Below are 57671 nucleotides of genomic sequence, written 5' to 3' on the forward strand. Positions count from 1 at the left end.
CAGGGCGGGCGCGGTGCTGCCCGGGTAGCGGAAGGTCACCCGGTCCAGCGCGACCCCGCCGCGCAGCTCGCCGGGGTCGACGCCGGGGCCGGCCTGCGCCGGGCCTTGGCCGGTGCTGGTGCCGGTGCCGGTGCCGGAACCGGCCTGCGCCGGGCCGTGGCCGGTGCCGACCGGGGCGAGGATCGGCCGCAGCCGGTCCAGCACCGGGGCGATGCCGTACGCCGCCGAGGCCGCGTGGGTCACCTGGCCGATCGCCGCGGCGACCTGGCCGGCCGCCACCCCCGCGGCGATCAGGTGCCCGGACGGGGTGTCCCCCGCCGCCGTCGCCCCGGCCAGCAGGACCGCCAGCAGCAGCGGCTGAAGGCCCGCGGTGAGCGCGGCGGCGGCGGCGTCGCTGCGCTGGGCGGCGGCGTCCGCCCGCTTCTGGGCGGCGAAGGGCACCGCCCAGCGGGCGAAGGCCTGCACCTCGCGGCCCGCCGTCTGGATCTTGTCCACGCCGAGCAGCAGCCCGTACAGCAGGCCGTTGAGGTGTCCGTGCAGCGCGAACACCTCGCTCTCGTGGCGCTGGCGGCGGCGGCCGAGCAGGAGCAGCAGCCCGGTCACCGCCAGCACGGCGAGCAGCAGCAGCGCGCCGAGCCGGACGTCCACCAGCAGCAGGACGGTCAGGCCCGAGGTGGCGAAGACCGCCCCGAGCACCGCGCCCACCAGCACCTCGGAGAGCGCCTGCCTGGCCTGCGCAACCGCGTTCGCCCGGTGCACCAGGTCGCCGGTCGCGTAGTCGCGGAAGAACCGGGCGTCGTGACCGAGCAGACGGTCCCAGACGGCCGGCTCCAGCGCGGCCTGCACCCGGCCGGTGAGCCGGACGGCGGCGGTGTTGCGGACCAGTGACAGCAGCCAGGCCGCGACCACCGCCGTGCCCAGCAGCAGGGCCAGCCAGCGGACCGGGTGGCGGTCCGCGGCCAGCAGGTCGGGCAGCAGCACGCCGGTGCTCAGCGGCACCAGCAGACCGAGCAGGGCGGCGGCCAGGCCCGCCGCCGTGAGCCTGGCCAGGTCGCGCCGTGCGCCGGGGGTGCGGAGCACGAAGCGGACCAGGCCGGCCAGGCCCGTCTCCTCCTGCGGGAGCGGGAGGTAGAGCTGGAGCGCCCGGGTGTCCAGGGCCGGGCCCCGGTCGCGGCGGCCGCCGGGGTGGGCACCCGGGTCGACGCGGCGGTGGCCGCCGGACGGGCGGGGTACCAGGGCGACCGGCCGGCCGTCGTCGGCCGCGAAGCCGACCAGTGGTCCGGCCAGCCCGGCCGGGTCGCCGTGCCCGTCCCGGCCCTTCGGCAGGGACACCGTCCGGTGCCTGACCCCGGCCGCGCGCAGCAGCGCGGTCAGCGGGTCGGCGCCGTCGGGGCGGGCGGCCGGGGGGACGGGCAGGCCGAGCGCCGTCAGCACGGCCCTGGCCCGGTCCGCCGGGTCCGTCGCGCCTTCGCCGGCCTTCGCCAGCCGGGCGGGCGTGCCCGGGTGCCCGGGGCCAGGGTGCAGGGCGCCGAGCGCCTCGGCCAGGGCCGCCCGGTTGGCGCGGACGGTGGCGTCCAGGACGTCGCCTCGGGTGGTCATTCCCCCTCCTCCTTCCTCGTCGTGGTGCCCGGCTTTCCTGCGGTGGCGGTGGCGGTGGCGGTGGCGGTGTCGGTGGTGTCGGCGGTGTCGGCCGTCCCGGTCGCCGCCGGGGCGCCCGCCAGGTCCGCGACCAGCGTCCGGTACGGGCCCGGTACGGCGGCGAGTTCGGCCGGCGTGCCCTGTTGGACGATCCGCCCCCGGTCGAGGACGACCACCCGGTCCGCCGCCTGGACGGTGCTCAGCCGGTGCGCGAGCACCAGGCAGGCGGTGCCCCGGCGGCGCAGGTGCGCGTTGACCCGGGCCTCGGTGTCGGCGTCCAGCGCCGAGGTCGCCTCGTCCAGCACCAGCAGCACCGGATCGATCGCCAACGCCCGGGCCAGTTCCAGCCGTTGGCGCTCGCCCCCGGAAAGGTTCCTGGCGTCCTCCTCCACCCGGCCCGCGTCCAGACCCCCGCGGCCGGCCACCAGGTCCGCCGCCTCGGCGTCCGCCAGGGCCCGCCGCAGCGCGTCCTCGTCGGCCGCCGGGTTCCAGAGCGTCAGGTTCTCCCGCAGGCTTCCCTCGAAGAGCCGCAACTGCTGCTCCACGTAGGCGATCCGCCCGGTGACCACGGCCCGCGGCCACTCCTCGCGCGGCCGGCCGTCCAGCAGCACCTCGCCCGACCAGGGGCGCAGCACCCCGGCGGCGATCCGGGCCACGGTGGACTTGCCGCTGCCGCTGCCGCCCACGACGGCGAGCCACTCGCCCGGGCGGACCCGCAGCGAGACCCCCTCGACGGTCGGCGGACGGTTCGGGTCGTAGCCGAACGCGACGTCGCGCAGCTCCAGTTCACCGCTCGGAGCCCGGTCGGCTCCGGCCGGCGGGGCGTCCAGGACGGGGGTGAGCCACGGGTCCGCCTCGGCCGACTCGACGTCCTCCAGCAGCGCGCTCTGCGCCCTCGCCATGGTGAACTCCGAGCCGATACCGACCAGTTGGGCGACCGGCTGGAGGAAGCCGTTCATCAGCAGCAGCACCGCCACCAGGGTGCCGAAGGACAGCGAGCCGCCGATCAGCAGCGAGGTGCCGATCACCACGACCGCCGCGGCGGCGGCCGAGTTGAGCGCCGCGGGCAGCGACAGCGGCACCAGCACCGCGCTCGTCACCCGCTGCCCGGTCTCCATCGCCCTGGCCTGCCAGCCCGCCCAGGAGCGGAAGAACGCGTCCTCCGCTCCCTCCGCCTTCAGGGTCTCGATCGCCGACACCCCCGAGAAGGCGACACCGTCCCGCTTGTAGTGCTCCGCGTGCAACCGGTGCAGCAGACCGCCACGGCGGCGTTCGGCCAGCCGCAGCGCCAGGACGTCCAGCACCGCGACGGCGACGGGCACCGCGGCCAGCCGCGGCTCCAGCAGGAACACGGCGCCCAGGTGCACGGCGGCCGCGGCGACCGCGGCCGCGGCGCCGACGGCGCGGTGCGAGAGCAGCACGGCCAGGCCGTCGTTCAGCTGCACCCTGGTGACCAGGCCGCCGAGCTGACGGCGGTGGAAGAACTCCCCCGGCAGCCGCAGCATCCGCCACAGGAAGCCGGCGGAGGAGCGTGCCGCCATCGCCTCCAACACCCGGTTCACCACCGTCTGCTGGAGCCAGGAGCCGAACAGCACGGTCGCCGCGACGCCCGCCGCGGTCAGGGTCAGCGGCACCGCCCAGTCCTGGGCCCCGCCCACCACGACCGAGGACAGGTAGGCGCGCAGCAGGAACGCCGCCGCCACCCCCGGCACCGCGAGCAGCGCCGCCAGCACCACCGCCAGCAGCAGCGCCCCGGTGTACGGGCGCAGCCGCGCGGCCAGCGCCCGCAGCAGCGGGAAGCGGCGTCCGCCGGCCAGGAAGTCCGGTCCCGGTTCGAAGCCGACCGCGATCCCGGCGAAGGAATCCCAGAACTCCTCCGGGGTCGCCGAGTAGCTGCCCATCGACGGGTCGTTGATCCGCACCCGGCCGCGCCGCACGCCCTCGTAGACGGCGAAGTGCGGCCCGGTGACCAGGACCATCGACGGCACGTGCAGCCGCTCCAGGCCCTGCAACCGCCCCTCGCCCCGGACCACCCGGCGGCCGCGCGCGACCAGCCCGTACCGGCCGGCGGCCCGCGCCACGGCGGCGGCGCTCACACCGTCCCGGCTGACCCCGCAGGCCCGCGAGGCCTCGTGCAGCGTCACCCGGCGGCCGAAGGCCCCGAGGACGACGGCCAGGCAGGCCGCGCCGCAGTCCTGTTCCTCCATCTGCGGGACGACGGGCGTGCGCAGATGGCGCCGGGGGCGGCTGGGGCGGCTGGGTCTCTCGGGGCTCTCGGGGCGCTTCCCGTAGCCGCCCCCGCGCTCCTTCCGGTCCTCCCCTTCCGCCCCTTCCGCCCGCTCCGCCCGCGGCTCCCCGACATCGAGGCTCATCGCCCGGCCTCCGTTCCGAACACGGCCTGGTAGGGGTGGCGGGCGCCGAGGTCGACCTCGGCCGTCAGCGGCACCGGTCCTGCCACCCGGCCGACGGAGCCGGGCAGTTCGGCGTACGCGCGCCACACCGGCGCGCTCCCTCCGGGCAGCCCCGGCACCGGGACGGCGAAGGTCCCAGTCAACGAGTCGGCCCGGACGGGCAGTTCGTCCACCGCCGTGATCACCGCGCGCACCGTGCCCGCGCCCGGCACCGGCACCCGCACCTCCCGCCCCGGCACCAGCTTGGCGGCCTGCGGCAGGTCGGTCGCGAAGAGCCGGACGGTGGCCGGCTCCCCGGTCTCGTCCAGCGCCATCAGCCCTGCCCCGGGCGCCACCTGTTCGCCGGGCGCGGCCAGCAGCGTCGTCACCGTCCCGTCGGCGGGGGCGGACACCGGCACCTCGGCCCCGTCGGGCGTGCGCAGCAGCGCCACCGGCTCACCGCGGGCCACCGTCCGCCCCGGCTCCGCCCGGAACCCGAGCACCGCACCGGCCTGGTCCGCCCGTACGGTCGTCGGCGCCTTGCCGTGTGCCACCACCGCCGGGACGGCCACGGTGGCGGGCAGCTTCCCGAAGACCACCCAGCCGGTTCCGGCCGCCACCACCAGCACCAGCGCCGCGACGGCCGCCAGGCCCCTGGCCCCGACCAGCCGCACCGGCCGGTCCTGCCCGGGCTCCAGCACGGCCGCCGCGCGCGCGGCGGCGACCGCCGCGACGGCGCCGCCGGGTTCGTCCTGGTGGCCCGTGGACTTCACGTCCGTCCCAGGCTCCTGCCCTGCGGTGACCTGGCCCTTCTCCCGCTCCGCCGCCTTCACGGCCGCCCCGCCCCCGCGCCGGCCGGCTCCCGCGGCGGGGTCCGGACGGGCAGTTCACGCAGGCCGCCGAAGACGAACTGCGGGGACCAGCGGACGGTCCCCTCGTCCAGCGGCGTGGTCAGCTCCCGTGTGGCGCCGGCCGCCGCGAGGGTGCGCAGCACCGCGGCGCCGGCCATCAGGGACAGCGGGGCACCGAGGCAGTGGTGCGGACCGTGGCCGAAGGCCAGATGGCGCAGTTCGGCCCGGTCCGGGTCGAAGCGGTCGGGGTCGGCGAAGCGGCGGGGGTCGCGGTTGGCCGCCGCGTAGAGCAGCAGGGCGACCCGGCCGGCCGGGATGACGGTTCCGCCGACCTCGACCTCGCGGGTGAGGGCGCGGGCGCTGGCGCGCACCGGGCTGCCGAGGCGCTGGGCCTCGTCGAAGACTGCCTCGGCCCGCTCCGGGTGCTCGCGCAGCAGCTCGGCGAGCCCGGGCCGGCGCAGCAACTCCCAGACGGCGACGGCGAGTCCGGAGGTGAGGGTCTCCAGCCCGTTGGCCAGGAGCATGACCACGAAGGCCAGCAGGTCCTGGTCGTCGAGCCGGCCCTCGGCCCTGGCCACGGTCAGCCGACTGATCAGGTCGTCGCCCGGCGCGGCGGCGCGGGCGGCGCAGAGTTCCTCGACGTACGCGCGGAACTGCTCGAACTCGGCGTCGAGTTCGGCGATCCGCTGCTCGTCGGTGGTGGTCTGCCCTTCGGCGGCCCGCTGCTCGTCGGTGGTGGTCTGCCCTTCGGCGGCCCGCTGCTCCCCGGCGGCCGGCCCGAAGTCGTCCAGCAGCGAGCGGGCGACCAGCCGGGCCCAGCCGGTGACGCGCTCCTGCTCGCTGTCCGGGATGTCCAGGATCGCACAGGAGACGGCGACCGGCAGCGGCACCGCGAGGTCCGCCACCACGTCGAACTCCCCGGCGCTCAGAAGGGGTTGGAGCATCCGGTCGACGGTCGCGGTGATCCGTCCACGCATCTGCTCCAGCCGGCGGGCGCTGAACGCCGTGGTGGCGAGCCGCTTCAGCCGGATGTGGTCGGCGCCGTCGCGCATCGGGAGCATCCTGGCGACGACCCGGGCGAGCGCGGTGGCGCCGCTGCGGGGCAGGCCGACCGCGGTGGGGTCGACCACGGTCCCCGGGTGGGTGAGGACGGTGACGATCTCGGAGTGGCCCGAGACGACGTGGACCCGCCCGAGGTCCAGGACGGGCGCCTCGGCCAGCAGCCGACGGTAGAGCGCGGGTGGGTCGTGCTGCGCGGCGGGCTCCTGGATGAACCGCGTCAGCGCGTGCCGGAGGCTGTCCATCGCCCGGCTCTCCTCACTGGTCAGGTCCTGCTTGCGGAACGGGGATCGCAGATCGCCGGGGAACGGCGGAGGGGTGCCGCGGTGGCCCCGCCGGAGCGGGCCCACCGCGGCACGGATCCCTTACTCCGCGGCGGTCTCGACCGCGTTGGAGACCGAGCTGAAGCTGGAGACCGGGCAGGCTGCGCAGGCCAGCGAGCTCACGCTGACACCCGCGTTGACGCCGTCCAGCTCCTCGATCTCGATGTCGAACTGCTCGTTCTCGGCGATCTCCTTGTTGTCCGCCATGGCGGTCTCCTCCCGGAACGGTCCGCCGGCCCCGGCGGGGCCGGTCGGATTCCTCGCCACCGTTTCCGCTTCCGGTTTTCCCGGCTGCTCCCGGCGACGAGGAAAACTATGCCCGGCCCTTTCCGAACGCCCCAGTAGGAGATGTCAGGAAAACCCCCATGGAAAAACTCACAGCCCTCGGCATGACATTTTGAATATGCTCTGACCTGCGGTTTCGTCGCGCACTTGCGCTCTCTCCACCATCCCCCGCAGGCTGCTCCCATGACATCAGACAAAGGCCTTTCCGAGCGGCGGGAAAAGGCCGTGGAGGTGCACCGGCTGCACCATCGCCACGGCGACCACGAAGCCGTCCGGGGAATCTCCTTCAGCGTCCCGCACGGCGAACTCCTCGCCCTGCTGGGTACCAACGGCGCCGGCAAGACCACCACCCTGGAACTGCTCCAGGGCTACCGCCCGCCGACCGCCGGCACCGTCCGCGTCCTGGGGCTCGACCCGTACGCGCAGGGCACGGCCGTCCGGCGCCGCACCGGGATGATGCTCCAGGAGGGCGGCTTCTTCCGCGACCTGACCGTCCGGGAGACCGTCGACGCCTGGCGGACCTTCACCACCGGTGCCCGGCCCACCGGCGAGGCGCTGGAGCTGGTCGGACTCACCGACCGCGCGCGGACCCGGGTCGGGCAGCTGTCCGGCGGTGAACGACGGCGCCTGGACCTCGCGCTGGCGGTGCTGCGCACCCCCGAGGTGCTCTTCCTCGACGAACCGACCACCGGCATGGACCCGCAGGCGCGGCAGGCCACCTGGCAGACCGTCCGCGACCTGCGGGCGGCGGGCACCACCGTCCTGCTGACCACCCACTACCTGGAGGAGGCCCAGCAACTCGCCGACCGGGTCGCCATCCTGGACCGGGGCCGGCTCACCGCGCTCGGCACCGTCGCCGAGGTGCTGTCGGGCCGCGGCACCCGGATCACCTTCCCGCTCCCCGCCGGCGTCGGCGCCGACCGGCTCCCGCTCGTCCCCGGCGGGCACGCCAGGGTCGTAGCCGGAACGGCCGAGTACACCGTCGAGCGCACCGGGCCGGCGCTGGCCGCCCTGCACGGCTGGGCCGCCGGCCTCGCCGTCGAACTGGACGGCCTGGAGGTGCGCGGCGCCTCCCTGGAGGACGTGTTCCTGGACCTTCCCGGGCTGGAACTGCCCGGAGCGGAGCCGCCCGAGGCGGCGAGGCCCGGAGCGGAGCCGCCCAGGACTCGGGAGGTGTCGGCCCGGTGAACCGTTCCCCGATCGCCCCCGCCACCCCCTCCTCCTGGATGGCCCTCCCCTCCTGGACCGGCTACGCCCTCGCCCAGTTCCGGCTGTCCTGGAAGGTGTTCTGGCGCAACCGCCGCTCCACCTTCATCGGCTTCCTGCTCCCCGTACTGCTGACCCTGGCCGTCGCGGCGCCGCTGCGCGGCCGGGAGATCGCCGGCGTGCCGGCGGCCGGGTACGTCGCGCTGGGCTTCGTCGGCTTCGCCCTGGTGACCGTGTTCATCAACCTGCTGAACGGCCTGGTGGCCCGACGGGACGACCTGGTGCTCAAGCGCCTGCGCGGCACCGAGGTCCCGCCCGACGCGGTGCTGGCCGGGCAGTTCGGCGCGGCGGGCGCGGTGCTGCTGGTCCAGACCGTCCTGCTGGGCGCGCTCGCGGTCGGCTGGTTCGGCGCGCCGCTGCCCGCCGACCCGCTGCTGCTGCTCGTGTTCCTCGCGGCGGGCTTCGCCCTGTTCGCCCTGCTGGCCGCGGCACTGTCCGGGCTGACCCCGAGCGCCGAGGCGGCCCCGCTGGTGGCGACCCCGGTGCTGCTGCTGTCGATGTTCGCGGGCGGGGTGGCGACCCCGCTCGGCTCGCTCCCCGGCTGGTTGCAGGCCCCGGCCCACGCGCTGCCGCTGACCCCGGTGGTCGAGGGGCTGCGCACCGCCTGGTTCGGACGGGCCTTCGGCACGGAGACCTGGTCCGGGCCGCCACTGCCCGAACTCGGCCTGTTCGGCGGCTGGCCCCACACGGTGGGCTCGCTGGCCCTGCTCGCGGCCTGGACCGCGGGTGCCGCGATGCTCACCCGCCGGCTCTTCCGCTGGGAGCCCCGCCACGGCTGACCGCCGGCCCTCCCGATCCGGAGCCTTCCCCACCCGGGGACCGCTCCGGACCGGCCCGGGCCTGCCTACGACCGTGTCCTCAGCCCACACCGAGCCCGGCGTCCGGCGTCTTCCCGGACTGCGCCTGCTCGATCCGCTTGACCAGCATCACCGCGAGCCGCCGCGTCCTGGCCACGTCCACCGGGCCGCCCTCGCTGGTCACGCTCGCCACCACGGTGCCCGAGCGCAGCACGATGCCGACGCCTTCCCCCTCGGCCAGGGGCCCCTGGAAGGCCTGGCTCTCGCTGCCCAGCGCCGGCATGTCCAGCTTCGTGAACTGCCCGGCGGCGTACGAGGCGTAGCTCTCCTTCAGGCGCTGACCGGCCGCGTCCCGGCTGGGCAGGGTGTCCACCAGGAAGCGGACCACCACGTCCCCCGAGGAGAACCGGACGGACCCGCTCAGCGGCTTCCCGGCGCAGGAGGCGGCAGCGGCACCGGCGCAGGTCACCTTGTGGTCGGCGGTGTCGACCCGGCGCTTCTCCTCCTCCCACCCGGCCATCACGGTGGCGTCCGGCAGCACCTGCGCGACCACCTTGTCGTCCAGCAGCGCCGCCTCCAGGTCCCCGCGCGGCGCCTCCGCGGCCGCCGGCGCAGCCGGGGCCGACGCGGACCCCGACGCCGCCGGAGCCGTGGCCCCGGTCTCGGTGGCCGCCGCCGAGGCGGGCGCGGACGCAGCCGCGGACACAGCCGCCGACGCGGACCCGGACACCACAGCCGCCCCCGCCGTCGCGGCCGGCCCCGACCCGGACCCCGCCGGAGCGACCGCCCCACCGGCACTCTTCGACCCCCCGGAGGAGCACCCCACCAGCACACCCGTCAGCATCCCGGCCACCGCCACCGCGGCAACCACCCGCCGACCACCCATCCCCATCGCCCTCCCTCGACCTGTCAGTGACCCCTCAACATAGCGACCACCCGACCCCCACCCCGCCCCGGGGCCGCCCCGCGAACTTCCCATCAGACTGTCCGATCGTGCGACTATCCTCCCGTCCCATGGCTACCGACGATCCGCCGACAGCGTTCGCACGCACCCGCGATGCCCTCACCCGCTCGGACCTGGTCGGCCTGCTGGGCTCCCTGCACACCCACCGCAACGCCACCGCCGGACGCCCGAGCCGCCACCAGCCGCTCTCCCTGTTCTGGGCGATCACCCGCGTCGCGGCGGACCGGCCCCCTTCTGGTATCTCCAGGGCAGCGGCCTCTGGGAGGTGCACGGCGTCTCCGGTTCCGACGGCCGCTCGATGCCGGACACCGCGTTCTTCAACCGGAACCAGCCGACCGCGGGCCTGACCGAGAAAGCCACCACCTCCCGGATCGTCCGGAACACCGCCCTGGCGAACCGGGTGAAGGAGATCCACGACTTCCGTTGCCAGGTGTGCGGTACCCGGCTGGCCTCCCGCCGAAGGCCCTACGCCGAGGCGGCCCACATCCAAGGCCTCGGCAACCCCCACCAGGGCCCGGACGAACTGCACAACCTGCTGTGCCTGTGCCCGAACCACCACGTGCTCTTCGACGGACTGGAGATCCACGTCAACGCCGAGGGCGTCGTGCGCGAGACCCACGGCAACGGTGATCTCGGCCCGCTTCGCCGCCACCGGGACCACCCCGTCGACGAGGCGTACCTCCGCTACCACCGGAACCTGTGCGGCCTCAACCACTGAGCAGCGCCCGCACGGTACCGCCCCCGGAACGCCGGCGGGGCGGTGACCGACCGGTCACCGCCCCGCCCTGCTGCTCCTCTGCCTGCCCTACCGGTGGATCAGACCGCCGGGGCCGGGAAGGTCGGGTACTCGACGCCCGAGATGTACTGCACGACCCGGACGACCTGGCACGAGTAGCCGAACTCGTTGTCGTACCACAGGTAGAGGATCGCGTTGTCGCCCTCGACCTTGGTCGCGCCGGCGTCCACGATCGAGGCGTGGCGCGAGCCGATGAAGTCGCTGGAGACCGCGTCGGGCGAGTCGGTGTAGTCGATCTGGCGCTTCAGCGGCGAGGTCAGCGAGATGTTCCGCAGGTACTCCAGGACGTCCTCGCGGGTGGTCTCCCGCTTCAGCTGGAGGTTGAGGATCGCGATGGAGACGTCCGGCACCGGGACGCGGATCGAGCTGCCGGTGATCTTCGCCTGGAGGTCCGGCAGGGCCTTGGCGACGGCCGAGGCGGCACCGGTCTCGGTGATCACCATGTTCAGCGGCGCCGAGCGGCCGCGGCGGTCGGCCTTGTGGTAGTTGTCCAGCAGGTTCTGGTCGTTGGTGAACGAGTGGACGGTCTCCACGTGGCCGCGGACCACGCCGTACTCGTCCTCCATCGCCTTCAGCGGCGGGACGATGGCGTTGGTGGTGCAGGAGGCGCAGGAGATGATCTGCTCGTCCGGCTTGATCATGTCGTGGTTGACGCCGTGCACGATGTTCGGGACGTCGCCCTTGCCCGGCGCGGTCAGCACGACCTTGGCGATGCCGGGGCGCAGGTGCTTCGACAGGCCCTCGCGGTCGCGCCAGCGGCCGGTGTTGTCGATCAGGATCGCGTCCTTGATCCCGTACTCCGTGTAGTCGACCTTGGTCGGGTCGTCGGAGTAGATCACCGTGATCTCGTTGCCGTTGACGACGATCTTGTTGTTCGCCTCGTCGACGGTGATCGTGCCCTGGAACTGGCCGTGGATGGAGTCCCGGCGCAGCAGCGAGGCCCGCTTGACCAGGTCGTCGCCGCCGCCGTTGCGCACGACGATGGCCTTCAGCCGCAGGCCGTTGGCCGAGGCCTTCTCGACCAGCAGCCGGGCGACCAGCCGGCCGATCCGGCCGAACCCGTACAGCACGACGTCCTGCCCGGACCGGCGCTCCAGCTTGTTCTCACCGGTGGCGCCGGCGACGGCCTGGGCGGTGAACTCCGCCACCGACAGCCCGCGGTCGTCCGCCCGGTACGTCGCGGCGAGCATGCCGAGGTCGATCTGCGAGGGGCCGAGGTCCAGGGTGGTCAGGGCCTCCAGGAACGGCATCGTCTCGGTGACCGAGAGCTCCTCGCCGGCTATCTGCCGGGCGAAGCGGTGCGTCTTGAGGAGGCTGACCACCGACTTGTTCACCAGGGACCGGCTGTGGAGCAGGACGGTGACGTCCCGCTCCCGGTGCAGCCGCCCGATGATCGGGATCATCGACTCCGCGATCTCCTCGCGGTTCTTCCAGTCCGTGAACACGTCGTCGTTGACAGTCACAAGTCCATCTTTCGAGCTGAGGGTGTTGCCCACATGGTAGCTTCGCCCGCCCGCGCCCCGACCGCCGGTCCCTCCCCCACCCTCTCCACCCGAGCCCCCCACCTGCGCCTTCACCCCTCACCCCGCTCCGCGAAGGTGATCACCGCCACCTTCAGTCGCCCCCGGGCTCGCGGGGGCGGCGGCCCGTCCGACCTACCGGCCGTCCGGACGAGTCCCGACCCGGACGGTCGACTGCGAACCGAGTCAAGCCGCCGGCACGGCAGCCTCCCGAGCCCGGTCAACGGCAGCGACGCCAACCCGGGTTCTCTCCATCCGGAGGTGCCCTTCGAGCGGCCGAACAGGAGGGCGTTTCGGGGACCTTCGGGTCACGCGTCCGGCAGGTCCGCCTTCGCGGAAAGGAGTGTGATCCGGGGGATGACCACGAGGCGCTCGCCCTCGCCGACCACCATGTCCTCCGGGAGACCGGCTCGGTACGCCGCGGTCAGGTCCCGCCCGATGACCGCGATGTCGCCGTTGTCGAGTTCCCAGACGTCGGGGCAGCCGTCCCGGCCTCCCGTGGTGCCCAGTTCGGTCGGCGACTTGCCCAGGCGCCGGGTAGGCACGGCGTCGGGGTCGGCGTCCCACGGCTGCTTCATCACGCCTCCGGCATGTCGCGCGAACCTTCGACTACACACCGTACAAACCCTCCCGACTCAGGGTCAATAGCGAACCCCGCCGCCCGACTGCCGCGTCACGCCCGTACGTTGTCGGCCGGTACGCCGCCGACCACGCACGCCTTGACTCCGTCGTCCTCGCTCCCGGCCACATCCGGGCCGGCGGCGTCCAGCACCGGCTCGCGGTCGACGGCCGGCAGCCGCTCACCGCACGCCGCCGGGCGGCCCGCCGCGGGTGATCACTCGGCCAGTACAGTGAGGCGGACTGCCCGGCCGCGCGGGCGGGCAGGGGCGCGAGGGGGCCGGGGTGGCGACGCTGGGCATGCACCGGGACTTCCTGATGGAGTTCGCGGCGCTGGAGAAGCCGGTGCAGCGGCGGGTCTTCGAGACCTTCGAGAAGTTCACCGAGGCCACCCACGCCGGCCTGCACCTGGAGAAGCTCACCAACCAGCGGGACCCCCGGATACGGACCATCCGGATCACCGACTTCTGGCGCGGGGTCGTCCTCAAGGCCGACCGGGGCGACGGCTACCTCCTGCTGAAGGTCCTCCCGCACGACAAGGCCAACGACTGGGCCTGCAAGCACCGGGCCTCGGTCAACGCCGCCACCCAGGGCGTCGAGATCCGCAACGACGTCGCGCTGGAGCGGGCCTCCCGGTCGCTGAAGGTGCTGGCCGCCGACGAGCCCAGGAGGCTCTTCGCCGACCGCTCCGACAAGGTCCTGCGCAGCCTGGGCGTCGACGAGGAGATCCTGCCGATCATCCGGCTGCTCCCCGACGAGGCCCACCTGGAGGCGCTCCACCGCGTGCTACCGGAGCAGCAGTTCGACGTCCTGATCGGCCTGGCGAGCGGGATGGAGCCGGCCGAGATCGACCGCGAGATCGTCCGGGCGTACGTCCGGACGGCCACCCCCGCGAGCGTCGGACAGCCCGCCGGCGGACTGCTCTCGGCCATGGTCCGCGCGCGCGGCAGGGTCGCCCTGGTCTCCGGGCCCGACGAGCTGCGGGAGATCCTGGCCCGCCCCTTCGACGCCTGGCGGATCTTCCTGCACCCGGCCCAGTACCGGGTCGCCTACCGGGAGTCGTACAACGGGCCGGCCCGGGTGACCGGCGGTCCCGGGACCGGGAAGACGGTGGTGGCCCTGCACCGGGCCCATCACCTGGCCCGCCGGCTGCCGGCGGACGCGCCTGACGGATCGATTCTGCTGACCACCTTCTCCGAGGACCTCGCCGCGGAGCTGGAGCGCTGCCTCGCCCTGCTCGTCACGGACGAGCGGAGCCGGGCGAAGATCCGGGTGGTCACCGTCGACGCGCTCGCCGACGAGGTCCTCCGGCGCACGCGCGGCGGCGCCCCGCAGAAGGTCCTCTTCCAGCAGCACGCGGTCCTCGCCCGCTGGGGACGCGTCGCCCGCCGGCTCGGCTCGGAGTTCACCGACGTGTTCCTCGACCAGGAGTGGCGTCAGGTCGTCCTGGCCCAGGTGATCGAGAGCCCCGAGCAGTACCTGCGGGCACCGCGGTCCGGCCGCGGCAAGGCCATGGGGCCGAAGGAGCGGGCCCGGCTGTGGCGCGTGGTGGCCGCGTTCGAGGAGGAGCTGCGGAAGGCCGGGGAGCTGACGTTCCTCCAGGTCTGCGCGCAGGCCGCACGGGTGCTCGACGAACGGGACGAGCGCCCGTTCCGGCACGTGGTGATCGACGAGGCGCAGGACCTGCACCCCGTCCAGTGGCGCTTCCTGCGCGCGCTCGTGGCCGCCGGGCCGGACGACCTGTTCCTCGTCGGCGATCCGCACCAGCGGATCTACGGGAACAAGGTCTCGCTGCGCTCGCTCGGCATCCAGGTGGTCGGCCGCTCCTCCCGCCTCCGGATCAACTACCGGACGACGCAGGAGATCCTCAGCTGGTCCGCCTCCCTGCTCACCGGCGAGCGCCCGGACGACATGGACGGCGGGACGGAGTCACTGGCCGGCTACCACTCGACCCTGCACGGCGCGCACCCCGAGGTCCACGGCCATCCCGACAAGGCCGAGGAGATCCGGGCCCTCGTCGCCCGCGTCGAGGAGTGGATCGCCTCGGGCGCGAGCCCCGAGGACATCGGAGTGGCCGTACGGAGTGGCCGGCTCGGCCGCGACATCGCCCAGACCCTGGAGCGGAGCGGGATTCCCGCCTCCCCCCTCGGCAACGCACCGTCCCCCGGCGTCCGGGTCGGCACCATGCACCGGATGAAGGGGCTGGAGTTCCGCTGTGTCGCCGTGGTGGGCGTGAGCGACGGCCTGATTCCCCTGCGCAGCGCGATCACCCCGGCGGACACCGACCCGCAGCAGCACCAGGAGGACCTCGACGGCGAGTTGAGCCTGCTCTTCGTGGCGTGCACGCGCGCCCGGGAAGCCCTCGCCGTCTCCTGGCACGGGGCACCCAGCCCGTTCCTCGAACCGGTCGTCGCGCAGCGGGTTCCGGTGCAGGAACGGTTCGGCGTCCTGACCCGCTGACACGGACGGACGGCTGGCCTCGCACACGGACGGCCGGCAGGCCGCCGGCCCGGCAGGCCGCCGACCCGCCGGCCGTCGGAATCCGCCCACCGCCTCCGGTCCGGCCGGACTTGCCCGGGGCCGCGGGCGGTGGGGTAATGGGAGGCGGCCGGTGTTCGAGCGTGTGACGAGCAGCTCCGGGAGCTTGGGATGAGCGGTGGGCCGGAACCGATCAGTGCCGAGGGCCTGCGTGCGGTGCGGGAGGAGTTGGCGCAGCTGCGGGCGGAGCGGGGGGAGGTGGCCGCGACGCTGCGCGGGGTGGAGCCGGTGGGGGACCGGGCGGACGCGGCGGACGAGTTGCAGCGGGCGTCGGAGGTGACCCGGCTGGACCGGCGGATCACCGAGCTGGAGGTGCGGCTGCGGGAGGCCGAGGTCGCCGGGGAGCCGTCCGCGCGGGTGGTGGGGGTGGGGTCGACGGTGACCGTGCGGTTCGACGACGGCGCGGAGGAGACCGTCGAGATCTCCGAGCTGGCGGAGGAGCGGGATCTCACCCTGGTGACCTTCGACAGCCCGCTCGGGAAGGCGCTGCTCGGGCGGCACGCCGGGGAGACGGTGCACTACGACACCCCGGCCGGTGCGGCCAGCGCGGTGGTGCTGTCGGTGGGCGCCACGGCATAGCCCGGGCGGAATTCCCGATCGCATTGTTCAGGATATTCCGAGGGCATTTCGATGGCATGCCGGACAGTGCATTCGGGAATTCTTCGATAGGCGCCGCCTGTCAGCTCAAAGGAACGGCTTCTTTGACGCCCCGCGACGACGGACCACACACTGGACCTGCGGAGATCCAGGAATGGCCGGAAAGTCGGAAACGGGGCAGAACAGCGCATGGGCGGCACCGAAGATATTCCCGTTCCGCGCTCCGCCCGCCGCTGGTTTCCGGCGGCCGCCGCCGTCGCCGTCGCCGCCTGGGGCGCCAACCAGTTCACCGCGCTGGCCACCGTGTACCGGGCGCGCACCGACTGGTCGGCGCTCTCGCTGGCCGCGATGTTCTCGGTCTACCTGGTCGGCCTGGTGCCCGGGCTGCTGCTGGGCGGCCCCGCCGCCGACCGCTACGGGCGGCGGCGGACGGTGCGCGGCGCGCTGGCGCTGTCCGCCGCCGCCAGCGTGGTGCTGGCCCTGGCGGACGAGCCGGGCGTGTACGCCGCCCGGCTGGGCACCGGCTTCGCGGCCGGGCTGGCCTTCCTGGCCGGGACGGCCTGGCTGCGCGAGCTGTCCGGCCCCGGGACGGCACCCGAAACGGCGGCCCGCCGTGCGATGTACGCCACCGGTACGGGCTTCGCGGCGGGGGCGCTGGTCTCCGGGGTGGTCGCCGAGTGGCTGCCGGGACCGATGGTGCTGCCGGGCCTCGCCCACGCTCTGGGCTGTCTGCTGGTACTGCGGGCCACCCGCGGGCTCCCGGAGACCGCCCGGCGCGACCGCGGCACGCCACCGCACGGCACACCACCGCACCGCACGTCACCACACCGCACGTCGCCGCACCACACGTCGCCGCAGCGCACCGCGGCCGTCCGCCACCCCCGGTTCCGCTACGTCGTGCTGCCCGCCAGCCCTGCCGTGCTCGGCGCCGCCACCGTGGCGTACGTGGTGCTGCCGCCGCTGGTCGCCGACCGGGTGCCCGGCTACGCGCCGCTGTTCAGCGGCCTGGTGGCGGCGCTGACCCTGGCCACCGGGGTGGTCGCCCAGCCCTTCGCCGCCCGGCTGGACGACGCGGACAGCGCCCGGGCCACCCTCACCGCGATGGCCACGGTGATCGCCGGACTGCTGCTCGGTGCCCTCGCCGTCGTCCGTGACTCGGTCGGCCTGGTGGTGGTGGCCGCCGTCGTCCTCGGCACCGGGTACGGGCTGACGCTCGGCGCGGGGCTGCACGAGGTGGAGCGGCTGACGGCGCACTCCTCCGGGCCGACCTCCGCCTCGCTCTACCAGAGCACCACCTCCAGCGGCTTCCTCACCCCGCTGCTGCTCGCCGGCACCGCCGGTCACGCCTCCTATCCGGCGCTGCTGGCGGGCATGGCGGCCATCGGCCTGCTCTGCCTGGCGGTCACCGCCGCCCACGGCCGCCGCCATCTGCCCGGCCCGTCGGGCCGGGACGACCTACCGGGTCAGGCCAGCGCGACGGGCCGGGACGGCCTGCCCGAGCAGACCAACCAACCCGACCAGCCCCGCCTGCCCGGCCCTCCCGGCCCGCGCGCCGCCGCCAGGAGGGAGGATTCATCCGTACAGACCGGAGCGACACCACCGAGGAGCCGACGACCATGGGCCGAGTGACCGTACCCCGCAGAGTGCTGCGCCTGCGCCAGGGCGTACCCTCGTACCGCCCCGACACCCTGGCCGCCGAGGAGCCGATGGAGATCCGGGTCGGCGGGCGCCCGCTGACGGTGACCATGCGCACCCCCGGCAGCGACTTCGACCTGGCGGCCGGCTTCCTGGTCAGCGAGGGCGTGGTGCACGCCGCCGGGCAGGTCGCCGGCATCCGCTACTGCGCGGGCGCGACCGCCGACGGCGGCAACACCTACAACGTGGTGGACGTCCTGCTCGCCCCCGGCGTGCCCGCCCCTGACGCCTCGCTGGAGCGCAACTTCTACACCACCTCCTCCTGCGGCCTGTGCGGCAAGGCCAGCCTGGACGCGGTGCGCACCACCGCGCCGTGGAGCGTCGCCGAGGACGGGCTTCGCGTCACCCCCGCGCTGCTCTCGGCGCTGCCCGACCGGCTGCGCGCCGCCCAGAAGGTCTTCGACAGCACCGGCGGCCTGCACGCGGCGGGCCTGTTCGACGCCGACGGGCGGCTGCTCTGCCTGCGCGAGGACGTGGGCCGGCACAACGCCGTGGACAAGGTGGTCGGCCACGCGCTGCGCGAGGGGCTGCTGCCGGCTCGCGGCACGGTGCTGATGGTCAGCGGCCGGGCCTCCTTCGAGCTGGTGCAGAAGGCCGTGATGGCGGGCATACCGGTGCTCGCGGCGGTCTCCGCGCCGTCCTCGCTGGCGGTGGACCTCGCCGAGGAGACCGGGCTGACCCTGGTCGGCTTCCTGCGCGGCGACTCGATGAACGTGTACACCCGCACGGACCGCGTCGACACCGACCGCACCGGCACCGACCGCGTCGCCACGGACCACGTCGACACCGCCACCAGGGCCGAGTAGCAGATGCTCTTCCGCCAGCTGGAATACCTCGTCGCGCTCGCCCACGAGCGCCACTTCGCCCGTGCCGCCCAGGCCTGCCACGTCTCCCAGCCCGCCCTCTCCGAGGCCCTGCGCAAGCTGGAGGACGAGTTGGAGGTGCTCCTGGTGCGGCGCGGCCGCGCCTACGAGGGCCTGACCCCCGAGGGCGAGCGGATCGTGCTCCGGGCGCAGCGCATCCTGGCCGACCGGGACGCCCTGCGGGACGAGGTGGACGCGCTGCGCACCGGCCTGGGCGGACGGCTGCGGATCGGCTCGGTGCCGACCGCCTCGGGCGCCGTCCCGCTGCTCACCGCGCCGTTCTGCGCCGCCCACCCGCTGGCCTCCGTGGAACTGTCCACCGATCTGCGCTCCGACGAACTCCTGTGCCAGGTACGGAACTTCGAGATCGACGCGGGCATCACCTACCTGCCGGACCCGGGCGCCGACAACACCGGCAAAACCGACGACACCGGCAACACCCACGACACCCACGACACCCGCGACACCGACGGCCTGCGCGCGCTCCCGCTCTACGAGGAGCGGTACGTCCTGCTGACCGGCCCGGCCGACGAGCTGGCCCGGCACCCGCGGGCGACCTGGGAGGAGGCCTCCCGGCTGCCGCTGTGCCTGCTGGAACCCGGCATGCAGGGCCGTCGGGTGCTGGACGGGGTGTTCGCCGGCCTCGGGCTGGCGCCGGCGCCGAGCGTCGAGACCGATTCGGTGGCCTCGCTCTTCGCCCACGTCCGCACCGGCCACTGGGCGAGCATCGTCCCGTACGCCTGGCTGCACGTGTTCGGCGTGCCGCGCGGGATGCGGGCCGTCCCGCTGGCGGAGCCGGCGCACAGCGCGCCGATCGCCCTGGTGACCGCCGCCCGGGAGCCCGGCTCGGTGATGGCCCGCGCGCTGCTGGCGGTCGCCCGGCGGACGGATGTCGCCGCCGTCCTCGCCACCCTGCCGGAGGAGTGAGCGCTCGGCGCGCGGCCCCCGACCGCCGGACGTAGCGTCGACCCCAACGCCGGGTGCCCGACTCCCGAGCGACGGAAGGCGACCACCGTGACCACCTCCGACGACACCGCCCCCACTCCCCCACGGGAACCGCAGGGACAGCAGGGACAGCAGGAACAGCAGGAACAGCAGGGACCGCAGGGACCGCAGGAACAGCAGGAACAGCAGGGACCGCAGGAACAGCAGGAACAGCAGGAACAGCAGGGACCGCAGGAACAGCAGGAACAGCAGGGACCGCAGGGACAGCAGGGACCGCCACCGGAACAGCCGCGGGAGCGGCCGAAGAACGACGGCCCCTCCCCCGCCGGCCCGCCCCACGTCCAGCCGTACCACCACCCGGCCGCCGGCTGGGGAGCAGCGAAGAGCGTCACCCGTTTCCTGCTGCGCGAGGGCGCGTACCTGGACGGGCCGCGCGCGGTGATGCGGATGAACCACGAGGACGGCGGCTTCGACTGCCCCGGCTGCGCCTGGCCCGACGACACCAAGGGCCTGCACCTGGACATCTGCGAGAACGGCATCAAGCACGTCACCTGGGAGATGACCCGCAAACGGGTCGGCCGGGAGTTCTTCGCCGCGCACTCGGTGACCGAGCTGTCCGGGTGGAGCGACTTCGCGCTGGAGGACCAGGGCCGGCTCACCGAGCCGATGGTCTACGACGCGGACACCGACCACTACGTGCCGATCGGCTGGAAGGACGCGTTCGCCCTGGTCGGCGGCGCCCTGCGCGGGCTGGACGACCCGAACCGGGCCGCGTTCTACACCTCGGGCCGGCTCGGCAACGAGGCGACCTTCCTCTACCAGCTGCTGGCCCGCGAGCTGGGCACCAACAACCTGCCCGACTGCTCCAACATGTGCCACGAGGCCAGTGGCCGCGCGTTGCAGGCCGCGCTCGGCACCGGAAAGGGGACGGTCGACCTCAAGGACTGGGAGGTCACCGACGCGCTGTTCATCCTGGGCGTCAACGCGGCCTCCAACGCGCCCCGGATGCTCACCTCGCTCGCCGAGGCGTACAAGCGCGGCGCGCAGATCGTCCACATCAACCCGCTGGTCGAGGCGGCGGCGACCCGGACGATCATCCCGCACGACTTCACCGACATGGCGCTGAACCGGGCGACCCGCACCGGCACCCTGAACCTCCAGCCGCGGATCGGCGGCGACATGGCGCTGCTGCGCGGCATGGCGAAGGCGATCCTGGAGCAGTCCGCGACCGACGAGCGGGCTCTGGACCGGCTGTTCGTCGAGCGCCACACCAGCGGCTTCGAGGCCTACCGCGACGTCTGCGAGAGCACGCCCTGGGAGGAGATCGAGCGCCAGAGCGGGCTGGACCGGGCCGCCGTCCTCAAGGCGGCACGGGTCTACCGGGAGGCCGACCGCTCGATCTTCAGCTGGTGCCTGGGCGTCACCCAGCACGAGCACGGGGTGGACACCGTCCGGGAGATCGTCAACCTCCTGCTGCTGCGCGGCAACCTGGGCCGCGAGGGCGCGGGGCCCTCCCCGGTGCGCGGGCACAGCAACGTCCAGGGCAACCGCACCTGCGGCATCGACCACCGGCCCGCCGACGCGTTCCTGGACCGGCTCGCCGAGGTGTGCGGGATCGAGCCGCCGCGCGAACACGGGCTGGACACCGTCGGCACGATCGAGGCGATGCGGCGCGGGGAGATCGAGGTGTTCGTCGGCATGGGCGGCAACTTCGCGCTCGCCGCACCGGACACCCCGTACACCCACCAGGCCCTGGCAGCCTGCGAGTTGACCGTCCAGGTGAGCACCAAGCTGAACCGCAGCCACCTGGTGCACGGGCGGCGGGCGCTGATCCTGCCGTGCCTGGGCCGCACCGAGAAGGACCACCAGCGGGCCGGGGTGCAGTCCACCTCGGTCGAGGACTCGATGAGCATGGTGCACCTGTCGGTCGGGATGAAGCGCCCGGCCTCGCCGCACCTGCTCTCCGAGCCCGCGATCGTCGCGGGGATCGCCCGCGCCGCGCTGCCGGACAGCCCCACCCCGTGGGAGTGGTACATCGAGGACTACGACCGCGTCCGCGACACCATGGCCCGGGTGCTGGACGGCTTCGAGGACTTCAACCGCCGGGTGCGGCTGCCGCTGGGCTTCCGGATCAAGCAGCCGGCCCGCGAACTGGTCTTCCTCACCCGCTCCGGCAAGGCCGAGTTCTCCACCGCCCCGCTGCCGGACGTGGTCCCCGCGCCCGGCACCCTGGCGCTGGGCACGATGCGCTCGCACGACCAGTGGAACACCACCATCTACTCGGACGACGACCGCTACCGGGGCGTGAAGAACCTGCGCACCCTGGTGTTCATGAACCCGGACGACATGCGCGAGCGCGGCCTGGCCGAGTTCGACCGGGTGGACGTCACCAGCACCGCCGGGGACGGCAGCACCCGCTCGGTGCACGGCTACCTGGCCGTCCCCTACGACATCCCGCGCGGCTGTGCGGCCGGGTACATGCCGGAGCTGAACGTGCTGTGCGCGATCGGCGACTTCAGCACCCAGAGCGACCAGCCGATCATGAAGCACCTGAAGGTGACCGTCGAACGGGCCGGAAGGACGGGCTAGCCGCCGGAAGGACGGGCCGGACGGACCGGACGGGCTAGTCGGAGGGCTGAGGCGTCCAGCGGTGCAGGCCCTTGCGGTCGTAGTAGCGGGTCATCCCGAAGCCGAACAGCAGGGCCAGCACCACGCCGACGCCGATCATGATCCACCCGCGGGTCAGCCCGGCGTCGGCCCTGGCGTCGAAGAAGAGGATCGCCCGGATGCCATCGCTGAGCTGGCGCATCGGCTCGAAGACGCTCAGGAAGCGGTAGAAGCCCGGCACCGCCTGGAGCGGGACGGTGGCGCCGGAGGAGGGCAGCGCCAGCGCGATGAAGACGAACATCGACACCAGCTGCCCGATCCCGCCGAACGCGGCGTTGATCGCCTGCACTCCGAGGCCCACGGCGAGGCTCGCGCAGTAGGCGAAGATCCAGAGCAGGGCCTGGTGCGGGGCGTCCATGCCGAGGATGCCGACCGAGCAGAGCAGCACCAGTGAGGTGGTGAGCAGCATGATCCCGGCCGTCATGACCATCTTCAGCAGCAGGGTCTGGGTGCGGCTGATCGGGACGGTCGGGCGGCGGGTGTGCCAGGGGCCCAGCTCGCTGTCGCTGTAGCCGAGCGCGCCGTCGACGCCGTTGTGGATGATGTTGCCGCCGATGAAGCCGGTCAGCACGGCCAGCAGGGTGTAGTAGAAGGCGCTCAGGCCGAGCCCGCTGTGGCCGCCGATCGGGTGGCCGACCCGGGTGGTGACGGCGATCGGGTCGGCGAGCAGCAGTCGCGCGGTGGCGCCGGTGTCCGGGCCGGGGACGCCGGAGGCGGGTACGGCGGCGAGCAGCTGTTTACCGGCTGCCAGCGAGGCCTGGTGGGCGGCGTTCTGGGCGATCTGCGCGGCGATCGAGGCGCCGAGGCTGCCCATGCCGGGGTTGGTCAGCACAGTGACGGCCGGCCGTTCGGTGGCCCCGCCGGTGGCCAGTGCGGTGACGGCGGCGCTGAAGTCCTTCGGGACGACGAGCGCGCCGTAGACCTTGCCGGAGGCGAGCTGCTCGCGCAGCCCGGCCGCGTCGACCTGCCGCCACTCGACGGTGCCGTCGGGGGTGCCGGCCACCACGGCGCCGGCCAGCTGGGCCCCGAGGGCGGCCGGCTGACCGGGCGGCGGCGGGCCCTGGTCCTCGTTCACCAGGGCGATCGGCAGCCGGTGCAGGTGCCCGCTCGGGTCGAGGATGCCGCCCATGTAGAGCAGTGAGAGGACGACGGCCAGCAGGCCGCACAGGAGGCTCGGGAAGAGCCAGAGCTTCGGGTGGCGGGCGAGCGTCAGCGCCCGCGCCTGCCGGGGGGACCCCTGGGAGTCTGCGGTCGCCATGCCATCCCTCGGGTTCGGGCACACCCTGGTGCCGCTGCGGGTACGGCGGGAAGTCGTTCCGTGACGGCCGGAGGGCCAAACCCCCGTCACCCGGCCGGCCGCCGTACCGAAGCACCCACAGAAGGTAAAGATTTAACCAAGTGCGCAAGTATCACCTCCGGGTGGGGCTAGGCTCTGACGAGTTGGGGTGAACCGGCGGTCGCGTTCCGCGGGCCGGTGAACTCCTTGCCGCGTCGATGACACGCACCACGGGGTGCGCCGGCCGGGAGGAGGCGAGAGACATGGATTGCAGTAGTCCGGGCCACAGTCGCCCCTACCCCCGCCTGTCCTCGTGCACCTCCGGCATGCGGTAACACCTTTCCCTGCACGATGTCCTGACGATTCGTCAGCTAAGACGCCACGTCGTTCCGCACGCGACTCCGCCGTGCCCGCACGCCTTCGTCCGGGCCGCTCCGCCGCGCGCCGACGCGCCGTGCCCGCCCGCAGGGATCGCTGCCGCCTGCCTCCGACCCGCCCCGGGCCGCCCGTCCGGGCTCCAGGAGGAAACCCATGACCACTCAGACCACCCCCGCCACCGCCACCACCACCCACGACTCCATCGACTCCACGGCGCCCGAGCCGCGTTCGGCCGTCCTCGACGACGCGCACGTCGGCGACATCAGGGGCGCGCTCGGCACCATCCGGCTCGACGACACCACACCCCGCCACGGCCTGTCGGCGCGGCTGAAGACCCTGCTCGCGGTCGTCGGACCCGGCCTGATCGTGATGGTCGGCGACAACGACGCCGGCGCCTTCTCCACCTACGGACAGGCCGGGCAGAACTACGGCACCCGGCTGCTGTGGACGCTGCTGATGCTCGTCCCGGTGCTCTACGTCAACCAGGAGATGGTGCTGCGCCTGGGCGCTGTCACCGGTGTCGGCCACGCCCGGCTGATCCTGGAGCGCTTCGGGAAGTTCTGGGGCGCGTTCAGCGTGATCGACCTGTTCCTGCTGAACGCCCTGACGCTGGTCACCGAGTTCATCGGGGTGACCCTCGCGGCCGGGTACCTGGGGCTGCCGAAGGCGGCCTCGGTGGTCCTGGCCGCCGGGATCATCATCGCCTCGGCGTTCACCGGCTCCTTCCGGCGCTTCGAACGGGTCGCCGTCACCCTGTGCCTGGGCTCGCTGCTGCTGGTGCCGGTCTACTTCCTGGTCCACCCGAAGACCTCTCAGCTGGCGCACGACTTCGTGGTGCCCAGCATGCCCGGCGGCGCGGGCGAGCTGGCGGCCGTGATGCTGGTGATCATCTCCATCGTCGGCACCACCGTGGCGCCCTGGCAGCTGTTCTTCCAGCAGTCCTACGTCATCGACAAGCGGATCACCCCCCGCTTCATGACGTACGAGAAGGCCGACCTCTGGATCGGCATCGTGATCGTGATCGTCGGCGCCGCCGCCATGATGGGCTTCACCGCCGCCGCCTTCGCGGGCACCGACGGCGCCGGCCAGTTCTCCGACGCGGCCGCCGTCGCCCGGGGCATCGAGGACAAGGCCGGCCGCCTGGCGGGTGTGCTGTTCGCCATCGCGCTGCTGGACGCCTCGATCATCGGCGCCTTCGCGGTCTCCCTGTCCACCGCGTACGCGATCGGCGACGTCTTCGGCATCAGGCACTCGCTGCACCGCGGGGTGAAGGGCGCCAAGGGCTTCTACGGGATCTACGCGGGCCTGGTCGTCGCGGCGGCGGCGATCACCCTGCTCTCCACCGACCGCGCCCAGGGCCTGATGACCCAGTTCGTCCAGGTGCTGGCGGGGGTTCTGCTGCCCTCCGCGACCGTCTTCCTGCTGCTGCTCTGCAACGACAGGGCCGTGCTCGGCCCCTGGGTGAACGGTCCCAGGACCAACGCCTTCACCTCAGCGGTGGTCGGCGTCCTGGTGACGCTCTCGCTGATCCTCACCGCCGCCGTGGTCTGGCCGGACATCAGCTCCGGGGCGATCCTGTGGATCATGGCCTGCTGCGGCGTCGCCGGGGTGCTCGTCGCCGGGTACTCCTTCACCTCCGGACGCCGCGGCACCAAGGAGGACCCCATCGACCGCACCGGCCGGGAGAACTGGCGGATGCCCCCGCTGGAGACCCTCGACAAGCCGGTGATGTCCACCGCCCGCAAGATCGGCATGGGCGCGCTGCGCGCCTACCTGCTGCTCGCGATGGCCATGGTCGTCGTCAAGATCGTCCAGACCGCGCTGGACCGCTGAGCCGTCCGGCCCGCCGCGTGCTCCCCCTCTGCCCGCCGTCCCGTCACGGAGGTGACCTGCCATGACCATCGTCGCCGTCTTCCGGCCCACCCGTCCGTCCACCGACCGGGGCCGACCGCGCTCCGCCCTCTCCACCCTCTTCACCGTCGGCCGACGGCTGGCGGCGAGCCCCCTGGAGACCCCCGTCCTCCAGGCCCTCCCGGCCCTCGCCGCGGACCAGGAGGACGGGGGCGCCGGCCCGGCGGGCACCGGCATCGGCACCGGCACCGGCGGGCTGCGGGCCCGCTGGCGGGCCGTCACCGCGCCGGACGGAACCACCCGGCTGGAAGCCCGCTGGCACCCCGACCGCTGAACGGCCCGCCCCGTCCGGGCTCCCGCCGCCACCCGACCAGACCCCGAAGGAGGACCCCTCGATGACCCGAACCGTCCTGTTCCCCCGGACCGGCCGAGGGACCGCGCTGTGCGGCGTCCTGCTGCTGATCACCACCGAGGGCCTCGCCGTCGGCCTCGCGCCCCACCCGCTGCGGCTGTTCCTGTCCGGCGCCTTCCTCGGCGCCTCGGTCGCCGGGCTGCTGCTCGCCCTGCTGCTGGCCGGCACCCGGCGGCGGACCGGCACTGCCACACCGGCCCCGCCGGTCACGGCGGTCACGGCGGTCACGGCGGACCGGAGGCAGCGCCGGGCCGGGCCGGCCCGGTAGCCCCCGGGCGGGACGCGGTGCCGGACGGGACGCGGACGGGTTTGCGTACGGACGTACCGAGGGAGCAGACTGCCCGGGTTTGCGCCGGAGGTACCGCCATGACCCTGCCGAAGCCCGCCCCGGGCCGGGCCCGGAGCCAGTTGCCGGGCCAGTCCCGGAGCCCGTTGCCGGGCCGGTCCCGGGGATCGCTGCCCGCGCGGGCGGCGAGCCGCCTCGGCGGGCGGGTCTGGGTCGACCTGGTCGTCGCGGCCGCCGTCCTGGTCCTGCTCTACCTCGTGCTGCGGCTCGGCCAGGGCGGTTCCGTCCGGTTCTCCACCGCCCGGGACGCCGCCGTCGACACCGACCCGGCCCGGCTGCCGTACGACGCGGCGCGCTCGCTGCTGCGGATGTTCGCCGCGCTCGCCGTCTCGGTCGTCTTCACCTTCTGCTACGCCTACGCCGCCGCCCGCAGCCGCCGGCTGGAGCGGGTGCTGATCCCTGCCCTGGACATCCTCCAGTCGGTGCCGGTGCTCGCCTTCCTGAGCGTCGCGGTCTCCGGCTTCCTCGCGCTCTTCCCCGGCTCGGTGCTCGGCCTCGAATGCGCCGCCGTGTTCGCCATCTTCACCTCCCAGGCCTGGAACATGACCTTCGCCTTCTACCAGGCGCTGGTCTCGTTGCCGACCGAACTCGACGAGCTGTCCCGCTCGTTCGGGTTCAGCCGGTGGACACGGTTCTGGAGGGTCGAGCTGCCCTCGGGCATGATCGGCCTGGTCTGGAACGGCATGCTCGGCTTCGGCGGCGGCTGGTTCTTCCTGGTCGCCTCCGAGGCGATCACCGTGGACGGCCGGCGGTACGCGCTGCCCGGGGTCGGCTCGTACGCCGGTGCGGCCATCGCCGCCGGGGACCTCGGCCGGGTCGGCTGGGCGATCGCCACCATGATGGTGCTGGTGATCGGCGTCAACTTCCTGTTCTGGCGGCCGCTCACCGCCTGGGCCGAGCGGTTCAAGAACGAGCAGTCCGAGGCCGCCGAGGTGCAGCGTTCGGTCGTGCTGGACCTGCTGCGCCGCTCCCGGCTGCCCGCCGCGCTCGGCGGGGCGCTGCGCCCCGCCGGACGGGCGCTGAACCGGGCCGGGCGGGTGTTCGGCACCGCCGGCCGCCCGACGGCCGGCCGCCCCGGCCGGCGCCGGGCCGGGGACCTGGCCTTCGCCCTCGTCCTGGGCGGCGTCGTGCTGTGGGGCGTCGTCGACCTCGGCCGCTACCTCGCCGGCCGCACCGGCCTCGGCGTCTTCGGCGAGCCGCTGCTGCTCGGGCTCGCCACCCTCGCCCGGGTGGTCGTGCTGGTCGCGGTGGCCACCGTGGTCTGGGTGCCGATCGGCGTGAAGATCGGCTTCTCGCCCCGGCTGACCAGGATCGCCCAGCCCGTCGTCCAGGTGCTGGCCGGCTTCCCGGCCAACTTCCTCTTCCCCCTGGTGGTCTGGCTGCTGCTGCGCACCGGGGTGTCGATCGACCTCGGCGGCATCCTGCTGATGGCCCTCGGCTCCCAGTGGTACATCCTGTTCAACGCGATCGCCGGCGCCATGGCCGTGCCCGCCGACCTGCGCGAGGCGATGGACGACCTCGGCGTGCGCGGCCGGCAGCGCTGGCGGCGGCTGATCATCCCCGCGATCTTCCCGGCGTACGTCACCGGCGGCATCACCGCCTCCGGCGGCGCCTGGAACGCCTCCATCGTCGCCGAGGTGGTCACCTTCGGCTCCACCACCCTGACCGCGACCGGCCTCGGCGCGTACATCGCCAGGGCCGCCGAACACGGCGACCACCCGCGCCTGCTCGCCGGGGTCGCGGTGATGAGCCTGTACGTCGTCATCCTCAACCGTCTGCTCTGGCGCCGGCTGTACCGGCTGGCCGAGCGCCGATACTCGCTGTAGTCCGGAGTCCGCCGATGCGCTTCCCGTTCCGCCGCCGCGCCGCCGCGCCCGTTCCCGTTCCCGTGCCCGTTCCCGTGCTCCAGGGCGAGGAGGAGGTGCTGCTGGAGGCCGTCGGCCTGACCAAGGCCTACGCCGGGGCGGCCGGCGAACTGCCGGTGCTCTCCGGCATCGACCTCACCGTGCGGGCCGGCGAGATCGTCGCCGTGCTCGGGCGCTCGGGCTCCGGCAAGTCCACCCTGCTGCGCTGCCTGGCCGGCCTGATCCCGCCCAGCTCCGGCACCGTCCGCTACCGCGGCACCCCGCTCACCGGCGCCAACCCCGGTACCGCGCTGGTCTTCCAGACCTTCGCGCTGCTGCCCTGGCTGACCGTCCGGCAGAACGTCGAGCTCGGTCTGGAGGCCCGCGGGGTGCCGCCCGGGGAACGCGCCCTGGCCGCCGCCCAGGCCATCGACCTGATCGGCCTGACCGGCTTCGCGTCCGCCTACCCCAAGGAGCTCTCCGGCGGGATGCGCCAACGGGTCGGCTTCGCCCGGGCACTGGTCGTGGAACCGGACGTGCTGATGATGGACGAGCCGTTCTCCGCCCTCGACGTGCTCACCGCCGAGAACCTGCGCGGCGAGCTGATGGAGCTGTGGGACTCCGGCCAGTTCCCCACCCGGGCCGTCGTCCTGGTCACCCACACCATCGAGGAGGCCGTACTGATGGCCGACCGCATCGTGGTGCTCGGCGCCCGCCCGTACGGGACCATCCGGGAGACCGTCGAGGTCGCCCTGGAGCGGCCTCGGGACCGCGACTCGGCGGCCTTCGACGAACTGGTGGACCGGGTGTACCGGATCATGACCGGCCGGCCCATGGACCCCCGGCCGCCCGGCCGCGCCGGCTCCGATCCCGATCGGCGCACCGTCGCCGGCACCCCGCTGCCCCCCGCGAGCGTCGACGGCCTCTCCGGTCTCGCCGAGACGGTCGCCCACCGGGGCGGGAGCTGCGACCTGGCCGGGCTCGCCGACGAACTCGGCCTGGACATCGACGACCTGCTCCCCCAGGTCGACGCCCTCGACCTGCTCGGCCTCGCCGAGGTCCACGGCGACGACCTGCTGCTCACCGGGACCGGCGCCGCCTACGCCGGGGCCGACGCCCAGGACTCCCGCGCGGTGTTCGCGGCCGCGGCCCTGGAGGTCCCGCTGGTCAAGCTGATCGCCAACAGCCTCGGCGACCGGCCCGGCGCCACCGTCCGCACCGGCTTCCTGCGCGACCTCCTCGGCCGGCACTACACCGTCGAACAGACCGACCGGCAGCTGGAGACCGCGACCGACTGGGGCCGCTACGCGGGGCTCTTCGCGTACGACGCCGACCGGCAGGAGTACCGGCTGGAACCCCCGGCCCGCTGACCGGTCAGCCGGTCGCCGGGCGGTGGCGCACCGCGCGGGCGGTACGGGCGAAGGGCTGCGGGGCGGTCGCGCCGGCCGGGGCGGCACCGTCGCCGCCCCCGCCGTGACGGTCGGGCAGGTCCTGGGCGATCAGCGCGGCCTCGGTGAGCAGCCCGCGTACCTCGGTGGCCCGGTAGAAGATCCGCGTCCCCTCCCGCCGCGCCACCACCAGCCCGGCCGCCCGCAGTTTCGCCAGGTGCTGGGAGGTCGCCGCCACGTGCGCCCCCAGCAGCTCGGCCAGCTCGCTCACCGGCAGTTCCCGGGCGCTCAGCGCCCACAGCAGCCGGTAGCGCGACGGGTCCGCCACCGCCTTCAGCACCGCCACCGCCCGCTCCGCCGCGTCGGCGTCCCAGGCCTCGTCCCGCGTACCACCCATGAAGGGATCGTACCGAGGTGTGCCCGCGCGCCCGGAGCCGGGAATGCCCGGCCAGGGCGCCGGGGTGCTTCCACTCCGGCCGGGGCCGGGGCCGGGCCCCGGCCGAGGACCGGGCAGCGGGCGCCCGCCCTCTGGCCTATGTCAACGATGTCGGCATAGCCTCTCGGCATGAGCGATCGCGTAGTCCCCGAACCGCAGCGACGTCGGCGCCGCCCCACCAAGCAGGGCGTCGTCCTGTCCGCCGAGCTGATCGTCGCCACCGCGATCCGGCTGGTCGGCCGGCACGGCGCCGAGGCGCTCACGGTGCGGCGGCTCGGCGCCGCGCTCGGCGCCGACCCGAGCGCGGTCTACCGCTACTTCCACAGCACCGACGACCTGCTGCTCGCCGTCGCCGACGAGCTCATCGGCCGCGCCCAGCACGGCTGGCAGCCCACCGGCGACTGGCGCGCCGACCTGCGCGCCATCGGCCTGCGCATCCACGCCAGCTACCAGGCCCACCCGCAGGCCGCCATCCTCGCCGCCCACCGCACCACCGGCCGCGCCCACGAGATCGCCGCCGTCGAGACGATCCTCGGCATCCTGCGCACCGCCGGCTTCCCCGACCCGGAGGCCGTCCTGATCTACCACGCCTTCGTCGACCAGAGCCTCGGCTTCGCCGCCCTGGACGCCGCCGCCCTCGCCCTCCCGGACACCGCCAGGAACGCCGACCACCAGGTCTGGCAGGCCTCCTACGCCCGCCTCGACGCCGTCGGCCACCCCAACATCGCGGCCACCGCCCACCTGCTCACCGCCGACATGAACCGCAGCGGGTACCCGTGCGCCCTCGACCTGCTGCTGGAGGCCGCCGAGGCGCGGCTGCTGGCGGCGCGGGGCTGAAGGCCCCCGTGGCAAGGCCGGTGGTGGTGAGCCCCCGTGCGCTCACCACCGCCGGCCGGTCCGCTCCGTCTCGCCCCGTCTCGTCCCGTCCCGTCTCGTCCCGTCCCGTCTCGCGGGCTCAGTCCGCCGCGTGCACCAGCCGCCCGCCGACGTAGGTGCGCTCCACCCTGGCGTGCGCGATCTCCTCCGGCGGGCCGGTGAGGATGTCCCGGTCGAGCACCACCAGGTCCGCGAGCCGCCCGGCCGCCAGCACCCCGGCGTCGTCGTGCCCGTTCAGGTACGCGCTGCCGGCCGTGTACGCGGCGATGGCCGAGCCCAGGTCGAGCCGCTGCTCGGGCAGGAAGACCCGCCCGTCGGTGGCCTCCGGCTCCATCCGGTTGACCGCCACGTGCAGGCCCGCCAGCGGGTCCGGGCTGCTCACCGGCCAGTCGCTGCCCGCCGCCAGGGTGGCGCCGGCCCGCTGGAGGGCGCCGAACGGGTACTGCCAGGCGGCCCGCTCCGGCCCGAGGAAGGGGATGGTCAGCTCGTCCATCTGCGGCTCGTGCGCGGCCCAGAGCGGCTGGATGTTGGCGACGGCGCCCAGCCGGGCGAAGCGCGGCAGGTCGTCCGGGTGGACCACCTGGAGGTGGGCGAGGTGGTGCCGGGTGCCGCGGCGGCCGTTGGTGGTGCGGGCGGCCTCGACGGCGTCCAGCGCCTCGCGCACCGCCCGGTCGCCGAGCGCGTGGAAGTGCACCTGGAAGTCGAGCGCGTCCAGTTCGGTGACGTACCCGAGCAGCGCCGCCGGATCGACGAAGCTGAGGCCGGAGTTGGCCGTGGCGCAGCCGCAGCCGTCCAGGTACGGGCTGGTCATCGCGGCGGTGAAGTTCTCCGCGATGCCGTCCTGCATGATCTTCACCGAGCCGGCCCGGAACCTCCCGTGGCTCAACTCGTGGCGCCGCCGGACGAGTTCGGGGATCTGTTCGGCGCCGCGGTCCCGGTCCCACCAGAGCGCCCCGGCGACCCGGGCGGTCAGCGCGCCGGAGCGGGCCGCGGCCAGGTAGGCGTCGGACGGGTCCGGCTGGCCGTTGAACTCGCCGAGCAGCGCGTCCTGCCAGCCGGTGATGCCGAGCGAGTGCAGCAGCCGCTGGGCGCGCAGCAGTCCGTCCAGCCGGTCGGCGGCGGTCGCGGGCGGCAGCAGCCGGGCGACCAGGCCGGTGGCGCCCTCCTGGAGCGTGCCGCTCGGGGTGCCGTCGGCCTCGCGCTCGATCCGCCCGTCGGCCGGGTCGGGGGTGCCGGCGGTGACGCCGGCGAGTTCCAGCGCCCTGGTGTTGGCCCAGGCGCCGTGGTGGTCCCGGTTGGTCAGGTAGATCGGCCGGTCGGGGACGACGGAGTCGAGCAGTTGCCGGGTCGGCAGCCCGCCCTCGAAGCTCTCCATCGACCACCCGCTGCCGGTGATCCACTCCTGTTCCGGGTTGGCCTCGGCGTACTCCCGGACGCGCGCCAGGTAGTCGGCGACGCCGACCGTCCCGGTGAGGTCGCAGGACGCCAACTCGGCCCCGCCGAACACCGCGTGGATGTGGGCGTCCTGGAAGCCGGGCAGCAGCAGCTTGCCGGTGAGGTCGACGACCTCCGTCCCCGGCCCGATCAGCTCCCGGACCTCGTCGTGCCCGACGGCGGCGATCCGCTCGCCGACCACGGCCAGGGCGCTCGCCCGGGTGCGGGCGGCGTCGCCGGTGTGGACGGGTCCGCGGGTGAAGACCAGATCGGCCTCGGTCATGGGTGGTGCTCCGTTCTCGTGTGCTGGTGCCTGGCGTGCGTCGTACGGGGCTTAACCCGCGCGATCCCCCAGGAAGTACGGCGAGCGCCGTCGCCAGCGGGCCCAGGCCGCCGCCGGGAGTCCGCTGACGATCATCAGGATCACCACGGACAGCTCGAACCAGCCGTTGTCGGCGGCGAGTTCGAAGTGGTCCGTGGAGTCGTAGAAGGTCCAGGCCAGGTAGCCGCCGACGGCGAGCAGCGCCGCCGCGCCCAGCAGCGGCCCGACCACCGCGCGCAGCCCCTCCAGTGGGTCGGTGCGCAGCAGCCCGCGGAACCGGACGGCGGCCGCGGCGGCGGTCAGCGCGTAGTAGAGCGCGACGATGATGCCGATCGCGTTGACCGCGGCCGAGATCAGGTCGTTGACGGTCGGGATGGCGACCGAGACCAGCGCCAGGGCGACGGCGACGGCGGTGACCAGCAGGGTGCCGGCGGCGGGCGTGGCGTGCCTGGGGTGCAGCCTGGTCCAGACCGGGCCGAGCACCCGGTCGCGCCCCATCGCGTACATCCCGCGCGCGGTGGGGATCACCGAGGACTGCAGCGAGGCCACCGCGGAGAACATCAGCGCGATCAACGGCAGTGCCGCCAGCGGCTGTTGGGCCAGCTTGGAGCCGAAGTAGGCCAGCCCGTGGGCGCCGTTGTCGGCCAGCTCGTCCATCGGCAGCACCCGCTGGAACGCGGTACCGGCGAGCAGGAACAGCAGCAGCATCACCACCAGGGCGACCATGCCGCCCCGGGAGGCGTCCCGCGGGTCGCGCACCTCCTCACCGACGCTGAACACCGACTCGAAGCCCCAGTAGCAGAACACCGCCAGCACCATGCCCTGCGCGACCGCGTCGAAGGAGGGGATGTCGAAGGGGTTGAACCACTGGAGCGAGAACGGCTGGTCGCCGGCGAACAGCCCGTACCCGCAGAAGCCGAGCAGCACCGCGTACTCGAACACCAGCAGCGCCTTCTGCAACCGGGCCGCCAGGTCCAGCCCGCGCACCGCGACCAGTGCGGCGCCCATCAGCACCACCAGGCCGAGCAGGGTGCACTGGACGGTGGAGTCGGCGTCGAGCCGCAGCCCGGCGACGCTGCGCAGGTGTGCCTGGTCGAGCAGCTGGATGATCGAGGAGCCGGTGACGGTGGTGGTGTACGCCATGAAGACCACCGTCCCCACGGTGTTCACCCAGCCGGTCAGGAACCCCAGCCAGGGGCTGAGCGTGCGCCCGACCCACCGGTAGCTGCTGCCCGCGTCGGGCTCCACGGCGTTCAGCCGGCCGTACCCGCCCGCGATGGCGAGCACCGGCAGGAAGGCCAGCAGCATGATCGCCGGGAGGTGCAGGCCGACCACCCCGGCCATCAGGCCGAGGCCGATCCCGATGCTGCTGGTGGCGGCCGTGCTGGAGGCGGCGATCACCGCTCCGTCCAGCAGGCCGAGCGACTGGCGCATCGCGACGTGGGAGCCACCCGCGTCCGTTCCCGGGCCGCCGCCCGTGTCCTTCACCGTCGATGCCAACGGATCACCGCCTTGGTCGTGGTGTGCGCGTGTGGGGTGCGCGTGTGTGGGGGAACTCCCGCGCCGGTCGGAGGGGGTGACCGGGGCGGAAGTGCGTGCCATGAAACCGGCGGCGCCGCCACACGTCAATGCCGTTGTCATAAGCCCGGCAGCCGCCGCGTCCCCCCTCCGGCTCCCCCCACCCCACCGCCGGCCCCACCGGGGGCCGGCGGTACCGGCGTTCCCGCCCGGCTCCACTCGACGCGATGTCGGCGCCGGGAGCCAGAATGGGATCATGCCCTCTCTGGAGACCACTCCGAAGATCCGCGCCCGGATGAGCAAGCAGCGCAGCCACGACACGGGTATCGAGGTCACGCTTCGCAGGACCCTGCATGCCGCCGGACTCCGCTACCGCGTGCACCGCAAGCCGCTCAAGGGCGTACGCCGGGAGGCCGATGTCCTCTTCGGCCCCGCCCGCGTCGCGGTCTTCGTCGACGGCTGCTTCTGGCACGGCTGCCCCGAGCACGCGACGTGGCCGAAGAACAACGCCGAGTTCTGGCGGGAGAAGATCGAGAAGAACCGTACGAGGGATGTCGACACGGACGCCCGCCTCGCCGAGGCCGGCTGGCTGTCGGTCCGCGTCTGGGAACACGAGAGCGCCCCCGAAGCCGCGGAGCGGATCATCGCGCTGGTGCACGAGCGACGGGCGGGCGGCGGGCGGAAGACGGCACCGGAAGTGACCGAGTACGTCGCACCGCCCGTCGCCGGCTAGACTCTGGCCACATGACCAGCTCGGGCGCAGCCGCTTCATTCCTCGCAAAACCGTACATTCTGGACCTTTTCGCCGGTCCGGGCGGTCTTGACGTGGCCGCGGAGATGCTCGATGTGCCCTCGCTCGGGATCGAGTGGGACAAGAACGCCTGTGAGACGCGTTACGCGGCCGGGCTCAGGACGTGGCACGCGGACGTCAGCGAGGTCCGACAGAAGCGTTTCGAGGAACTCGATGCGGACCTGAACGTCCTGGCCGGCGGTCCGCCCTGCCAGACGTACTCGGTTGCCGGCAACGGGGCGGGGCGCAAGGCCCTGGAGAAGGTCGAGAAGCTGATCCACCAGCTGGTGGAGGGTGTCGGCGAGGCGGAGATCGACGAGCAGTTGGAGAGGATGGGCGGCGATCCCCGAACCGCCCTGGTCCTGGAGCCTCTTCGATACGCGATCAAGGCCCTCGATTCCCCGAACCGGAACCGGCGACCGTTCGACGTGATCGTCCTGGAGCAGGTGCCTGCGGTCAAGGCGCTCTGGGAGGTCTACAAGGAAGCGTTGGAGAAGGGCCTGCCCCGCGAGGGCGGAACGCCGGTCCGGTACAACGTCGCCGAGGTCAAGACCCTGCACACCGAGGCGTACGGCGTGCCGCAGACCCGGCGCCGCACGATCCTGATCGCGCGGCTCTCCGAGTACGACGCTCCCCGGCTCCCCGCCCCCACCCACCACGGCTTCGATCTGCGCAAGCCCGAGCAGGGCGGTCCCCAGGACATCAGGAGCGCACTGGACGGGGTCGCGGCGCCGCTGCTGCCCTGGGTCCCGATGGGGGATGTGCTCAAGGGCCGGGAGGCTCCCTTCGAGATCGTGTCGAATTACGGCAGCGGCGGTGACCCGAAGAAGCGCGGCATCCGGACGGACAGGCAGCCGTCGTTCACCGTCACCGGAAAGGTCTCGCGCAACGCCGTTCGACACCCCGACGACCGCATCCCCGACCCGGACCGCCTGACGATCCCCGAGGCCGGCATCCTGCAGACCTTCCCGCCCGACTATCCCTGGGACGGTGGCGACCGGTCCCAGCAGGTCGGCAACGCGGTGCCTCCGCTGTTCGGCATGCACGTACTGGCAGCGGCACTGAACATCCCTCTTCCCTCGGAGAAGGTGTTGCGGGAAAGCCGGGCCCGGCTCGACACGGAATCGACGAAGTACAAGAAGCTCCGTCTGGAAGGTTGCGACGCCGAGAAGGGCTGTGGCACCGACTGCCCGAAGCCCGAGGGTCAGGCTTCCTCCTCCACCGCTGCCACCTCCCGTCCCCGGACCAGCGCGTCCGAGAAGAGTTCGGCGAAGTAGTCCACCAGCAGGCTCACGGACAGCTCGGGCGCGGGCTCCTCGTCGGGGCCGATCGGAAGCGCGTTCCGTGACACCTGGCGGGCGGTCTCGGCCTCGTCGATCCAGTCGCGCAGCGGGCGGGAGTCGCGGTCGGCATGGTCGGGAGCGATCACGTCGTACATCAGTGTCGCCGCGGAGGCGTTGACGGCGCCTGCCAGGGCGTTGGCCTCCCGCCCACCGGTGATCGTGCCCTTGTCGATCAGCCGGACGATCGCCTGGGCGGTCGGCCGGTGGTTGATCACCGACATCCGCAGCGTCGTGTTGAGCATGTCCTGGATACCGCAGGCCTTGACCACCGGCTCGTAGTCCGGGCCGTCGCGGAAGAGCTCGGCCGCCCACCAGAGACGGGAGAAGGCCTGCTTGTGGTAAGGCCCCCGGAAGCGGTCGGCCGCCACCGCGACCGGCTTGCCGTCCTTGGGCTCGGCCGTGTGCCGCCAGACCACGTAGTCCGGGGCGACGCCCAGGGCCAGGTAGTTCCAGAAAGCGGGATCGGCCGCCTCTCGCCGGGTGAGTCGGAGCGCCGCGTGGAGGCGAGGGGCCAGCCAGGCGTCGGCCTGGGTGGCCTTGAGCCCATTGGCCCGGCAGTAGGCCATCGCATCCTCGACCAGGTCCCGGACGGGGCGCAACTCACCGCGTCGGTCGGCGTGCGGGAGCGGTTCGGTGACCTTGTTGAGGCTGATGCTCGGCACGTTCTCGCGGCCGGTGAGCAGGCCTTCGGTGACGAAGTCCGTCACCTCGGCACCGGGCAGCAGGGCGAGCCGCTCCGGGAGGTGGTCGGGCCGGTCGGTCATGCGTCGTCCCCCTGAGTGAGGCGTTCCAGGTCGTGGATGGTGGTGGAGAGCGTCCTGGGGACGCCGGCGCGGCGGGAGGCCGCGTAGTGGATCCGCGCTTGCAACTCCCCCCACCCGGCGGCGGACACTCCGGTGCGTGCCGTGTGGACCGCCCGCAGGGCGGCCTCCGGGTCGCGGTCCGCGTACACGTCGGGGAGCATCTCCCGGAGCACCTCGCCCTGCCACCCGTGCGGGAACACCGGGGTCCCGTCCTCCTCGACCTCCAGGTCGCCGACGGCGGAGTGGAAGACAGCCGTCCAGACCTCGGAGCACATCTGGGCGAGCAGGAGTTCCCGGACGGTCTTCTCCGGACCGCTGCCTCCGTCGGCGCCGATCAGGTCGCCGAGGCCGTCGAAGTCGGTGTTGACGCGCACGGCGGGGATCCGACCGGTGGTGTCGACCAGCCAGGGCGACTCCTTGAACCGCTGGAGCCGGCTCGCTCCGGACCCGAACCTGACCATCTTGACGTCGAGTTCGCGGGCGAGCGAGGGCACCGCCTCGGCCACGTCGACGAACCACTCCACGTCGGAGGTGGCGATCACCCGACCGGGCACTCCGTCGACGGTGGCGACCACGTGCACGGCGAGGGAGGCGCGGTCGAGGAGGTCGCACCGGTACAGGTACAGCTCGGCAGTCCGCTTCTGACCGTTCTCCGAGACCGAAGAGAAATCCACCGCCGTGCGGGTGTTGGTGGCACGTTCGGAGAGGATCGCGACGACCTTGACGTCCTCCCAGGGGCCGGAAGGATCCACCGCCTTGGCCGGGAGGTCGACGGAGAGACGGAGCCTGGCCTCGATCCAGTCGGGACGATCCTCGTCCGACCCGAGGGCGACGACGCGCTCGACCGTGGAGAGGTACTTGCTCTCCACGTCCTCCCACGGCTCGCCCTCGGCCTTGAGCTGGGCGCTGTCCACGCGCCAGGACACGTTGCCGGTGAGCCGCCGGTAGGGGTAGACCTTCACGCCTGCTCCCCCTTTCCGCTGCGGAGTTCGACCACGAGACCGGTGAGCTGGGCGCGGACCGGGTGACGGGAGACATCGGTGACACCTCGGAAGACGGCCTTGCGACTGCCCGCCGACAGGCGCAGGGCCCCGTCCACGACCTCGCATCCGCTGACCGCGACGAGACTCTTCCAGGGCACTGCGGGCCTGGGGCCGGAGCGCACGTCGAACTTGGCGACCGGCGTGATCGGTCGGTCCGTGGCCGCACCGGTCGGCACCCGGAGGTCCACGGTCACCGACCAGGCCCCGGTCTCGTCGATCAGGGCGTCCACGTTGTCCAGTTCGGGCAGCGCCGAGGCCGCCGTCTGACGCGTCCGCTTCGTCTTCGTTGCCCCGCCGACCTTGAGTCGGCCGGCGATCTTCGCCTCGCCCCCGTTGCGGCGCTTGGCCTTGGGCACGGCGACGAGATCGCGCACGGCGTTGTTCACCGCGGTGGTCAGGGAGTTGATGCGCCGGTAGGCGGAAGGCGAGTAGGAGAGTCGCAGCTCCTCGGTCTGGCCCCACTTGTTGTGCTCCGGCGGTTCGGAGGCCCGGAGGAACTCCTCGGCGGCCTCGGCACCGGGGGCGTCCTGGCCCGCCGCGCGGCCGGTGAGCAGGACGGCCTGGAAGAGGTTGGTGCCGATCGGCAGGTTGGGAACGGCACTGTCCTTGACCGTCATGCGGTTGCCCCGCATGGACACCACGCGGTTGGAGCGACCGTCGGCGTCCTCGGCTTCGGTGACCAGGACCACCGCCTCGTGCTCCACCCCGCCCCGCAGCTGGCCGCCGTGGAGCGGCACCTCGATCCGCACCGTGGCCCGGGCGACCTGGCCCGGTCCGGTGAGCCGGTCGACGGTGGTCCCCTCCAAGAAGGCCCGCAGGGCGCGGGTGCGGGAAGGCTGGGAAGCGGCCGGATCCACGTGCTCCTCGGGAATGAGCACCTCACCGTTGCGATAGGTGCGGACGGACGCCTCCAGGTGCGGCTTGTGGTCGCCGCCACCGGTCATCGCGGCCCAGAAGTTGCGACCGAGCGCGTCCACCAGTCGCGCGTGCATGCGATGGACGGAGTCGTCGTCCTCGGTGGTCTCCTCCCCGCCCCCGGCATCGTTGACGGCCACCAGACTGGCCACGTCGTGGGCGCCCACGATGAGGAAGGACGTGCCCGGGGCCTCGCTCTCGCGAGTGAGGTGGAGCATTTCGACGGTCTCCTCGTCGGCCCACCAGGAACGGACCACCTCCGCGGATCCGTTGGCCGGGTCGACACGTCCGAACCAGGCCGGACCGGCGCACGCTCCGCCCTCCACCTCGCGCCAGGGAAGGTCCAAGCGGCCGATGAGTCGCCGCTCGGTGCGCCCCTCGTGGGGTTCGGAGAGTGTGGAGTTGATCAGCACGAGGCCGAGTCGACTGGTCGCCCACAGGGTGGCCTTGCCCAGGCCGTAGGAACCGCCCGCCCCGACGTCCCGCTTGTGGCTGTCGAGTTGGCGACGCACCACGGCGGCGAAGAGCCCGTCGCCGTAGTCGTCGCCGGTCAGTCCGGTCGCGTTGTAGTCGTCCACCCGGAGAAGCACCAGGCGGTCGTGCTGGTACATGTCGCGCAGTCCGGCCGCGATCGTCCGCGAGACCTTGCTCTGCTTCCCGCCCTCGGCGGTGAGCGCCTCGTAGTGCGGGCGCAGGCGATCCCATCGGATGGCCTCACGGAATCGGGCGAGAGCCTCACCGGTGAGCTCGTGGAGGGTGTAGCGTACGCGGACCGGCTCGACCGGATCGAGACGGGCGTCGAGACTGTTCTGAGTGGCCTCGCGGGCGAGCACCGAGACATCGGCCTCGAAGGCGAACGCCGCGGCGTTGCCGTACTCGCGCCCGCCGTCGACATGGGCCGGCCGGTGGTACCAGTCGACGGGCAAGCCGAGTTGGGCGTCGGAGCTGCGGGTGTGGATGGTCTCCAGATCGGTCTTGAGGTACGCGGCGATGGCCCGGATGGTCTCGTCCCGGGGCACGGAGCGGCCGACGATCCAAGCCGAGACGGCGGCCCGGGTCTTGCCCAGCTCCAGCGCCAGATCGGTCTGGGTCTTCCCTGCGTTCTTGAGCTGGCGCGCCAGCCAGGGGCCGAAGTCCTCAGCCGCCTTCACGTCCCACCTGCTTCCGGATGGCTTGTTTCACGAGGTGAGAGCCACCCTAGCGCATCACTGTTGACAGCGACATACTCTTGTCAACTGACACTTGACAGTGGTCACGCCCGACGGACACGAAGGCCGAACGCGATCGAATAAAAGGGTTTCGGAAGTACTCGCCACATGCCCGAATTACCCCGAAAAGCCCGATGAATCCCACTTCGACGCGGGGTTGCTCGACCCCGGATTCCCTGTGCTAGGGTTCTTCCCAATTCCACAGCAGGCGCTGTGGAAGCAGCCCTGACACAGGGCCTGGCATGCCCGTTTTCCTGGGGGGAATTCCTTGCGGCCGCCTCCGGAATCCTTTCGCGGATTCCGTGGTTTGACGCGCCCGTTTTCCTCCTGCACCACCTCGCACCACCGATCGTGTAATTCCACGAAAGCGAAGCGAAAGCGCAGGTACCTCCGGTGTTCCCGCAGAACTTCCCGCTCGACCGCATGCGTTCCGTCGTCTCCGACTGCGACCGGTTCGCCGACGACCCGCACGCCCTGGACCTCTACCTCTTCCTGAACGACCTCGACCACGACATGGTCGCCGCCTACCGCAACGCCATCCGCGATGCCGCGGCCCGGGCACGTCGCCCCCGCCGGAACCCGGGACAGTGCCAGCGCATCACCGGCCGTACCTGCTGTGGCGTCATGTTCACGGTGCACCACCGCCACTGACGGCATCCCGAGACTTCGCACCACGACCCTCGACCCCCTCTCCTCCGCACCCGAAGTGGAACCATCCGTGGCCGATCCGCAGTCCCCCGTGATCCGCACCGTCGTCGAGCAGTCCCTCCGTGTCCTGGAGACCTACGCCGTCGACCCGGGCCTGATCCCCGAACACGCCAACGGCGAACGCCGCATCACCCAGGGCGGGTACGGCGACCGACAGCTCTTCGAACTCGTCCAGAACGCGGCCGACGAGCTGCGCGACGAGCCCGACGGCCGGATCCACGTCGTCCTCACCGGCACTCACCTGTACTGCGCCAACCAGGGCAACCCGGTGACGCCCGAGGGCGCCGAGACGATCCTGCGCATGAGCATGTCCCGCAAGCGCGGTGGGCAGATCGGGCGGTTCGGCGTGGGGGTGAAGTCGGTCCTGGTCGTGACCGACGCACCCGAGTTCTTCAGCCGCGAGGGCAGCTTCGGCTTCGACCGGGCCTGGTCGTACGAGTCGATCCGGAACGTGCCCGGGGTGCGCGAGCGACTCGGCGAGCAGTTCGAGGCGCCGGTACTGCGGATGGCCCGCGAGCTGGACATGGCGGCCGAACGCCTCAAGGACCAGGTGTTGGACGAACTGCTGGCGTGGGCCACCACCGTGGTCCGCCTTCCGCTGTTGCCCGGCGCCGCCGCCCGACTGGGCAAGGACATGCACGGCCACCAGGGCGGTGCCGGTCACGACAGCCGCGAGGAATTCCCGTCCGGATTCCACCTGTTCTCCCCGCACGTCGGCCAGGTGGTCCTGGAGGACCGCCGGCCCCGCCCGATCGCGCGCCGGGCCCTGCGCTCCGAGCAGACCGGCAGCCTGCACACGATCCAGGAAGAGCGGGTGGGCAAGCCTCCGGCAACCTCACGGTGGCGGGTCTTCACCCGCCCCTACGAACCGAGCGAGGTCGCCCGGCGCGACGCCGGCGAGTTGCACGGCCGGCTGACCGTCGAACTGGCCTGGGCGGTCCCGGCCTACGGGGCCGCGGACGAGCGGGGGCTGCTCAGCGCCACCGACGCCCGAGGGCGCGGCCGGTTCTGGTCCTTCTTCCCGACCAAGTACGAGATGACCCTGAGCGGCATCCTGAACGGGGCCTGGAAGACCAACGAGGACAGGCAGAACCTGCTGGACTCCTCGCCGTTCAACGTCGAGATGATCCGGACCGCCGCCGGCCTGGTGGTCGACTCGCTGCCCGAACTCGCACCGGCGGAGGACCCCGGCGCGTACCTCCCGCTGCTGCCGGGCCGTGCCAAGGTCGCGGAAACGATCAGTTGGGCCGACCGGCTGCTCACCGAACAGATCTGGGCCACCGTCGCGCTGCGTCCGTCGCTGCCGGACCAGGACGGCGTCCTGCGCGTGCCCGGCGGCCTGAACATCCATCCGGACCTGGGAAAGGACAGCACCGCGGTCAACCGCTGGCTGCGGGCCTGGCACGCGCACCCCGGACGCCCCCGAGACTGGGTGCACCCCTCGGTCGAGGCCACCGACCTGCGGGCCGGCAAGGTCCAGCACATCCTGGGCGCGGCCGGCCGGCGACGGGCCTCGGTCGTCGAGTGGCTGGAGGCGCTGGTCTCCGACGGCACGGCGGAGGCCTCGGCGTCCGCCATCCGGATCGTCGCCGACATGATCGCTTCCAACGCCTCCTGCGCCGCCGAGGCCCGTAGGGCCGAGATCGTGCTCACCGAAGAGAAGGGGATGGTCGCACCGCTGGGCGGCAAGGTGTACCGCCGCACCGACGAGGACGGCCTGCCGGAATCGCTGGACTACGTGGACCGCGTGCTGTCCGACGACCCTTCGCTCCACTCCGCCCTCACCACCCTCGGCATCCAGGAAGCCGACGTCCGGGGCCGCTTCGTGAGCGTCCTCGACCAGGGCTTCGGCTCGTACGGCCCGCAGGAGTGGACCCGCTTCTGGGAGCTGTTCCATCGGGCGGGCGCCGCCGTGGTGGGCCACGAGGTGACCGCGCGGGTGCCCGCGCCGATGGAGACACTGATGGTACGGACGGCGGACAACCGCTTCCGCGCCATGCGCGACTGCCTGTTGCCCGGCGTCGTCGTCACCCCGGAGAGCGACCCCGAGATCGCGGTGGACGTGCGCTTCCACTCCGACGACGCCGGCTTCTTCCGCGAGTTGGGCCTGAGAGACCGCCCGACCTCCGGGCACCGCCCTGAAGAGGAAACCTGGTTCGGCGAGTACCGGGAAGCGATCCACGCGGCCTACTGCCGCACGCTCGACGACCGGGCGAGCCGTCCGACCCTCGCCAGGACCAAGATCGACGGCTCTCCGGTCGGTGGCCCGCTGCACCTGCTGCCCCGCCTTTCCGAGAATGCCCGTGCGGCCTACCTGCGGGCGCTGCCCGAGGACGCCCTGGTGGCGCAGTGGACCTTGCAGATCGGGGCCCAGGCGGGCACCCGCTGCTCGGTGTTCTCCCCCATCCGCTGGATGCTCTCCCGGCACGGCCTGGTCGAGACCTCGCAGGGCCTCAAGCCTCTCAAGGAGGCCGTGGGGCCGCAGCTCGACGCCTACCGTGACGTGCTCCCGGTGGCGTCGATCAGCGGGGAGAAGGCCCGCAAGCTGGGGCTCGCCGACAGCGTCGAGAAGGTCCGTCCGAAGCAGTGGGAGCAGCTCCTGGAGAAGCTCCAGGAGAGCGAGGACGACACCTTCGTCGGTTCCACCTACGCGCTGCTGACCCGGTTGGAGATCCCCTTCCCCGAGGGATCGCTGACCCGGTGCCGGGTCGGCGACAGCTGGGACACCCGGGCGGACGGCGAGATCGCCGTCGCCGCGAACCCGGAGGAGTACCGCTCCCTGCAGGCCGAGCGGGTGCCCGCGCTGCTGATGCCGGACCAGGAGTCCGCCGACCTCATGGTCGAGCAGTGGGGCATGCTGCGCCACGACGACGTGGTCAGCCGGGAGACCCGACACGAGTCGAGCGTGGAGCCGGTTCCACTGGTCGAGGAGTTCCCGACGCTGCGCCAGAAGATGGGCAGCTCCGTCGGCACCTACTCCATGTTGCGCTGCTCCACGCTGGAGGAGGTCGTCCGCACCCCGCACGGCGCGCGGGCGAAGTCCCTGGAGAGCGCCCGCCAGGGAAGCGTGATCAAGGTCCTGGACTCGCTGGACCGGTTGGGCACGCTCCGGGCCGTGGACCGCGAGTTGGGCCTGCGGATGGGAGAGGCCGGCTGCCGGGCGCTCCTGGAGGCCCAGGCCCGCCAGGAGCAGGACGAGAAGGTGCGATCCGCGCTCAAGGCGATCCGCGAGGCCGAGGACGTGACGGCCAAGCTGGAACTGCTGATCGGCGCGGAGGCCCTGCGCGACCGGCTCCCCTCCGGCCTCATGGACGCCGAGCGCCAGGATCCGGACGGGCAGGAGCCCACCGGTCGCCGGATCGCGCAGATGGCGTTCAACGCGCACGGCGACACCGTGCTCAAGACCCACGCGCGCGACATCCAGGAGCGCTTCCCGAGTGCCCCGTCCTCCTACACCGGCGGACCTGCGGCGGTCTCCTTCGTCGCCGAGCTCGGCCTGCCCGCGCCCTTCGCCGGGTACCGGGCTCCGACCCTCGAACAGAGCCTGACCGTGGAAGGCCCCCGGGACTTCCCTCGCCTGCACGAGTACCAGGAGCGTCTCGCCCTCAACATCTTCGAGATGCTGGACCGACTCGCCCCGCAGCGCGCCATGCTCTCGCTGCCCACCGGTGCCGGCAAGACGCGCGTCACCGCCGAGGCCGTCATCCGTTGGGTCAAGCAGACCGGCGAGCTGAAGGGCCCGATCCTGTGGATCGCCCAGACTGAGGAACTGTGCGAACAGGCCGTGCAGAGCTGGCAGTTCGTCTGGAGCAAGGCCGGCGCGCAGGAGCGACTGACGATCAACCGGCTGTGGACCTCGAACGAGGCAGCCCCGGTCACCGACGGACCCCAGCTCGTGGTGGCCACCGACGCCAAGCTGCGGGTGTGCCTCGACACCGACCGCTACGCCTGGCTGCGGGAGGCCGCCCTGGTGGTGGTCGACGAGGCACACGTGGCGACCAGTCCGAGCTACACCGAGATCCTGAGCCTGCTCGGACTGACCCAGCACCGGACGGATCGGCACCTGCTCGGTCTCACCGCCACCCCCTTCCGCGGCCACAACGAGGAGGAGACCCGCCGGCTGGTCAACAGGTTCGGCGCACGACGGCTGGACGAGGGGGTCTTCCCCTCCGACGACGCCTACGGTCACCTCCAGGAGATCGGCGTGCTGGCGCGCGTCGAGCACCGGGAACTGACCGGCGGCACCATCGAGTTGTCCCGCCAGGAGCGGGAGAGTGCCGAGCAGTTCAGCCTGCTGTCCAAGGCCGCCGAGCAGCGGCTCGCGGAGGACCACGACCGCAGCCGCCGCATCGTCGAGGAGGTCGCGGCGATGGACGAGAACTGGCCCGTGCTGGTGTTCGCCACCTCCGTGGAACACGCCAAGCTCCTGGCGGCCATGCTGATGGACCAGAAGATCTCCGCGTCATCGGTGGACGCCACCACCTCCGACAGCGACCGCCGGACCCGGATCCGGGACTTCCGCGACGGTCGGGTGCGGGTGCTGACCAACTACGGCGTGCTCACCCAGGGCTTCGACGCCCCGGCCACGCGCGCGGTCGTCGTCGCCCGCCCCGTCTACAGCCCGAACGTGTACCAGCAGATGATCGGACGAGGTCTGCGCGGCCCGCGCAACGGCGGCAAGGACACCTGCCTCATCCTCAACGTCCGCGACAACATCCGGAACTTCGACACCGCCCTCGCCTTCACGCAGTTCGAGCACCTGTGGAGCAACCGATGACCGTCCACCCCGAGGACGGCCCCGTCCTCACCACCGAGCAGCAGGCCGTCGTGGACCGGCCGTGGAACACCCGACTGCTGGTCACCGCCGGGGCGGGGACGGGAAAGACCCACACCCTGGTGCGCCGGATGGACGCGCTCGTCGGACACATCGACCCGGACGAGGCGCTGGAGGCCTCCGAACTGCTGGTCCTCAGCTTCTCGCGCGCCGCCGTCCGGGAGTTGCGGGACCGGATCGCCCGGCACGGCGAGCACGCACGGCGGGTACGGGTGCAGACCTTCGACTCCTGGGCCTACTCCCTGCTGCTCCAGGCGTACCCGGACGGGGAGTGGGCTGCGCTCTCCTTCGACCAGCGGATCCGGGCGGCCACCGACGCGATCGAGAAGGGCGCGCTGGAGTCCTTGGAGGCCGGCCCACCCACACACGTGATCATCGACGAGGTGCAGGACCTGGTGGGCGCCCGCCGGGAGATGGTGGAGTCGTTGCTCGACCGACTCCAGGACTCCTGCGGGTTCACCCTGGTCGGCGACTCCGCCCAGGCGATCTACGACTTCCAGATCGAGGACCCGGAGGAGTTCGCCGATCGTGCCGACCTCTTCCTCCGCTGGGTACGGATCTCCTACGCCGACGACCTGGAGGAGTTGCGACTGACCCGCAACTTCCGGGCCGTCACTCCGGAGGCGCGCACCGCGCTCCCGCTGGGCCCCGCCGTCCAGGCCGTCGGCAGCGCCCCCGAGGGGGCGGACACGGCCGCCGAACGTCTCCACGGGGAGCTGCGCGGGCTGCTGTTCGACCTGCCCGACCTGGGCTCGTTCACCGACTCGTTCACCCTGGACACCCTGCGGTCCTTCCCCGGCACCTGCGCGGTCCTGTGCCGCGACAACCGACAGGCGCTGGTCGTCTCGGAGCTGCTGCACACCCAGGGAGTCCCGCACGCCCTGCGTCGCCCGCTCCGGGACCGGCCGGTGCCGTACTGGGTCGCCGAGGTACTGCGTCGGACCGCGGCCGCCACGCTGTCCGAGGAGCGACTGCGCGAACTGCTCGCCGCAATCCCGCTGCCCGAGGGCACCGACCCCGACCGGGTGTGGCGTTCCCTGCGACCGGCGGCACGCGGCGCCGGCCGGGGCACCCTCGACGTGGTGCGGCTGCGTCGTCTGGTGGCGGAGCGCCGGTTCCCCGACGAGCTGGCCGACCCGGAACCGGCCCGGCTCGTGGTGTCCACGGTGCACCGTTCCAAGGGCCTGGAGTTCGACCGGGTGATCGTGCTCAACCCGCCGACCGTCGCCGAACTGCGTCGGCGCACCGAAGCACCCGACGTGCCCGCCGAGGCCCGCGCTCTCTACGTGGCGATGACCCGGGCGCGGGAGGACCTGTACCGAGTCTCCGCGCCCGACACGGTGACGGTGCTCAGGCACAAGCCGACCGGACGGTTGTACCGGGGAGTCCCGAACCAGCGTCTGCAGTGGCGGCGCGACGGCGTCGAAGTGCGGGCCGGCGACGTGGACGCCCTGGAACCGGCCGACGCCCCCGGTGACGCCTCCGGCGCCCAGGCGTACCTGCTGGAGCGGGTGCGGCAGGGGGACTCGGTGTCGTTCCGGCTGCGCGACACCCTGCCCATGGGCTCCGAGCAGAGCCCTCGGTACGCGCTGCTGCACGAGGGACGGGAGATCGGCGACGCCTCCGAGGCCTTCCGGAGCCAGCTGCACTCCGTCCTCAAGGTCGGCTCGAAGTGGGAGATCCGCTGGCCCGAGGAGATCTCCGGTCTGCGGATCGACTGTCTGGAGTCGGTCGCGGGCAGTCCGGCCGCCGGGGCCAACGCGGGCCTTGGTGACCACGGGGTGTGGATCGCCCCTCGCATCAGCGGAATCGGACGGTTCCGGCACACCGCCGGAACCGAGGAGGAGCAGGAATGACCATCCACGAAGGGCCGCACGCCGAGCACTACCGGGTCCGCGAGGGCCTGGTGTCCCGGCTCCGCCGGGAGCTGCTGGGCCCCGACGGCGGAGACTCCGCCGAGGACCGGGCCGAGGTCCTGGACCAGGACGCCCCGATCACCCGCTACCCCATCGGTGTGCTGTACCCACGCCCGGCGGACGCGGAGGCGAACCGCCGTCTCGAGGAGGACCGCGAGGAGCAGAAGGGCCTCGACGGGGAGCCGCTGCCCAGGTCGGCAGGCCTGGACGAGTCCGGTCCGACTGTCGACCGCCCCGACTCCGGTGGCCGGCGGCCGTCCAGTGTCGGCCTGACCTTCGCGGTCGACCCCACCGAGTGCCAGGAGATCGTGGTCTCGGCCCGCGCCGCCGTGTACGAGCCGGAGGACGCCGAGGGACGCAAGGTCTCGGCACGCCGCACCGAGGCCCGCACCACCTCCGAACAGCGGGAACACTGGCGCCGGGTGGAACTCGACCTGGCGGACGTCAGGATCGACCTCGCCGTCCCCGGCCGTCGCGAGGAGTACTACCCGATCGACCGCCCGGTCCGACTGGACGTACACGTCCGCCGCCCGTCGCAGGAGACCGGCACGGTCACCGTCACGGTCACGCTGGTGAACGAACAGCGGGTCGGCGAGCGGGAACTCCAGGACGCCTTCGCCCTGTTCCAGGTCGGGTTGACGGTCCGTGCGGCCGACGGGTCGAGTGCCTTCGTGGAGCGTCCGACCACCCTGGCCGCCGTGGACTCCGAGCTGGAGAGCAGTCGGCTGCTGCACCGGCACGCCCCCACCTTCGCCACCGGCCACGGCTGCGCGGCGGTATGGGACTGGACCCCGCCCCCGATCGGCCTCACCGACGTGGTGCCCGCGGGCGTGCGCGAGGTGCGCACCGAGTTCGTGCCCACCCACGAGGTGCTGCTCACCGATTCCAACCGGACGATCGACGCGAGCGCCCTCACCATGCTCGGTCTCGCCGAGGCCGAGGACGCCGAGGTGATCGCCGCGCTGGACGGGCTGGCCGACGGCTACGAGCGGTGGATCGAGCGGAAGTCGGACGAGGCCGCCGAACTCGCGGGCACCTCCTACGAGACGGCCGCCGCAGACCAGGTCCGCGCGTGCCGCGAGGCCCTGGAGCGGATCCGGGAGGGCATCGCGCTGCTGCGCGACAAACCCGACCTGATGTGGGCATTCCGTCTGGCCAACCGGGCGATGGCGACCCAGCGGGCACGCAGCGCCTGGGTCAAGGACGGCCGGACCGGCGAACCCGAACCGGCCAAGGCACGCTGGCGACCGTTCCAGATCGCCTTCGTGCTGCTGTGCCTGGCCGGGGTGAACGATCCGGAGCACGCCGACCGGGGCGTGTCCGACCTGCTGTGGTTCCCCACCGGTGGTGGCAAGACCGAGGCGTACCTCGGCCTGATCGCCCTGACCACCTTCCTGCGCCGAAAGCGGCTCGGGGCGGCCGGCGGTGGCGTCACCGTCCTGATGCGCTACACACTGCGCCTGCTGACCCTCCAGCAGTTCGAACGCGCCGCGATCCTGATCTGTGCCATGGAGCGGATGCGTTTGGAGAACCCCGAGGAACTGGGCCACGAGGAGATCTCCGTCGGCATGTGGGTCGGGCGCTCCGCCACGCCGAACACCCTGGAGGTGGCCTCCCGGCAACTCGCCACCGCCCGATCCGGCCGGGTGCTCCAGACGGAGAACCCCGTCCAGCTGCACGCCTGCCCGTGGTGCGGGACCGCCCTCGACGCCCATCACTACGCGGTGGACGAGGAGGCGAAGCGGATGGACGTGCGCTGCCCCGGCACGGACTGCGCGTTCTCCGGCGGGCTGCCCGTCCACCTGGTCGACCAGGCCGTGTACGCGGCCCGGCCCACCCTCGTGATCGCCACCGTCGACAAGTTCGCCTCGATGCCGTGGCGGGAGCAGACCGCCGCCCTCTTCAACCGGGACCGTCAGGACTCCACCCCTCCCCCGGAGTTGATCGTTCAGGACGAGCTGCACCTGATCTCCGGACCGCTCGGCACCCTGACCGGCCTGTACGAAACCGCCGTCGACGTGCTGGCGGACCGCCCCAAGGTGATCGCCTCCACCGCGACCATCCGCCGGGCCGCCGACCAGGGCAGGGCGCTGTTCTCGCGCGAGGTGAGGCAGTTCCCACCCGCCGGACTGGACGCCCGCGATTCCTGGTTCGCCGTGGAGACCCCCGCGAGCGAGAAGGCGTCCCGCCGCTACGTGGGCCTGCTCACCCCCGGAACCAGCCAGTCCACCCTGCTGATCCGCACCTACGCCACGCTGCTCCACCAGGCCCTGCGCACCGACGCGGACCGGAAGGTACGCGACGCCTACTGGACCTTGGTCGGCTATTTCAACAGCCTTCGTCTGCTGTCCGCCGCCGAACTCCAGGTCCACGACGACGTCGTGGCCTACCTGGACCACCTGGCCGAGCGCGACGGCAGCGAGCCGCGCTCCGTCGGCAACTACTCCGAGCTGACCAGCCGGGTGGACGCCAGTGACATCCCGGCCCGCCTGAAGCAGATCGAGCGCAGGCTGACGGACGGTGACCCGGCGGACGTGGTGGACGTGCTCCTGGCCACCAACATGATCGCCGTCGGCGTGGACGTGGACCGGCTCGGCCTGATGGCCGTCATGGGCCAGCCGCAGACCACCGCCGAGTACATCCAGGCGACCAGCCGGGTCGGCCGCGCCCACCCCGGCCTGGTCGCCGTGATGCTCAACTCGGGGCGCTCACGGGACCGTTCGCACTACGAGAACTTCCAGCACTTCCACTCCGCGCTCTACCGTGAGGTCGAGTCCACCTCGGTCACGCCGTTCTCTGCCCGGGCCCGCGATCGCGGGCTGCACGCGGTGATCGTCGCGCTGGCCCGCATCCTGATCCCGGCGGCCCGCAAGGACGAGGACGCGGGGAGGATCGACCTCTTCCACAAGGAACTGCGGGAACGGATCCGTCCACTGATCCTCGACCGGGTCGCGAACGTCGCCCCGGAGGAGGTCGCCCACGTCGACGCGGCCTTCGACGAGTTCGTCGAGTGGTGGTACGACGAGGCCGAAGCGAACGACGGCCTGTGCTACGAACCGAAGCGCGGGCGCTCCACCCCCTCGCTGCTCAAGCCCTACGACGACGCCCTGGAGGACGTCGAGGCGTGGGAGACCCTGTGGTCCCTGCGCGACGTCGACGCCGAGTCCGCCCTGTTCATGGAGGCATCCCGATGACCCCGCCCCCGTCCCGCCGCCGGCGCACCGACGGCTCCGCCGCTCCGGCCCACAATCTGCCCCGCCGCGGCGCGGTCCGTCGGGCCCAGGCCATCACCACCTACGGGGTGGGTTCGTTGGTCGCCGTGGAGCAGGAGTCCTTCATCGTCTCGGGCATCGACGGTGCGGCGGAACAGTGGCCGCGCGACGAGGCCCCGGTGATCCACGAACCCCGCCTCGCCCGGGTGTTGGGAGTGACGCACTTCCGCCTGCCACCCGCTTCCGGCGACGGCAGCCGCGACGGCATCCGGGTGCGCCGCTTCCCGCTCTGGCACCACTGCCCCGAGTGCCACGCGCTGGATCACGTGCGGAAGTTCAACTCGCCGCCCGGACGCAACGAGTGCGGCGAATGCGCCGAGCCGCTGGTGCCCTCCCGTTTCGTGGTCGCCTGCGAGGACGGGCACATCTCCGACTTCCCGTACCGGGGGTGGCTGCACCGACGGCGTCGAGGCGAGGGCACGACCGTCGCCTGCGACGGCCGGATGAGCCTTCGGTCCTCGGGCCGCACCTCGTCGCTCCGCTCGGTGGTGCTCTCCTGTTCCTGCGGAGTGCCCGAGGTGTCCATGGAGGGCTCCTTCCGGGCCGGCGCCCTCCAGGAGTTGGAAATCAAATGTCTTGGCGAGCGCCCCTGGCTGAAGGGAGCCGATCGGGTTCCCTGCTCTCGGACTCCCCGTACCCTCCAGCGCGGTTCCTCCTCCGTCTGGCAGCCCGTACTGCGCTCGGCCCTGTCCATCCCGCCATGGAGTGACACCCGGGTACACGCCTTGGACGAACACTGGGACGATCTTCGTGCTTGTTCCGACCTCGCCCAGATCGAGATCCACCTGAAGTACATCTTCAAGGGGTCCACGTCCCCGGTCAGCCCTCAGCAGGTCCTGGACCTGATCGCCGCGATGGAGGCCGAGGACCCCTCCTCCGAGGACGCCCCCGATCGCGACCAGGAGCAGCGCTACCGGGCCCTGCGCGACCTGGAGTACCAGCGCCTGTGCGCCGGCAACCCGGAGGAATCCGGCCGGCACACCGAGCAGTTCGTCTGTGAGCCGCCGATCGGCGACGAGGAACCCCTTACCGACCTGGGCCTGGTCACCCCGATGCTGGTGAAGAAGCTGCGCGAGGTCCGTGCCCTCAAGGCCTTCACCCGGGTCATCGATCCCGAGACCTCCTCCGAGAGCCACGAGGCGGAGTTGTCGCTCGCTCCCACCGGCTGGCTGCCCGCCATGGAGGTCCACGGCGAGGGGGTCTTCCTCCGGTTCGACGAGGAGCGGCTGGGCGCCTGGGCCGAACTGCCCGCCGTCGTCGACCGCGTGGCACGCATGCGACACCGCCACCAACAGGTCCTCACCGAGCGGGCCTCAGACCCGGCTCGGGTCCCGGAGTCTCCCGCCACCCCCCGCATGGCCCTGCTGCACACCTTCGCGCACGTGATGATCAACGAGTGGAGCCTGGAATCGGGCTACCCGGCCGCCTCGCTGCGCGAACGGATCTACTCGGGCGAGGAGATGGCCGGCGTGTTGATCTACACGGCCACCAGCGACTCGGCCGGCAGCCTCGGCGGCCTGGTCGCCCAGGGTGAGATCGACCGCCTCGCCCAGGCCGTGCGCTCGGCGGTCCACCGGGCCGAGTGGTGCTCCGCCGACCCGCTCTGCATCGAGACCGACATCTCCGGCGCGGGAGGCACCAACCTGGCCGCCTGTCACGCCTGCGTGATGCTCCCGGAGACCAGTTGCGAGCACAACAACGGCCTGTTGGATCGGGCCATGCTCGTCGGCACACCGGAGGACCCGTCGATCGGTTTCCTCTCGCACCTGCTCACCCGCTGAGCGCCGGGAGGTGACGTGGCGGGCGGGACGACACAGCCGGTGCCGTCCCGCCCGGCGCGGGGCTCAGTTCACTTCACCCCGGTCCCGCGGCACCGGTGCGGGGTGGCCCAGCGCGGACCGGATCGCGAGCCCGAAGGCCCGGGCCACCGGGGGCGGCGACGCGTGGCCCACCTGTCGGTAGCGGTCCGTCTTGCCGCCGGCGAAGGACCAATCCTCGGGAAAGCCCTGCAGTCGGGCCGCCTGCTCGACCGTCAGCTTCACCATGTCGGTGCCGTCCGGTGACGGGTCCCAGCGGTCCTCGGGCCCGGGCACCTCATTGGCGACGGTGCCGCCGTTGACGCGCATGCGGGCCCAGGATCGCTTCGTTCCGGTCGGCCCCAGATCCGGCCCGCCACGCTTCCAGGAACCCCCGACCAGGGTCGGGGCGACCTCGTCGGCCTGTGCGGCCCAAGCCGCGGCGTGCGGCCACCCGCGGGTGGCCATCGAGGCACCCAAAGCCTCCCCCACCGTCAGCGGGGGCTCGGCGTCCGGCGCCGGGGGCACGAAGTCACGCATGGAGCCGTCCTTCAGCGCCACCAGGATCCCCTGCTTGCGGTCCTGGGGCACACCGTGCCACTTCGCGTTGACGACGAACCACGCGTACTCGTACCCGAGGTGTTCGAGCTCGGTCCCGACCTCCGAACGGATGGATTCGTACGCGGGCTTGGAGGCCAACTCGGAGAGGTTCTCGATGAGCAGGGCACGCGGCTGTACGCCGTGCAGGAGCATGACCGTCGCATCGAGCAGCCGGAGTTCCTCCGCGCTGTCCTCGCGCCGCACCGCGGCGTTCGCCTTCACCCGGGGCAGACCGGCGGCCAGGAGATCCACGTCGTAACACTCCCGGTGCTCCTCCGGGACGAAGTCGAGGAGGTCGGCCTCGAGGACGTGCCAATCCGGGCGATTCAGCCGCAGCGTCGCGCAGGCCACCGGGCGGTTGTCCAGGAGCAGCACGGGATCGAAACCCGCCTGTTCGAGACCGAGCGCGAGGCCGCCCGCACCGGCACACACGGCAAGGGAGGTCAGACGGTCGGGACGGGACACTTCCATGATCACCATTCGTGCTCGTCGGAGAACTCGGCAACGGCCGGGGCCCTGGGCACCGATGGCCGCGGGGGCCGGGGGGTCAGAGCTCGTCGAGGGGGTCGTCGAGGACGCCCTGGCGGGCGATGATGTAGCCGAGGTGGCCGCGGCTGCGGCTGCCGAGGAGTTCGCTGGCCTTCTGGATGTGGCTGGAGACGGTACGGGTGCTCATGCCGAGGCGGGAGGCGATGGCCTCGTCGGTGTAGCCGTTGACCATCAGGCGCAGGACGTTCTGCCGGGTGCGGGTGGTCAGCAGCCGGGGGCGGTGGTGGCCCGCCTGGTAGGTGACGGGCTCGGCGCGCTCCCACATCAGCTCGAAGATCTTGAGCAGGTACTCGACCAGCGGCGGGAGTTGGACGAGCATCGCCGCGGCCTCGCGGTCGGCGCCGGCCGGGATGAAGGCGGTGGTGCGGTCGCAGATGATGACCCGGTCGAAGACCTCGTTCAGGGTGCGCACCTGGGCGCCCTGCGCGGTGACCTGCTCGATGTAGGCGAGCGTCGGGCCGTGCGAGCGCACGGTGTGCTGGTAGAGGGTGCGCTGGCGCACGCCGCGGCCGGCCAGGGCGAGGTCGCGCGGGAGCGCGTCGGCCAGCTGGTCGGGGCCGCGTCCGCCGCCCGGCTGGGCGGTGAGCAGTTCCTCGGAGCAGTCGGCGACGGCCTTCTCCAGCGCCGGATTGATCTCGTCGCCCGCCAGCAGGCGGATCGGCAGCCTGGAGCGCCGCATGACGTCCCGGTAGGCGTGCTCGGCGACGGTGAAGGAGGTGTGCAGTTCGGCGAGCCGCTCCTGGTGGGCCAGTACGGCGAGTTCGAGCGGCCGGGCCAGTCCGGTGGCCGCGACGTCCGGGGGGACGGCGGCAAGCCGGTCGCCGGAGCCGGGCAGCGGGCGCAGCAGGCCCATCGCCAGCAGGCACTCGGGGGCCTCCCCCCGCGCCTCGCCGTCGGCCAGCGCCGAACGGTAGAACTCGATGCCCAGGTCGCAGAGCCGGGGTGTCCCCGTTTCCGCGCAGTTGTCCTGGGTTGGGCACATCTGGGCATCCTTCCGGCTTCGGCATTGCGGCTTCACGAATGCCCGTACCGGTCACAGCCGGGCATCCGGACCGGCAAGATGGTGGTGACTGCCGTTCAGAAGCCGCCCCCCGGGCTCCGACAGCCGTGAGTGTACGCCCAATGGGCGCGGAAATCACCGGCTGACGGTAGTCGAACGAACACGCGTACGGGGGCGTCGGCGGTGACGGTCCCGGACACGACCGCACCCGGCGACGGCGACCGGGGAACCGCCGGGAAGCCGCGCCCGCCGCCCCGCCGGGGCGTCCGGAGCGGGGGATCGGCGGGGCGGAACGGCCTACAGACGGAGGGCATCCCCAGTTGCGAGCTGAGTCCGACCCGGCGGCACCGTCCGCCACCCCCGCCGGTCTGGTGGACCAGCGCCTGGTACGGCAGTTGGCGGAGGCCGCCGCCGCACAGGTCGGCTCCGGCGCGGTACGGCTGCTGGGCGAGGGCGGGCTGCTCCAGGCCTACGCCAAGCAGCTGATCGAGGGCGCCCTGGAGCTCGAACTCCGGGAGCACCTGCGCGGCTCCGGCGCGGGTGCGGGAGCGGGTGCGGGAGCAGGAGTCGGTGCGGGGAGCGGCGGCAACGGCCGCAACGGGAGCCGGGCCAGACGGCTGCTCACCGAGGTCGGCCCGGTCGAGGTGAGGGTGCCCAGGGACCGCGAGGGCACCTTCTCCCCCAAGGCCCTGCTCCCCCGGGCACGCCGGCTGCCCGGGCTCGACCGGCTGGTGATCTCGCTGACCGCGCGCGGCCTCAGCTCGGGCGAACTGGTGGCGCACCTGGCCGAGGTGTACGGCGTCGAGCTCAGCCGGGAGACCGTCTCGGCCATCACCGACCAGGTGCTCGACGAGCTCTCCGAGCGGCGCGCGCGGCGGCTCGACCCGGTCTACCCGGTGGTCTTCGTGGACTCGGTGCGCAGCGGCCGCTCGGGCGGGCCGCTGGTGCACCTGGCGCTCGGGGTCTCCGTCGAGGGCCGGCGCGAGGTGCTGGGCCTGTGGCCGGCCGCGGACGGGGAGCAGTGGCCGCGGGTGCTGGCCGGGCTCGCCGGGCGCGGGGTGCGGGAGGTCTGGGTGCTGGTCGGCGGCACCGGCGCGGTCCTGGCCGAGGCGGCGGCCGCGCAGTGGCCGCGCACCGTGGTGCACGGGTCGGTGGCCCACCTGCTGCACGCCGCGCTGCGGCACGCCCCCGGCGAGGACTGGGGGGCGCTCGCGCGGGCGTTGCGCGAGACCTGTACGGCGCCGACCGAGCGGGCCGCGCTGGAGGGGCTGTCCCGGGCCGAGCGGGAGTGGGGGCCGGGCCACCGCGAGGTGTTCCGGGTCTGGCGGTCGGCCTGGCCACTGCTGTCCCCCGGTTTCCGGTTCGGGCCCGAGGCGCGGCGCCTGCTGACGGGCGGGGGCGCGCTGGAGCGGTTGCACGCCCGGCTGCGCCGGATCGAGCAGGCCTCGGGCCGGGTGCAGGACGAGCGGGCCGCGCTCAAGCGCGCCTACCTGGCGACCCTCGCCCTGGAGTCGCCGGCCGGAGCCGGACGGCCGTGGGTGGAGGACTGGCCCGCCGTCCGGGAGGACCTGCGCCGGGGCTCGGATCCCGGCGCGGCGGAGTGACCGCCTCCCCCGTCCGCGGTCGCGGCTCCGCGCTGGTCCCCCACCACTGATCTGACAGAGCCAGGTGTGCTTTGGATCGCTTCTGTCTGCGTTTGACATCATCTGCCCGGGCTTCCGGTTCCCGCATTGCGTGTTCACGATCACAACCAGAGCTTCCAAGCCCGTTTGGGCCTTCGGCAGGATGCGGGGCAGAGCGAAGAGGGCAGACCGCCCTCCTCAGGAAGAGGATTCGCGATGACCAACCCTGCCGTTCGCATTCACAAGATGCTCGGGATTCTCGCCGTTCTGCTGACCGCCGTGGTGGGCCTCCAACTCCAGCTCCACACCCAGCCGCACCCGGCCGCGGGCTTCGTCACCGCCGTCGCCGGGCCGCAGGCCGACTCCGGCTGGGGTCCGTGAGCCGAGGCTCCTGCCCGCTCCTCCGCTCCGTCTCGCCACCATGCCGCCGCTCAGCCCCGTCCCGCAGTGCTCCGAACAGAACAGTGCTCCGAACAGAGAGGAATCCCGACCATGGCGAACCCGTTCGAGGATGCCGAGGCCAGTTACCTCGTCCTGGTGAACGACGAGGGACAGCACTCGCTCTGGCCGGCCTTCAGCCCGGTGCCCGCCGGCTGGCAGCAGGTCTTCGGCACCGCCGGACGGCAGGACTGTCTCGACTACGTCGAGCGGAACTGGCAGGACCTGCGGCCGAAGAGCCTGATCGCGCACCTGGCCGAGAGCTGATCCCGGCCGCCGCACACCGCCCACCGGTCCGCCGGCACCACCGCGCTTCCGTCCCCCGGCCCTGAGCCGCGAGGCCGCTCACCCGGCCGTCCCCGCTCCGGCACGGCACGGAACGGCACGACGCTGCACGGCACGGCACGACGCGGCGCAGCCCCGCCCTCCCGAGCCGCCGCTCACCCGGAGCCCGCCGGCACCGGCACGCCACCGCAGCACCCACGCCACCGCAGTGCCCACACCTCCGCAGCACCCCACGCCGCGCGGCCGCACCGTCACGCCGCCGGCGTCGTCCCGTGCCCCGCGTCTACGCGCGTGTATCGGCCGACACCGTCGCGCCCCGCCGCCACCCGGCACCGTCGGCACCGTCCTGCCCGCACCACCCCAGCACCGGCACCACCGCACATCACAGCACAACGCAGCACACCACCGCACCACGACCAGAACATCGCTCCGCCGACCACCGGGCCGACCGCCCGAGGTCAACCCAGCCAGCCCCTCCCGCCACCGCGGGGGCCAGCCGCACGAGGGAGAGAGTCACATGTCCGGGGTCCAGCAGACGCACAGAACCGACCAGCGGCCGAATCCGGCCGAGGTGCTGTGCCGACTGTTCGCGGAGGTGCTCGGCCGCGAGTCGGTCGACCCCGCGGCGGACTTCCACGGCCTGGGCGGTGACCGGG

Annotated in this window: 43 protein-coding genes (2 of these 43 only partly in view); 26 read left to right on the top strand and 17 right to left on the bottom strand. The window is 72.9% G+C overall.

Annotated features, from left to right (window positions below):
* From ACIQOW_RS16880 to ACIQOW_RS16900, 5 genes are all read right to left on the bottom strand, one after another.
* A protein-coding gene (locus ACIQOW_RS16880) for an ATP-binding cassette domain-containing protein (protein ID WP_401085122.1) crosses the window boundary here: on the bottom strand, window positions 1–1599 show its 5' portion. It extends 663 nt beyond the left edge of the window; only the first 1599 of its 2262 coding nucleotides appear in the window; it begins with the start codon at window positions 1597–1599; its stop codon lies off the left edge, out of view.
* Window positions 1596–4010 (bottom strand): ATP-binding cassette domain-containing protein, encoded by a 2415-nt coding sequence (locus tag ACIQOW_RS16885; protein WP_401085125.1) that lies wholly within the window; start codon window positions 4008–4010, stop codon window positions 1596–1598. Before ACIQOW_RS16885 ends, ACIQOW_RS16880 begins: the two co-directional genes overlap by 4 nt.
* On the bottom strand, window positions 4007–4801 hold the full coding sequence (locus tag ACIQOW_RS16890) for a biotin/lipoyl-containing protein (protein WP_401085128.1): 795 nt from the start codon (window positions 4799–4801) through the stop codon (window positions 4007–4009). Before ACIQOW_RS16890 ends, ACIQOW_RS16885 begins: the two co-directional genes overlap by 4 nt.
* Window positions 4802–4857: 56 nt before the next feature.
* Window positions 4858–6183: a cytochrome P450 gene (locus ACIQOW_RS16895; RefSeq protein WP_401085131.1), complete on the bottom strand. Its 1326-nt coding sequence runs from the start codon at window positions 6181–6183 to the stop codon at window positions 4858–4860.
* 120 nt (window positions 6184–6303) lie between these two features.
* The gene (locus ACIQOW_RS16900; RefSeq protein WP_188296352.1) at window positions 6304–6468 is read right to left on the bottom strand and encodes a thiocillin family RiPP; all 165 of its coding nucleotides are present in this window, start codon (window positions 6466–6468) and stop codon (window positions 6304–6306) included.
* Window positions 6469–6729: 261 nt separating this feature from the next.
* On the opposite strand from ACIQOW_RS16900, the gene ACIQOW_RS16905 reads away from it, so the two are divergent.
* Together ACIQOW_RS16905 and ACIQOW_RS16910 are read left to right on the top strand one after the other, a co-directional pair.
* Window positions 6730–7734 carry an ABC transporter ATP-binding protein gene (locus tag ACIQOW_RS16905; RefSeq protein WP_401085135.1) on the top strand — a complete coding sequence of 335 codons (1005 nt, stop codon included), beginning with the start codon at window positions 6730–6732 and terminating at the stop codon, window positions 7732–7734.
* The gene (locus ACIQOW_RS16910) at window positions 7731–8591 is read left to right on the top strand and encodes an ABC transporter permease (protein ID WP_401085138.1); all 861 of its coding nucleotides are present in this window, start codon (window positions 7731–7733) and stop codon (window positions 8589–8591) included. The genes ACIQOW_RS16905 and ACIQOW_RS16910 overlap by 4 nt, the downstream gene beginning before the upstream one ends.
* Before the next feature lie 79 nt (window positions 8592–8670).
* Here ACIQOW_RS16910 and ACIQOW_RS16915 read toward each other — a convergent pair whose 3' ends face one another.
* Entirely contained in the window at window positions 8671–9315 is a 645-nt protein-coding gene (locus ACIQOW_RS16915; protein WP_401085141.1) for a hypothetical protein, read from the bottom strand.
* Between the two features lie 556 nt (window positions 9316–9871).
* On the opposite strand from ACIQOW_RS16915, the gene ACIQOW_RS16920 reads away from it, so the two are divergent.
* Window positions 9872–10291 (top strand): HNH endonuclease, encoded by a 420-nt coding sequence (locus ACIQOW_RS16920; RefSeq protein ID WP_401085144.1) that lies wholly within the window; start codon window positions 9872–9874, stop codon window positions 10289–10291.
* A gap of 98 nt (window positions 10292–10389) precedes the next feature.
* Here the strand turns inward: ACIQOW_RS16920 and ACIQOW_RS16925 are convergent, their stop codons facing one another.
* On the bottom strand, window positions 10390–11832 hold the full coding sequence (locus ACIQOW_RS16925; RefSeq protein WP_401085146.1) for a glyceraldehyde-3-phosphate dehydrogenase: 1443 nt from the start codon (window positions 11830–11832) through the stop codon (window positions 10390–10392).
* A gap of 365 nt (window positions 11833–12197) precedes the next feature.
* Window positions 12198–12467, bottom strand: a complete 270-nt coding sequence (locus tag ACIQOW_RS16930) for a hypothetical protein (RefSeq protein WP_401085149.1) — start codon at window positions 12465–12467, stop codon at window positions 12198–12200.
* 325 nt (window positions 12468–12792) lie between these two features.
* Between ACIQOW_RS16930 and ACIQOW_RS16935 the strand changes: the two genes are divergently transcribed.
* From ACIQOW_RS16935 to ACIQOW_RS16960, 6 genes are all read left to right on the top strand, one after another.
* On the top strand, window positions 12793–14967 hold the full coding sequence (locus tag ACIQOW_RS16935) for a UvrD-helicase domain-containing protein (RefSeq protein WP_401085151.1): 2175 nt from the start codon (window positions 12793–12795) through the stop codon (window positions 14965–14967).
* A 189-nt stretch (window positions 14968–15156) separates the two neighbouring features.
* On the top strand, window positions 15157–15624 hold the full coding sequence (locus ACIQOW_RS16940; protein WP_401085154.1) for a GreA/GreB family elongation factor: 468 nt from the start codon (window positions 15157–15159) through the stop codon (window positions 15622–15624).
* Window positions 15625–15831: 207 nt separating this feature from the next.
* A complete protein-coding gene (locus ACIQOW_RS16945; protein WP_401085157.1) occupies window positions 15832–17271 on the top strand; it encodes an MFS transporter in 1440 nt (479 codons plus the stop codon).
* Window positions 17259–18143 (top strand): formate dehydrogenase accessory sulfurtransferase FdhD, encoded by an 885-nt coding sequence (fdhD, locus tag ACIQOW_RS16950; protein WP_401085159.1) that lies wholly within the window; start codon window positions 17259–17261, stop codon window positions 18141–18143. The genes ACIQOW_RS16945 and fdhD overlap by 13 nt, the downstream gene beginning before the upstream one ends.
* 3 nt (window positions 18144–18146) lie before the next feature.
* Window positions 18147–19127: a LysR family transcriptional regulator gene (locus ACIQOW_RS16955; protein WP_401085162.1), complete on the top strand. Its 981-nt coding sequence runs from the start codon at window positions 18147–18149 to the stop codon at window positions 19125–19127.
* 417 nt (window positions 19128–19544) lie between these two features.
* Entirely contained in the window at window positions 19545–21734 is a 2190-nt protein-coding gene (locus ACIQOW_RS16960; RefSeq protein ID WP_401085306.1) for an FdhF/YdeP family oxidoreductase, read from the top strand.
* A gap of 34 nt (window positions 21735–21768) precedes the next feature.
* On the opposite strand, the gene ACIQOW_RS16965 is transcribed toward ACIQOW_RS16960, so the two are convergent.
* Entirely contained in the window at window positions 21769–23070 is a 1302-nt protein-coding gene (locus ACIQOW_RS16965; protein ID WP_401085165.1) for a YhgE/Pip domain-containing protein, read from the bottom strand.
* A 549-nt stretch (window positions 23071–23619) separates the two neighbouring features.
* Here ACIQOW_RS16965 and ACIQOW_RS16970 point away from each other — a divergent pair.
* From ACIQOW_RS16970 to ACIQOW_RS16990, 5 genes are all read left to right on the top strand, one after another.
* A complete protein-coding gene (locus tag ACIQOW_RS16970) occupies window positions 23620–25299 on the top strand; it encodes an NRAMP family divalent metal transporter (RefSeq protein WP_401085168.1) in 1680 nt (559 codons plus the stop codon).
* A gap of 61 nt (window positions 25300–25360) precedes the next feature.
* Window positions 25361–25651 (top strand): hypothetical protein, encoded by a 291-nt coding sequence (locus ACIQOW_RS16975; protein ID WP_401085171.1) that lies wholly within the window; start codon window positions 25361–25363, stop codon window positions 25649–25651.
* Between the two features lie 61 nt (window positions 25652–25712).
* On the top strand, window positions 25713–25997 hold the full coding sequence (locus ACIQOW_RS16980; RefSeq protein ID WP_401085174.1) for a hypothetical protein: 285 nt from the start codon (window positions 25713–25715) through the stop codon (window positions 25995–25997).
* Window positions 25998–26095: 98 nt separating this feature from the next.
* A complete protein-coding gene (locus ACIQOW_RS16985) occupies window positions 26096–27901 on the top strand; it encodes an ABC transporter permease (RefSeq protein ID WP_401085177.1) in 1806 nt (601 codons plus the stop codon).
* 14 nt (window positions 27902–27915) lie between these two features.
* On the top strand, window positions 27916–29289 hold the full coding sequence (locus ACIQOW_RS16990) for a nitrate/sulfonate/bicarbonate ABC transporter ATP-binding protein (RefSeq protein ID WP_401085180.1): 1374 nt from the start codon (window positions 27916–27918) through the stop codon (window positions 29287–29289).
* Window positions 29290–29293: 4 nt separating this feature from the next.
* Here the strand turns inward: ACIQOW_RS16990 and ACIQOW_RS16995 are convergent, their stop codons facing one another.
* Entirely contained in the window at window positions 29294–29704 is a 411-nt protein-coding gene (locus ACIQOW_RS16995; RefSeq protein WP_401085183.1) for an ArsR/SmtB family transcription factor, read from the bottom strand.
* 168 nt (window positions 29705–29872) lie between these two features.
* Between ACIQOW_RS16995 and ACIQOW_RS17000 the strand changes: the two genes are divergently transcribed.
* A complete protein-coding gene (locus ACIQOW_RS17000; protein ID WP_401085185.1) occupies window positions 29873–30580 on the top strand; it encodes a TetR/AcrR family transcriptional regulator in 708 nt (235 codons plus the stop codon).
* A gap of 118 nt (window positions 30581–30698) precedes the next feature.
* Here the strand turns inward: ACIQOW_RS17000 and ACIQOW_RS17005 are convergent, their stop codons facing one another.
* Both ACIQOW_RS17005 and ACIQOW_RS17010 read right to left on the bottom strand, forming a co-directional pair.
* Window positions 30699–32336: an amidohydrolase gene (locus ACIQOW_RS17005; RefSeq protein WP_401085188.1), complete on the bottom strand. Its 1638-nt coding sequence runs from the start codon at window positions 32334–32336 to the stop codon at window positions 30699–30701.
* A gap of 51 nt (window positions 32337–32387) precedes the next feature.
* Window positions 32388–33809 carry an APC family permease gene (locus tag ACIQOW_RS17010; RefSeq protein ID WP_401085308.1) on the bottom strand — a complete coding sequence of 474 codons (1422 nt, stop codon included), beginning with the start codon at window positions 33807–33809 and terminating at the stop codon, window positions 32388–32390.
* Between the two features lie 340 nt (window positions 33810–34149).
* Here ACIQOW_RS17010 and ACIQOW_RS17015 point away from each other — a divergent pair, with 340 nt between their 5' ends.
* Entirely contained in the window at window positions 34150–34626 is a 477-nt protein-coding gene (locus tag ACIQOW_RS17015; RefSeq protein WP_401085190.1) for a very short patch repair endonuclease, read from the top strand.
* 11 nt (window positions 34627–34637) lie between these two features.
* A complete protein-coding gene (locus tag ACIQOW_RS17020; protein ID WP_401085193.1) occupies window positions 34638–35960 on the top strand; it encodes a DNA cytosine methyltransferase in 1323 nt (440 codons plus the stop codon).
* Here the strand turns inward: ACIQOW_RS17020 and ACIQOW_RS17025 are convergent.
* From ACIQOW_RS17025 to ACIQOW_RS17035, 3 genes are read right to left on the bottom strand one after another with little or no spacing between them, the layout of a single operon-like run.
* Window positions 35888–36790 carry a DUF6339 family protein gene (locus tag ACIQOW_RS17025; RefSeq protein WP_401085195.1) on the bottom strand — a complete coding sequence of 301 codons (903 nt, stop codon included), beginning with the start codon at window positions 36788–36790 and terminating at the stop codon, window positions 35888–35890. The genes ACIQOW_RS17020 and ACIQOW_RS17025 overlap by 73 nt on opposite strands.
* Window positions 36787–37791: a hypothetical protein gene (locus tag ACIQOW_RS17030; protein ID WP_401085198.1), complete on the bottom strand. Its 1005-nt coding sequence runs from the start codon at window positions 37789–37791 to the stop codon at window positions 36787–36789. Before ACIQOW_RS17030 ends, ACIQOW_RS17025 begins: the two co-directional genes overlap by 4 nt.
* Window positions 37788–39938, bottom strand: coding sequence for a helix-turn-helix domain-containing protein (locus tag ACIQOW_RS17035; RefSeq protein WP_401085200.1), 2151 nt, complete (start codon window positions 39936–39938; stop codon window positions 37788–37790). The genes ACIQOW_RS17030 and ACIQOW_RS17035 overlap by 4 nt, the downstream gene beginning before the upstream one ends.
* A gap of 450 nt (window positions 39939–40388) precedes the next feature.
* Between ACIQOW_RS17035 and ACIQOW_RS17040 the strand changes: the two genes are divergently transcribed.
* From ACIQOW_RS17040 to drmB, 5 genes are all read left to right on the top strand, one after another.
* Window positions 40389–40646: a hypothetical protein gene (locus ACIQOW_RS17040; protein ID WP_401085203.1), complete on the top strand. Its 258-nt coding sequence runs from the start codon at window positions 40389–40391 to the stop codon at window positions 40644–40646.
* A gap of 67 nt (window positions 40647–40713) precedes the next feature.
* On the top strand, window positions 40714–45480 hold the full coding sequence (locus ACIQOW_RS17045; RefSeq protein WP_401085206.1) for a DEAD/DEAH box helicase: 4767 nt from the start codon (window positions 40714–40716) through the stop codon (window positions 45478–45480).
* Complete coding sequence (locus ACIQOW_RS17050; protein WP_401085209.1) at window positions 45477–47393, top strand: UvrD-helicase domain-containing protein; 1917 nt, start codon at window positions 45477–45479, stop codon at window positions 47391–47393. Before ACIQOW_RS17045 ends, ACIQOW_RS17050 begins: the two co-directional genes overlap by 4 nt.
* Window positions 47390–50647 (top strand): helicase-related protein, encoded by a 3258-nt coding sequence (locus tag ACIQOW_RS17055; protein WP_401085211.1) that lies wholly within the window; start codon window positions 47390–47392, stop codon window positions 50645–50647. The genes ACIQOW_RS17050 and ACIQOW_RS17055 overlap by 4 nt, the downstream gene beginning before the upstream one ends.
* Complete coding sequence (gene drmB / locus ACIQOW_RS17060; protein WP_401085213.1) at window positions 50644–52506, top strand: DrmB family protein; 1863 nt, start codon at window positions 50644–50646, stop codon at window positions 52504–52506. Before ACIQOW_RS17055 ends, drmB begins: the two co-directional genes overlap by 4 nt.
* 63 nt (window positions 52507–52569) lie before the next feature.
* Here drmB and ACIQOW_RS17065 read toward each other — a convergent pair whose 3' ends face one another.
* Complete coding sequence (locus ACIQOW_RS17065) at window positions 52570–53601, bottom strand: DNA cytosine methyltransferase (RefSeq protein WP_401085216.1); 1032 nt, start codon at window positions 53599–53601, stop codon at window positions 52570–52572.
* A 67-nt stretch (window positions 53602–53668) separates the two neighbouring features.
* Complete coding sequence (locus ACIQOW_RS17070) at window positions 53669–54652, bottom strand: LuxR C-terminal-related transcriptional regulator (RefSeq protein WP_223244134.1); 984 nt, start codon at window positions 54650–54652, stop codon at window positions 53669–53671.
* 338 nt (window positions 54653–54990) lie between these two features.
* Here ACIQOW_RS17070 and ACIQOW_RS17075 point away from each other — a divergent pair, with 338 nt between their 5' ends.
* The 4 genes from ACIQOW_RS17075 to ACIQOW_RS17090 form a co-directional block, all read left to right on the top strand.
* Window positions 54991–56274 (top strand): IS256 family transposase, encoded by a 1284-nt coding sequence (locus ACIQOW_RS17075; RefSeq protein ID WP_401085219.1) that lies wholly within the window; start codon window positions 54991–54993, stop codon window positions 56272–56274.
* A gap of 234 nt (window positions 56275–56508) precedes the next feature.
* Window positions 56509–56673: a hypothetical protein gene (locus ACIQOW_RS17080; protein ID WP_188295314.1), complete on the top strand. Its 165-nt coding sequence runs from the start codon at window positions 56509–56511 to the stop codon at window positions 56671–56673.
* 111 nt (window positions 56674–56784) lie between these two features.
* Window positions 56785–56997 (top strand): MbtH family protein, encoded by a 213-nt coding sequence (locus ACIQOW_RS17085; protein ID WP_188295315.1) that lies wholly within the window; start codon window positions 56785–56787, stop codon window positions 56995–56997.
* 535 nt (window positions 56998–57532) lie between these two features.
* Window positions 57533–57671, top strand: the start of a protein-coding gene (locus ACIQOW_RS17090; protein ID WP_401085224.1) for an amino acid adenylation domain-containing protein. Its footprint extends 9632 nt past the window's final position; the window shows 139 of its 9771 coding nt (coding positions 1–139); its start codon is at window positions 57533–57535; the stop codon falls past the right edge of the window.

The sequence above is a fragment of the Kitasatospora sp. NPDC091335 genome, assembly GCF_044757205.1.
GTDB lineage: Bacteria > Actinomycetota > Actinomycetes > Streptomycetales > Streptomycetaceae > Kitasatospora.

What these genes read in the sequence shown, in the direction of transcription:
- ACIQOW_RS16885 (WP_401085125.1), bottom strand. Translation starts at nt 4,010, where the DNA reads ATGAGCCTCGATGTCGGGGAGCCGCGGGCGGAGCGGGCGGAAGGGGCG.
- ACIQOW_RS16895 (WP_401085131.1), bottom strand. Translation starts at nt 6,183, where the DNA reads ATGGACAGCCTCCGGCACGCGCTGACGCGGTTCATCCAGGAGCCCGCC.
- ACIQOW_RS16900 (WP_188296352.1), bottom strand. Translation starts at nt 6,468, where the DNA reads ATGGCGGACAACAAGGAGATCGCCGAGAACGAGCAGTTCGACATCGAG.
- ACIQOW_RS16905 (WP_401085135.1), top strand. Translation starts at nt 6,730, where the DNA reads ATGACATCAGACAAAGGCCTTTCCGAGCGGCGGGAAAAGGCCGTGGAG.
- ACIQOW_RS16920 (WP_401085144.1), top strand. Translation starts at nt 9,872, where the DNA reads ATGCCGGACACCGCGTTCTTCAACCGGAACCAGCCGACCGCGGGCCTG.
- ACIQOW_RS16930 (WP_401085149.1), bottom strand. Translation starts at nt 12,467, where the DNA reads ATGAAGCAGCCGTGGGACGCCGACCCCGACGCCGTGCCTACCCGGCGC.
- ACIQOW_RS16940 (WP_401085154.1), top strand. Translation starts at nt 15,157, where the DNA reads ATGAGCGGTGGGCCGGAACCGATCAGTGCCGAGGGCCTGCGTGCGGTG.
- ACIQOW_RS16945 (WP_401085157.1), top strand. Translation starts at nt 15,832, where the DNA reads ATGGGCGGCACCGAAGATATTCCCGTTCCGCGCTCCGCCCGCCGCTGG.
- fdhD (WP_401085159.1), top strand. Translation starts at nt 17,259, where the DNA reads ATGGGCCGAGTGACCGTACCCCGCAGAGTGCTGCGCCTGCGCCAGGGC.
- ACIQOW_RS16955 (WP_401085162.1), top strand. Translation starts at nt 18,147, where the DNA reads ATGCTCTTCCGCCAGCTGGAATACCTCGTCGCGCTCGCCCACGAGCGC.
- ACIQOW_RS16965 (WP_401085165.1), bottom strand. Translation starts at nt 23,070, where the DNA reads ATGGCGACCGCAGACTCCCAGGGGTCCCCCCGGCAGGCGCGGGCGCTG.
- ACIQOW_RS16970 (WP_401085168.1), top strand. Translation starts at nt 23,620, where the DNA reads ATGACCACTCAGACCACCCCCGCCACCGCCACCACCACCCACGACTCC.
- ACIQOW_RS16975 (WP_401085171.1), top strand. Translation starts at nt 25,361, where the DNA reads ATGACCATCGTCGCCGTCTTCCGGCCCACCCGTCCGTCCACCGACCGG.
- ACIQOW_RS16980 (WP_401085174.1), top strand. Translation starts at nt 25,713, where the DNA reads ATGACCCGAACCGTCCTGTTCCCCCGGACCGGCCGAGGGACCGCGCTG.
- ACIQOW_RS16985 (WP_401085177.1), top strand. Translation starts at nt 26,096, where the DNA reads ATGACCCTGCCGAAGCCCGCCCCGGGCCGGGCCCGGAGCCAGTTGCCG.
- ACIQOW_RS16990 (WP_401085180.1), top strand. Translation starts at nt 27,916, where the DNA reads ATGCGCTTCCCGTTCCGCCGCCGCGCCGCCGCGCCCGTTCCCGTTCCC.
- ACIQOW_RS16995 (WP_401085183.1), bottom strand. Translation starts at nt 29,704, where the DNA reads ATGGGTGGTACGCGGGACGAGGCCTGGGACGCCGACGCGGCGGAGCGG.
- ACIQOW_RS17000 (WP_401085185.1), top strand. Translation starts at nt 29,873, where the DNA reads ATGAGCGATCGCGTAGTCCCCGAACCGCAGCGACGTCGGCGCCGCCCC.
- ACIQOW_RS17005 (WP_401085188.1), bottom strand. Translation starts at nt 32,336, where the DNA reads ATGACCGAGGCCGATCTGGTCTTCACCCGCGGACCCGTCCACACCGGC.
- ACIQOW_RS17010 (WP_401085308.1), bottom strand. Translation starts at nt 33,809, where the DNA reads ATGCGCCAGTCGCTCGGCCTGCTGGACGGAGCGGTGATCGCCGCCTCC.
- ACIQOW_RS17015 (WP_401085190.1), top strand. Translation starts at nt 34,150, where the DNA reads ATGCCCTCTCTGGAGACCACTCCGAAGATCCGCGCCCGGATGAGCAAG.
- ACIQOW_RS17020 (WP_401085193.1), top strand. Translation starts at nt 34,638, where the DNA reads ATGACCAGCTCGGGCGCAGCCGCTTCATTCCTCGCAAAACCGTACATT.
- ACIQOW_RS17025 (WP_401085195.1), bottom strand. Translation starts at nt 36,790, where the DNA reads ATGACCGACCGGCCCGACCACCTCCCGGAGCGGCTCGCCCTGCTGCCC.
- ACIQOW_RS17050 (WP_401085209.1), top strand. Translation starts at nt 45,477, where the DNA reads ATGACCGTCCACCCCGAGGACGGCCCCGTCCTCACCACCGAGCAGCAG.
- ACIQOW_RS17055 (WP_401085211.1), top strand. Translation starts at nt 47,390, where the DNA reads ATGACCATCCACGAAGGGCCGCACGCCGAGCACTACCGGGTCCGCGAG.
- drmB (WP_401085213.1), top strand. Translation starts at nt 50,644, where the DNA reads ATGACCCCGCCCCCGTCCCGCCGCCGGCGCACCGACGGCTCCGCCGCT.
- ACIQOW_RS17065 (WP_401085216.1), bottom strand. Translation starts at nt 53,601, where the DNA reads ATGGTGATCATGGAAGTGTCCCGTCCCGACCGTCTGACCTCCCTTGCC.
- ACIQOW_RS17070 (WP_223244134.1), bottom strand. Translation starts at nt 54,652, where the DNA reads ATGTGCCCAACCCAGGACAACTGCGCGGAAACGGGGACACCCCGGCTC.
- ACIQOW_RS17080 (WP_188295314.1), top strand. Translation starts at nt 56,509, where the DNA reads ATGACCAACCCTGCCGTTCGCATTCACAAGATGCTCGGGATTCTCGCC.
- ACIQOW_RS17085 (WP_188295315.1), top strand. Translation starts at nt 56,785, where the DNA reads ATGGCGAACCCGTTCGAGGATGCCGAGGCCAGTTACCTCGTCCTGGTG.